Here is a 49366-nt window from a genome sequence, read left to right on the forward strand (position 1 = left end):
GCCAGGAGATAACATCGAAATGACAATAGAGTTAATTCATGCAATCGCAATGGAACCAGGATTAAGATTCGCAATAAGAGAAGGAGGAAGAACGGTAGCTTCTGGAGTTGTTGCAGAAATTACTAAGTAATCTTACTTATAAAATATATTAGAGAGTTAAGTTTAACTTAACTCTCTTTTTTTATATTTTCATTTATAAAAATGTGTTATAATATGAAAAAATAGAAAGGATAGGTCATGGCAGTAGATTTTACAAAAATTATAGATACTTTTGAGTCTATAAGTTTCATAGGTTTAATATTAATTTGGATGTCTTTTTTGGTTGGAATGAAATTTCCAGATTGGGATTTCAAATTGAAAATAAAACATCGAAATATATTAACGCATAGTCCTGTTATTTTATGGATAATGGTATATTTCTATAATACTCAAAAAAATGTAGAAGTTTTTAGGTTTTCAATTATGGGGTTCGCTTTAGCGATAGGATTACATATGATTTTTGATTTTTTTCCTAAAGGATGGTCAAGAGGAGCACTTATATATTTTCCCTATTGTAGAGTTGGATTAGGAGTTAAAGGCAGTAAAGGATTTATATTTTCAACATGTGTTTACTGTATATTTCTAGCTATAAAATATTCTCAGACATATTTAGAAGCATTAATTTTATTTGGGCTAGGAGTGTACACGATTGTAAAAAATAAGAAAAAAGAAGAAAAGTTTTATAGACCGTTTATATTTTTTTCAGTGTCATGCTTTTTTTTAAGTGCAGTAAAATATGATGAAATAAGTGAAATTATAGGATTTGTTGTACACTTAATTTTGGAAAAAGTAAAATTTCTATTTTAATACATCAAAAATAGAATAAAACAAATACCTTAGCTTGACAAAAGAAGTTCTTTTTTAATATAATTTAACTAATAAAGGATTGAGAGGAGAAAAAATGAGAGATATTAATTTTTTAGTAGAACAAGCAACTAAAATAAGAAAAGACATTGTTCAAATGATATGCAAATCAAAATCAGGACATCCAGGAGGGTCTTTATCAGCTGCTGATATAGTTACTGCTTTATACTTTTCAGAGATGAACATAGATCCTAAAAAACCTAAAATGGAGGGAAGAGATAGATTTGTATTATCAAAAGGACATGCAGCTCCAGTTCTTTATTCAGCATTAGCTGAAAGAGGATATTTTGATAGAGCACTTTTAGATACTTTAAGAGCTTATGGATCACCTTTACAAGGACATCCAGATATGAAAAGACTTCCAGGTATAGAAATCTCAACAGGTTCTTTAGGACAAGGTTTATCAGTAGCTAATGGAATGGCACTTTCTGCTAGAATGTCTGGTGAAGACTATAGAACTTATATTTTAATGGGAGATGGAGAGTTGCAAGAAGGGCAAGTATGGGAAGCAGCAATGACAGCAGCTCATTACAAGTTGGATTCAGTATGTGCTTTCATTGATTGTAACAATCTTCAAATAGATGGAAATGTAGATAAAATTATGGGTGTTGAACCTCTAGATAAAAAATGGGAAGCTTTTGGATGGAATGTAATAAAAATAGATGGACATAACTTCGAAGAGATCTTCCATGCTTTAGATGCTGCAAAAGCTACAAAAGGAAAACCAACAGTTATTATTGCCAACACTGTAAAAGGAAAGGGAGTATCATTCATGGAAAATGTATGTGGATTCCACGGTGTAGCACCAACAGCTGAAGAAACATTGAAAGCAGTAGCAGAGTTAGAAAAAGTATCAGAGATATAATAAATTTGGAGGATGAAAAAATGAAAAAATCTACGAGACAAGCTTACGGTGAAGCATTAGTAGAGCTTGGAAGAAGTAATAAAAATATAGTTGTTTTAGATGCAGACTTAACAAAATCAACAAAGACAAATCTTTTTCAAGAAGAATTTCCTGAAAGACATATAAATGTTGGAATAGCTGAAGCAGATTTAATTGGAACAGCAGCAGGACTTGCAACATGTGGAAAAATTCCTTTTGCTTCAACATTTGCAATGTTTGCAGCGGGAAGAGCTTTCGAGCAAATAAGAAACAGTGTAGCTTATCCAAAGTTAAATGTAAAAATAGCTCCAACTCATGCGGGAATCTCTGTGGGAGAAGATGGTGGTTCTCATCAATCAATCGAGGATATATCCCTAATGAGAAGTATTCCTGGAATGGTTGTATTATCACCAGCAGATGCAACAGAAACTAAAAAAATGATATTTGCAGCAGCAGAATATAATGGGCCTGTTTATATAAGAATGGGAAGATTAGATGTTCCAGTATTATTTGATGAATCATATGATTTCCAAATTGGATTAGCAAATACAATAAAAGAAGGTCATGACGTTTCAATTTTAGCAACAGGTTTAATGACAGCGAAAGCTTTAGAAGCTGCAGAAAAATTAGAAGCTGAAGGAATATCAGTAAGAGTTATAAATGTAGGAACGATAAAACCATTAGATGGAGAAACTGTATTAAAAGCAGCTAAAGAAACTAAATTTATAGTAACAGCAGAAGAACATTCTGTAATAGGTGGACTTGGATCAGCGGTATCAGATTTTTTATCTGAAAATCATCCAACATTAGTTAAAAAAGTTGGAATTTATGATAAATTTGGTCAAAGTGGAAAAGGTGAAGAGCTATTAGAAAAATATGAGCTAACAGCAGAAAAGTTAGTATCAGTAGTAAAAGAAAACTTATAGAAAATATTCAGTATAGAGGCGAGTTAAACTGGCCTCTATATTTTACTTAGGGAGAAGAGATGGAAAATAAAAAAGGGAAAAGAACATTTATAGCTTTGGCGCTTAGTTTTATGATATTTAATATATTTATTTCGTTATCTTCTAATAGCTATTTTATTGGGAAAGTATTAAAAAATAATTTTTTTATGACCATAGAGTTACAAAATGATGGGTCGAAAGATAAGATTCAAGAGTTTGAAAGATTTCTCTTAGAAAATGAGAATGTAAAAGGTATAAAGTTTTTATCAAAAGAAGAAGCTTTTAGAAATTTACAGAAAGAGTTAGAAATAGTTATACCGAAAAGTGAAAATCCATTACCAAACTCAATGATTGTGTATTTTAAAAATGAAAAAAACCTTCAAACCATTCAAGAATTATTAGATGTTAATCCAATGGTGAGAGAGATATATATAGATAATAATTTTTTACAAAACAATACAAAAAAAATAAATATAGTAAACATTTCAGTAGTTATATTTTTGATTTTGTCAGCGACGACATATTATCAAATAACAACGATATTAAGAGGAGTTATCATAAGAGATTATATGATATATTCAATGAAAAATTCTCAAAACAAAAAGAATTTTTTAGTTGCAAGAAATAAAAATTTAATTCCTCTTCTTGGAAGTTCGTTAGTTGGAGGATTATTATTTTCTAATTTTTATGTACTTTTAAGAGAAAAATATCAAGAAATTTTATCAAATTTAATTATTCAAAGTTTTAATCAGATTTTTGTATTGGAAATAGCGGCAACATTAATTGTTTTAATATTAAGTTGGAAATCAACAGCAAGACTAAAAAGAGATGAGGTTTAGTCATGAAAGTGTTGATGATTTTTTTTATTTGTTCAACTTTTATATTTGGAGATAGTGTAAGTAATTTAAAAAATAGAGTTAAGAAGATAGAGACTGAAATAAAGCAAAAAAATACTCGTATTCAAAATATAAACTCTGAAAAAGTAAGCGCTGAAAAACAGATTGAAAATATTAACAATGAAATTAAAGAGATTGAGAAAGAAGCTCAAAAAATACAAGAAGATATAAAAATAGTAAACAGAAGTATTGAGTATGGTGGATTAAATTTAGATGTGAGTAAGAAGGTCTTAAATAGAAAAAAAATAGAATTTAAAGCAAAAATGATAGAAGTTACCAGAAAATCAAGTTTAGAGAGTGAAAACAAAGAAAGAAGTATTGCTAAAAGAAGTTTTTCTAGATTGCTTTATGGAGATTTAGAAAGTATGGAACACATTAAAACTATTCAAGTTTCTATAAAAGAAGTGAAAAAAGATGTTGAAAAAGATAGACAAAAGTTAACTTTGTTAAAGAGAAAGTTGGATTCAAATAGAAAATCTGGCGAAATAAAAAGATTAGAAAAAAACAGATTGATAACTAAATTAAATCAAGAAAAAACAAATCATGTAAAAAATATTGGTGAGTTACAATCTCAAAAGAAAAAAGTAGAAAAAGAAGTAGAAAGAATAATTAAAGCAAGGGCAGCAGCTTCTAAAACTGTAAAATTAGATAAAGCTATAATAGGCTTAGGTAAATTTATAAAACCAATACCTGGAAATATAGTTGTAAAGTTTAAGTCTAAAAAAAATGGTATAGTAGAAAGCAATGGTATAGAGATAGCAGGAAAAATGGGTGCGAAAGTAAAGGCTTCATCCAAAGGAAAAGTTATTTATGCAGATAAATTCCAAGGTTTAAATAATGTTGTTATGATAGATTATGGATATAATACAATAGGTGTTTATGGGAATCTAATTGCAGTTAAAGTAAAACTAAATCAACAAATTCAAAAAGGGCAAGAGGTTGGAATTTTAGGTATGAATACAGAGGAAAAAACAAATCTTTATTATGAGGTTAGATTTAATCTAAAACCAATAAACCCTGAATCTTTATTTTAATGGAGGAAAAAATGAAAGGGACTATAATTTATAACGAGGATAAAGATGAGGCTAAAAGACTATATTTAGAATTATTAGATTTCTTTTTGGTAAAAAAAATAGAGATACTTCCTTTAACTGAGATATTAAAAGCAGATTTTGCAGTTGTTATAGGAGGAGATGGAACACTTTTAAGAGCCTCTAAAAATTTGATAAAGAATGAAAAAATAGATGTATTTGCTGTAAATGCAGGCTCATTAGGGTTTTTGACAGAGATAAAGGCAGAAGAATTTGAAGAAACTTTCAACGATTATTTAAATGGAATTATAAAAAGAGAAAGTAGACAGTTTTTAGAGTTAGTTATAAGAGATGAAAAAATAGATGTATTAAACGAAGTCGTAATATCTAAAAAAATGTCAAGTTCAAAAATTTTAAATATATCTATGAGTACACAAAATACGAAAATATGCGATTATAAAGCAGATGGAATAATAGTTGCTACTCCAACGGGATCTACAGCATACTCACTATCTGCTGGAGGACCAATTGTTATGCCACAAATAAAGGCTATTGTAGTAACCCCGTTAGCTCCACACAACTTGGCAACTAGGCCTATAATAATAAGTGGTGAAGAGAGGTTGATCTTAAATTTAAATCCTGAACAAAAAGGTAGTATAATAGTTGATGGAGAAAATGAAAGAGAGATTGAAAAAGGAGAAAAAATATCAATTTATTATTCGAGCAAAAAAATTAATCTAATTCTAACAAAAGGAAGAGATTATTATGGAATTTTAAGAGATAAGTTAAAATGGGGAGATAACCTATGTTAAAAGAATTGAAAATAGAAAATTTAGCAATAATAGAAAAAGTAGATTTAGAATTTGAAAAAGGATTAATTGTTTTAACTGGTGAAACAGGAGCAGGAAAATCAATAATTTTGAGTGGTATTAACTTATTGATTGGAGAAAAAGCTAGTGCTGATATGGTTAGAGATGGCCAAGAATTCCTTTTAGCGCAAGGTGTTTTTGCTGTTAATGAAGAGCAAGAAGCAGAGTTGAAAGAGATGGGAATAGATGCAGAGGATAATGAAGTTATAGTAAGAAGACATATTGATAAGAATGGAAAAGGAAAAGCTTTTGTTAATAATATAAGGGTTCCAATGTCTAGCTTGAAAGAGATAATGGCGACTTTGGTTGATATAGTAGGACAGCATTCACATCAAATGCTTTTAAATAAAAGTAACCATTTAAGATTGATAGATAGATTTTTAGGAGAAAATGGAACAATTTTAAAGAAGCAATTAGAAGCCATATATAATGAATATTGGAGTTTAGAAAGAAGAATACAAGATGTTGAAAAAAACAAACGTGAAACTTTGGAAAAAAAGGAATTTTATGAATTTCAACTTGAAGAAATTGATAAAGTAGCTTTAAAAGATGGAGAAGATGAGAAGCTAGAAGAGGAATATAAAAAGTTATTTCATGCTGGAAAAATAAAAGACAAGCTATCTTTAACAGAAGAATTATTGAAAGATGGAGAAAAAAATGCATTAAGCATAATCTATAATAGTAGAAAAAATTTAGAAATTATTTCAAAATATGGAAAAGAATTCCAGGAGAATTTAGAAAGGTTAGAAAGAGTATACTATGATTTACAAGATTGTGTGGACTCTATAAAAGATTTAAATGATGACATAGAATCAGATGATATAAGATTAGAAAAAGTAATATCAAGATTAGATTCTATTAATCGTTTAAAGTTAAAATACGGAGATGAAATATCAAAAGTAATTGATTATAGAAATAAAATAGAAGAAAAACTTCAACTTTTAGATGAAAATAGCTTTCAAGTTAAAAAATTAGTTAAAGAGAGAGATGAAGCTAAAAAAAAATACTATTCATTAGCAAAAGAATTAAGTGAAATCAGAAAAATAAAAGCTAAAATAATAGAAGAAAATCTTCAAACAGAATTGAAAGGTTTAAATATGCGAGATGTTAAATTCGAAGTTAAATTTGAAGAATCTTCAGCAATGTCTTTAAGTGGAATAGATTTAGTTGAGTTTATGATTTCAACAAATTTTGGGCAAAGTTTAAAACCTCTTTGGAAAGTAGCATCAGGAGGAGAAGTTAGTCGAATAATGTTGGCTATAAAAGTTATATTTTCAAAAGTTGATAACATACCTATTTTAATATTTGATGAGATAGATACTGGTGTTGGTGGTGAAACTGTTAGAAAAATAGCTAATAAGCTTAAAGAAATTGGAGAGACAACACAAGTTATGAGTATAACTCATTCTCCAGCAATAGCAGCAAAAGCTTCACAACAATTTTATATAGAAAAAAAATTAATAGATAATAAAACAGTAACACAAGTAAAAAAATTGAATAAAGAAGAAAGAGTTGAAGAGATTGCAAGAATGTTAGCAGGAAAAAATATATCTGAAGCTGTTATTGAACACGCTAAAGAACTACTAGGTGATGTGTAATGGAATTGTTAAAAGATTTTTTAAAATATAAATCAGATTCTAAAAGTTTAAAAAAAGAAACTTTAGATTTATACTCTGGTGATATGAAAGATTTTGAAGAGTTTTCAAAAAAAGATATTTTAAATATAGAAAAAAAAGATGTTTTAAAATATATAGAATTTTTAAAAAGTAATTACCAACAAAATTCAATTTTGAGAAAAATAAGTACAATAAAAATATTCTATAGATATCTTTTAGAAAAAAGAATGATAGATGAGAATCCAGCCGATGGAATAACACTTGAAAAAGCACCTGAAAAAGAGTTGGAAACTTTAGAAATCTGGGAGATTAATAATATTTTAAATATTTGTAAAAAAGATTTTAAAGGAATTAGAGACAAGTTAGTAATTAAACTTCTTGTAGAAACAAATCTATCAATAAATGATATTCTTAAAATTAAAATATCTGATTTAGAACTATATTCTTATCAATTTATTTTTAACGAGGACAAAGGAAGCAAGGTTAAAATATCTGAAGAACTTTCAAATGAGTCTGAAATATATGTAAATGAAGTTAGAGAACAGCTTTCTAGTGGGAATAGTAACCTAGTGTTTTATGGTTTTACAAGACAATCTTTTAGAGCTAGGTTTATAGCCTTAGGTAAAAAATGTGGTATTGAAAGAGAGATAACTCCAAATATGTTGAGAAATACTTTGAAAACTATGGTAAAATATAATGATGAAATTAATGAAGAACAATTCCTTTTGGATTTAAAGGAATTGTATTTTAAAATTGGAATAGGAGATGATTAATAGTGAAAGCTGGATTTATAGCAGTTGTAGGAAGACCAAACGTTGGAAAATCTACATTAATAAATAAACTTGTAAACGAAAAGGTAGCTATTGTTTCTGATAAAGCAGGAACAACAAGAGATACAATAAAAGGAATTTTAAATTTTAATAAGAATCAATATATTTTCGTTGATACACCAGGTATTCATAAGCCAAAGCATTTATTAGGAGAACATATGACTAATAGTGCAATTAGAGTTTTAAGAGATGTAGATGTTATTGCAATGGTAATAGATGCATCACAAGAGATTAGTACAGGTGATTTATTTGTATTGGAAAAAATAAAAGAAGCAAGAAATACACCTAAGGTTTTAATAGTGAATAAGATTGATAAAGTTGATGATGAAGAGCTAGAAGCGAAAAGAGCTGAAATAGCTGAAAAGTTAGGAGATTTTAATGCAATTATAGAGATTGCAGGGCAATATGCAATAGGAATTCCAAAGTTATTAGATGCATTAGATCCATTTTTAGAAGATGGAATAAAATATTATCCAGATGATATGTATACTGATATGCCTACATATAGAATAATAACTGAAGTTGTAAGAGAAAAGATATTAGAAAGAACAAGAGATGAAATACCTCACTCTGTTGCAATAGAAATTATTAATGTTACTAGAAGAAATAATGGAAAAGATAAGTTTGATATAAATATCTATGTTGAAAGAGATTCTCAAAAGGGAATTATAATTGGAAAGCAAGGTAGTATGTTAAAAGAGATAGGTATTGAAGCTAGAAAAGATATAGAAAGCCTTATAGGTGTTCAAATATACTTAGAGCTTTGGGTGAAAGTAAAAGATGACTGGAGAAAGAAAAAGCCATTTTTAAAAGAGTTAGGATATGTAGAAGAGAGATAAAAAATTCAAAAGTAGCTATAATGGCTACTTTTTTCTTTACGGAAATTTATAGTTTTGTTTGATATGGTAGTTATGATATAATAGAAAACAGGTAAAAAAATTGTTAGATATGGAGGAAAAAAAGCAATGCATTTATTGTTAACAGAAGGAATGGGTTGGATAGAGGTTGTAACTGGAAGTATGTTTTCAGGTAAAAGTGAAGAGTTAATAAGAAGAATGAGAAGATCAAAGTATGCAAATCAAAAAATAGTGGTTTTTAAGCATGCAAGTGACAATAGATATGATGATACAAAAGTAGCTTCACATAGTCAAGCTTTTATTGAGGCAGTGCCTGCTTCAACTGTAGAAGAGATGAGAAAAATAATAGAAACTGAATATAAAGATGTTAGAGTAGTAGGAATTGATGAAGTTCAATTTTTTGGGGATGAAGTAGCTCAATTTTGTGAAGAGCTTGCCGATACGGGAAAAAGAGTAGTAGTAGCAGGATTAGACCAAGACTTTAGAGGTGAACCATTTAAACCAATGGATAGATTGATGGCAAAAGCAGAATATGTTGATAAATTTAATGCTATTTGCGCTTCTTGTGGTAATCCAGCTTCAAGAACTCAAAGACTTGTAAATGGAGAACCTGCTTATTTAGATGATCCAATTGTGTTAGTTGGAGCAAGCGAAAGTTATGAAGCAAGATGTAGAAGATGTCATATAATTAGAAAAAGAGGGGAATAATGAATTTTAGAGGAGTGGAAAAAACTGATAAATGGGGATACATATTTACAGTTTTTTATAACGGAGAAAAATTTCATTCTTTCGATGAAATGGCAGGAAAAAAGACTGTAAAAGGTGAGTTCAGAAAAGAAATGAATGAACTTGGATTTACATGGGCAAAAGGGATTCAACAAGGTGGTAGAACTGATGCTAGAGTTTCTGCTGAAAGAAATATGCTTTATGTAAGTAGTAATTTTGAAGGGGATTTAAATGATATAATATCTAAGTTTAATGAAAAAATGAAGGAATTTATATTTATAAGAAAAGTACAAAAAACTTTTCCAAATTTATCATTTCCAGATTATATAGAAAAGAGAGAGTATTCATATAAATATCCAAAAAAAAGAATAAAAAGGTCAACTGAAGATATCGAAAAAACATTATTAGAAATAAGTGGAACTTATGATGTAAGCAGATTTACTGATAAAAAAGGTTTAGAGTTAAAAGAACACGAAAGAAGTGTAAATATAATTTTTGAAAAATCAATTTTAAAGTTTATAGGAAATTCATTTATGCCAAAACAAGTTAGGAATATGGCTGGATATATTTTAACAGGAGAAATAGAAACTTTTCCTGGAAAATACCTAACATTAGAAAATGTATATTTAAAAACAGAATTATTAGAAAAAATAATATTATCTTGTAATGATTTTGTGATTGAAGGTGTTCAAAAGATAGAAAAAACATTTGATAATAAAATATTTGTTTTTTATGTAAAAAAAGAAAAAAAAGGAGAAGTAATAGGTAAAAATGCTTCAAATATTAAAAATTTAAGAAAACAATTTGGGAATATAGTTATAAGGGAGATTTAAATGTTTTCTAGATTGAAACAAGGTTTTAGATGCTTGTTCTTAAAATTTAATAAAAATCAAGAGTTAGAAGTGAAATCGATATTATCACTAGATGAATTTAAAATTTTTAATAAAATGAATGATTATGATAAATTACATTCGTTTTTGATTTATAAATGTGTGATGAAAAATAAAGTTTTAAAAAATGATAGATTGTATTTAAAGTTAGCTTTACTTCATGATAGTGGAAAAGGAAATGTGACTTTTTTTAGAAGAGTAAAAAAAGTTTTAATTGGAGATGAAAAATTAGAAAAGCATCCTCAAAATGCTTTTGAAAAATTAAAAAAAATCGATATAGAGTTAGCTAAATTATGTAGAGACCATCATAAAAAAGATGTGGAAAGTAAAATGAAACTTTTCCAAGACATTGATGATGAGTAAAAGGAGATATATGAGAGTAGATATAAGCAAACATTTAATGTCAGTAGAAAAACCAGCTCAATATTTAGGAAATGAAATAAATAGTTTTCATAAAGATTTAGAAACAATAAAAGCTAGAATGTGTTTATTTTTTCCAGATATTTATGAAGTAGGAATGTCTAATTTAGGGATAAGACTATTGTACACTATTATGAATAAAGTTGACAACTTTTACCTAGAAAGAGGATTTGCTCCTATGGAGGATTTAGAAACTTTAATGAGACAAAATGATATACCAATGTTTTCTTTAGAGACTAAAACAGATTTAAAAGATTTCGATGCTATTGGATTCTCACTTTCTTATGAGATGTGTTATCCAAATGTTTTAAACGCTTTAAGTTTATCGAAAATACCTTTACATGCAGATGAAAGAGGAGAAGAATTTCCTTTAATAATGGCGGGGGGAACATGTATGATGAATCCAACTCCTATGGAAAAATTCTTAGATTTCTTTGTAATTGGTGATGGTGAAGAAACAATGACTAAATTAGCTGAAACTTTGGTTCGTTTAGCAGGAAAAACGAAAGATGAAAAATTAAATGCTATAAAAGATTTTGATGGCGTTTACATTCCAAAATTTCATAAAGGTATAAAAAGAATTAAAAGAGCAATTTTAAAAGACTTAGATAATTCAGTATCTTATTCTGAGCAATTAGTTCCTTATATACAAGTGGTTCATGATAGAGCTTCAGTTGAAATTCAAAGAGGATGTACAAGAGGATGTAGATTCTGTCAAGCAGGATATGTTTATAGACCTGTTAGAGAAAGAAGTTTAGAAAAAAATATAGAGCTAATAGATAGTATGCTGTTTAATACAGGTTATTCTGAGATATCATTATCTTCATTAAGCAGTAGTGATTATACGGCAATAACTCCTTTGATAGATGGATTGCAAAAAAAATACGAAAATAAAAATTTAGCAATTTCATTACCATCTTTAAGAATGAATACTCATTCAGTAGATGTAGCTGTAAATATAAGTGGTGGAAAAAGACCAAGTTTCACATTTGCACCAGAAGCAGGAAGTCAAAAAATGAGAGATGTTATAAATAAAGGAGTAACAGAAGAAGAAATTTTAGAAACAGCAGAAGCAGCCGTAAAAGCTGGTTGGGATAACCTTAAATTTTACTTTATGATTGGATTACCATTTGAAACAGATGAAGATATAATGGCAATTTATGAATTAGTAAGAACAGTTACATATAAATGTAGAACAATAAGAAGAAGAGTAAATATAACAGCAAGTATTTCAAATTTTGTGCCTAAACCACATACACCTTATCAATGGGAAGAACAAATGAGTATCGAAGAAGCTCAGAGAAAACAAAATATGTTAAGAGAAGCTTTTAAAGGAATGAAAGGAGCAACATTAAGAATGCATGCTCCTAAAAAATCATACTTAGAAGGGTTCTTATCTAGAGGAGATGAAAAAACAGGAGCTTTAATAGAAAAAGCTTTTGAAATTGGAGCAAAGTTAGATGATTATAAAGACAACTTCTTAATATGGAAAGAAGCTATGGAAGAACTAAATATAGTAGATGAAGATTATATAGGCAAGAGAGATTTAGATGCACATTTACCTTGGGATATTGTTGATGTTGGAGTGGATAAAGAGTTCTTTATAAGAGAGTTAGAAAATAGCGAAAAGCAAGCTTTAACAGTAGATTGTAGAGAGCAATGTTCTGGTTGTGGAATGAAGAAATATGTAAAAGAATGTGGTTCACTAACTTTAGATAAAAAATAGGAGTGGATTATGTTAAAAATAGGAAATGATTGGGATAATATATTAAAATCAGAATTTGAAAAAGAATACTTTTTAAAAATAAAAGATGTTTTAAAAAGTGAATATATTAAAAATACTATTTATCCTCCAAGAGAAGATATTTTTACAGCTTTCAAATTAACACAATATCAAGATGTAAAAATTGTAATACTAGGACAAGATCCTTATCATGGTTCAGGCCAGGCTCATGGCTTAGCATTTTCTGTGAGAAAAGGAATAAAGATACCACCTTCACTTAGAAATATATATAAAGAAATTTTATCTGAAGGAGAGGGAGAAACTTTTAATCATGGATGCTTAGAATCTTGGGCGAAGCAAGGTGTTTTTTTATTGAATGCAACGCTTACTGTAAGAGAAAGTGAAGCAAACTCTCATAGTAAAATAGGATGGACAATATTTACAGATGAAGTTATAAAAAAAATAAATGAAAAGCAAGAACCTGTAATATTCGTACTTTGGGGAAATAATGCGAAAGCTAAAAAAAAGTATATAACAAATAAAAATCATTTTATAATAGAGGGGGTTCATCCGAGTCCTTTGTCAGCAAGTAGAGGTTTTTTTGGGTGCAATCACTTTAAAATAATAAATGATAAACTAAAAAAAAATTATAATATGACTATTAATTGGAATTTAAAATAAAATTATTGACATAAAGATCAAAAAAAGGTTAAACTTTATTTAAGTAAATCTTAGTGTGGAGGTTTTTATGAAAAAAATATTAATATTATTAACATTACTTGGAAGCATAGCATATTCATCAGAAAATAGAGATGGAACTTATAGAGGAGTCTATGTCTCAGGACAAGAAACTCAAGTGGAAATTCAATTTGATTTAAAAGATGATATAATTGAAAAACCAAAATATAGAACACTTTATTATAAAGGCGAAAATTTTTTGAAAAATAAAGATTTAGAAAAAGAGAAATTAAAATACGAAGCTTTGTTATCAGAAATAATAGGAAAAAATGTTAATACTGCTACAGAATTGTTATATGCACCAGGAGATATTGAAAATGCTGGAGCATCTGTAAGAGCAACAAAAGTAAGATCAGCAATAAAGCATGGATTAAGTACAGGTGTATATACACCTGCTAAATAGATATAAAAACAGAGGAGAAATCCTCTGTTTTATTTTATAAATATTTTTTTATATTTAAAAATGCTATAATAATCTTTAATAATATAGAGTGAGGTGCAATTATGGAAAAATTATTTAAAAATATAGATTATAAAGTTTTGAAATTAATAGATAAAGATATATATACTGGCAATTTAGAATATGACTCTAGAAAAATTAAAAATGGAGATATATTTGTCGCTTTAAAAGGTAATTTAGTTGATGGTCATAAATATATTGAGAAAGCTTTAGAAAATGGAGCTGTTTGTATAATAGTATCAGAAGAAGTAGAATTAAAAGGAGATATTTCTTATTTTTTAGTTCAAAATTTGAGAGAAAATTTAGGTAAAATTGCATCTAATTTTTATGGAAACCCAGAGAAAAAATTAAAAATAATTGGAGTTACTGGAACAAATGGAAAAACAACGACAACATATTTAATAGAGCAAATTTTAGGAACAGAAAAAGTAGCTAGAATAGGCACAGTAGAGTATAAAATTGGTGACGAAATAATCGAAGCTCCAAATACAACTCCAGAATCTTTAGACATAATAAAGATGAGTAAAAAATCAGTTGATAAAGGGTTAGAGTATTTAGTTATGGAGGTTAGTTCTCATGGTTTAACGAGTGGAAGAGTTGATATGTTAGATTTTGATGTAGCTGTATTTACTAATTTGACACCAGAACATTTAGATTACCATAAAGATATGGAAGACTATTTTTTAGCTAAAAAAATATTATTTGAAAAATTAAAAAATAAAAAAAATGGAATAATAAATATAGATGATAGATATGGAAAAAGAATTTATGATGAGTTTGGAGGAGTTTCTTGCTCTTTAGATAATTCAGCAGATTTAGATAGAAATACAATAATAGAGATGAAACCAACATTATTAGGGAAATTTAATATGTATAATATTTTGGGTGCTATTGGTGTTGGAAAAATTTTAGGAATAGACAAAAATATAATAAAAGAAAGAGTTAAAAATATAAAAAGTGCTCCAGGAAGATTTGAGGCAGTATCTGTAGGACAAGATTTTAGAATTATAGTTGATTATGCTCATACAGGAGATGCTTTGGAAAATATTCTTCAAGGTGTATTAGATCTAGAAGAAAATGGGAAAATAATTACAATTTTTGGTTGTGGTGGTGATAGAGATAAAATTAAAAGACCAATAATGGCAGAAGTTGCAGAAAAATATAGTGATCTTACTATAGTTACATCAGATAATCCAAGAACAGAAAATCCGAATAGCATAATAGATGATATAGTAAAAGGATTCCAAAATAAAAATTATATAATTGAAATAGATAGAAAAGAAGCAATTAAAAAAGCAGTTTTAAAAGCAGAAAAAAATGATATAATACTAATAGCTGGAAAAGGACATGAAAATTATCAAATAATAGGAACAAAAAAAATCTATTTTGATGATAGAGAGATTGCGATCGAAGCGATAAAAGAATTGAAAGAGGTGAAGTAATTGAAAATAGTACAAGAAGTAAAAAAGGTTAAAATAGCAGATAAGTTTGAAATAGGTGGAAATAATAGATTTACATTAATAGCTGGTCCATGTGTAATTGAATCAGAAGAGTTAGTAATGGAAGTTGCAGAAAAGGTAAAAGATATTTGTGATAGATTAAACATAAACTTCATATTTAAAGCTTCATTTGATAAAGCAAATAGGTCTTCAATACACTCATACAGAGGACCTGGAATAGAAAAAGGTTTAGAAATTTTAAAAAAAGTAAAAGATAGATTTAATATACCTCTAATAACAGATGTTCATGAAGTATGGCATTGTAAAGAAGTAGCAAAAGTTGTAGATATAATTCAAATACCAGCTTTTTTATGTAGACAGACAGATTTATTAATAGCAGCAGCAGAAACTGGATTACCTGTTAATATAAAAAAAGGTCAATTTTTAGCTCCTTGGGATATGAAAAATATAGTCGTGAAAATGGAAGAGATGAATAATGAGAATATAATGCTATGTGAAAGAGGTTCAACGTTTGGATATAATAATATGGTTGTAGATATGAGAGGATTTGCTGAAATGAGAAAATTTGGATACCCAGTTGTATTTGATGTAACTCATGCAGTACAAAAACCTGGAGGCCTTGGAACAACGACATCAGGAGATAGAGAGTTTGTATTTCCACTTATGAGAGCGGGATTAGCAATTGGAATAGATGCAATATTTGCAGAAGTTCATCCAGACCCAACAAATGCAAAATCTGATGGACCAAACATGCTATTTTTATCTGACTTAGAAGAGATATTGAAGGTAGCTGTAAAAATAGATGATTTAGTAAAAGGTAGATAATATGGATATTAAAAAAATAGCCCAAGATTTATTTGATAGAGAAATTTGTGAGTTAGAAAAAGTAAAAAATAAAATCTCTGATTCTTTAGAGATAGTTGTAAATTTAATACTTGAATCAAAAGGTAAGGTAGTAATAACAGGTATAGGAAAATCGGGAATTATTGGAAAAAAAATTGCTGCTACTTTGGCTTCAACAGGAACTCTTACAGTTTTTATGAATTCAGCAGAGGGACTTCATGGAGATTTAGGAATGATAAATAAAAATGATATAGTTATAGCTATATCAAATAGTGGAAATAGTGATGAAGTAATATCGATTATTCCATCGATAAAAAAAATAGGAGCAACAATTGTAGCAATGACCGCTAATCCAAATTCAAGATTAGGAAAAGAATCTTTTGCAGTTTTAGATATAGGAGTTGAAAAAGAGGGGTGTCCTTTAAATTTAGCTCCGATGTCATCTACAACAAGCACTTTAGTAATGGGTGATGCATTAGCAGCAGTACTTATTAAAGCTAGAAACTTTAAACCAGAAAACTTTGCAGTTTATCATCCAGGTGGAAGCTTAGGAAGAAGATTACTAATGAAAGTTAGAGATGTTATGCATAAAGATTTACCGATAGTAAAACTAAGAAGTGATATGGATACTATAATAATGACTATGACCAAAAAACGGTTAGGATTAGTTTGTGTTGTAAATAATGAAAAGCTTTTAGGAATTATAACTGAAGGAGACATAAGAAGGGCTTTAAAGATGAAGGATAAGTTTTTCGATATGAATGCTGAAGATATAATGACTAAGAATTACACAAGTGCTACAGAGGATATAATGGCTTTGGATGCATTAGAACTAATGGAAAATAGAGAAAGTCAAATATCTGTATTACCAGTTTTAAAAGATGAAAAAGTTGTAGGTGTTGTAAGAATACATGATTTATTAAATGTAGTTGGAAAATAGTTGACAAAAAAAGTAAAGTTTAATATAATTAAGTGCAATATAAATAAAAAATAGGAGGAACAAAAATGGTAAATAAAGATATGAATATTTTAGAAGCAGCACAAAAATATCCAGTAATCTCGATGATATTCAAAAGACATGGTTTAGGATGTATAGGATGTATGGTAGCAGCAGGTGAAACTTTGGGAGAGGGTATTTCAGCTCATGGACTAGATGCAGATGCTTTAGTTGAAGAAATGAACGCTTTAATAAAAGAATCAGAAGCAAAGTAATTGCATTTAAAGGACTCTAATTATAGGAGTCCTTTTTTAATTTCTTGATAACCCTTAGAAAATTTGATATAATATATTTCAGAAAAAATTTATATATGAGGGAAAAGGGTATGAAATCTAAATTAGAGAAAATGGAAGAGTCATTATTTTTTACTTTAACTTGTGACGAAGTAGGAACTTATGTTTCTTTAGTAAACAACAGGGGAAATGTGGTCTATGACACCACAGAGTTTGAAATAAGTGATGAAAATGATTTGAAAATTATTGATTTAATTAAAGAGATAAAAGAGGATAGCTTTTTCTCTGGATGGGATAATGAAAAAAATGAATTATATATTGATGACAATATAGAAATTTTAAACTATCTAAAAAATAGTAAAAAAGTATTAACCGGGGAAATGAAGCCAATCAAGTGGGTCTTAGGCGGAAATAAAATTGTATTAAAAATTAATTTTGTAGAAGAAGGGTATGATCTTTGCGAAGGGAAACTTCTTTTAAATGGTGAAAAACAATTTACAATAGTTTCAGACAATTATGTTTTAAGTGATGATTCGCTTTATTGGATAGATATCCCAAAGGATACTATTCATATTTTAAAAGAGATGGAGTCTAAATTTACAAAAAATGAATTAGAGAAATATTTAACATTGGCATATTCTTTTGGAAGTGGAATAGAAATTGAATTTTTAGACTATGAAATAGTTTTAAATGGAAATATGAAACCAACTCAAGAGTTGATAATAGAAAAAATATCTCAAGATAATAGCTTGTATTTGAAAATAGGAGCTTCTATATCAACAATAGATTATGAATTTTTAAAAATTCATTCATTAGAAAATGCTTTGTTGATAAAAGATGAATTTAAAAGAGTGGAAGTAACTAAAGTACAACCAGCATATTTAGATGAAACAGTAGAAGAGATTGTAAAAATAATTGTGAAACACCAAAAAAATCTGAAAATAAAATCGAGTTTCTACATAGATGAAAATTTTATAATACTACAAGAAAAGTTAGCTAGAGAATTTGTAACTCAAGAGTTACTTCAATTAGCAGGAAAATATAAAGTTGTAGGAACAGATAATTTAAAGAAATATAGTGTGAGAGCAGTAAAGCCAAAAGTTGTAGGCAATTTTAAACATGGAATAGATTTCTTAGAGGGAGATGTTCACTTAGAGATAGAAGGAGAAAAGTTTTCAATAGTAGATGTTTTAAATAGTTTTAAAAAAGACTCTTATATTGTATTAAGTGATGGAACGAATGCTCTTATAAATAGAAAGTATATGGAGAAGTTAGAAAGGGTATTTAAAGATAATGGGAAATCAAATGTTAAAATATCTTTCTTTGATTTACCAATTATAGATGATTTGATAGAGGATAAGGTACTAGCAAATGAAATTAAAAGAACGAAGAGTTTCTATAGAGGAATTAATCAAATAGAAAACTATGGTGCCGAGATACCTGAAATAAATGCAACATTAAGAGAGTACCAAGAATATGGCTATAAATGGTTGAGATATCTAATTGATAATAAATTAGGTGGGTGTTTGGCTGATGATATGGGTCTTGGAAAAACACTTCAAGCGATAACATTAATAACTAGTTTACATTTAGTTCCAAAAAGAAAAACACTTATAATTATGCCAAAAAGTTTAATATACAATTGGGAAAGTGAAATAAAAAAATTTAGTCCAACTTTAAAATCTGGAATTTACTATGGTAATTTCAGAGATAAATCAACATTCGAGAATACTGATGTTATAATAACAACTTATGGAACTATTAGAAATGATATTGAATACTTGAGAAAAATGAAGTTTGATTTAATTGTTTTAGATGAATCACAAAATATAAAAAATGTAAATGCTCAAACAACAAAAGCTGTAATGCTTTTAGACTCAAAATATAGATTAGCATTAAGTGGTACTCCAATTGAAAACAATTTAGGAGAGCTATATTCTTTATTCAGATTCTTGAATCCTTCTATGTTTGGAACATTAGATGAATTTAATTATCATTATGCAAATCCAATTCAAAAAGAAAATGATAAGGAAGCTATAGAAGAGTTAAAAAAGAAGATATATCCATTTATACTTAGAAGAGTTAAAAAGGAAGTTTTAAAAGACTTACCTGATAAAATAGAAAAAACGCTATTTATTGGAATGAATCCTGAGCAAAAGAGATTGTATGAAGAAAGAAGAACATATTATTATGGAATGATAAACAATCAAATTAAAACTCAAGGATTAGGAAAAACTCAATTTTATATATTACAAGCATTAAATGAACTTAGACAATTAACAAGTTGTCCTGAGATGAAAAATCCAAATATAGTTTCAAGTAAAAGAGAAGTACTTATAAACAATGTTCAAGATGCTGTAGAGAATGGGCATAAAGTATTAATATTTACAAATTATATAAAGAGTATTGAAAGTATAACAGGCGATTTAAGAAAAAGAGATATTAAATACTTAGAGATGACAGGAGCAACAAAAGATAGACAAGGTTTGGTAGATTTATTCCAAAAAGATAAAAAATATAAAGTTTTTGTAATGACATTAAAAACTGGCGGAGTTGGACTTAATTTAACTGCAGCAGATACAATATTTATTTATGATCCTTGGTGGAATAAAACAGTCGAAAATCAAGCTGTAGATAGAGCATATAGGTTAGGACAAGATAGAACGGTATTCTCTTATAAATTAATACTAAAAGATACAATAGAAGAAAAAATATTAAAATTACAAGAGAGTAAGAGTCAATTATTAGATAATTTAATTTCTGACGAAGGAGCAACTTTAAAAACTTTAACTGAAAAAGATATAGAGTTTATTCTTGGAGAATAGGAGATGGTATGGCAATAAGTAAAGATAGATTTAGAAAAGCATTAAATGAGAGTTATTCAAAAGAAATTCTTTTCAAAATTTTTAAAAAATACTTTCTAGACTGGATAGCAGAGGGATATATAGGAAGTAATCTTGGATTATTTGAAATCTCATTAATATCTGAAACAACAAATAAACAAACTTTTTTAGAATTGATGGAACAAGTATATTCTAAAGAAGAAGTATTCAGAGGTATTTTTACATCACTATCAAAAGAGGTCCAAGAAGTATTTGAAAGTATAGCTTGGAAAGGAAAGTTTAAAATAAAAAATAGAGATTTGTATTTAAAAGATGAAGAAGGATATAATATTAAATCAGAATTAAAAGATGAATTTCTATTTTTTACGAAAACAGGTGATTCTAAAAAAGGTGAGTATTTAATTTTAAATAATGATATTGTAAGAGTTATGAGAAAACTTATGGATAAACCTAAAGATTATTTTATCTATAAAAATAATACATGCCAATGTGAGTTTAAAGAAAATAATGAAGAAAAAATACAAGAGAATCTTAGAAAATATTATTCTTTCTTTAAAGATGGAAAAATGCAACTTTCAAGCAGTGGAAAACTATTGAAAGAATCTAAGAATAATATGAAAAAATATTGTAATATTCATGAATACTATGAAGGTATTAAAGATTTAGAATTTTTAAAAACAGAAACCATGGGTTTGTTTTTATTCTTGTTTAAAGATGAATTTTTAAATGATGATTTTATTAGATCGAGTAATTTAAAATCTATAGTAAATGGATTTTTAGATGGAAGTGTAATAAAAAGTGAAGATAATACCTATATAAGCCTTTATTTAAATTATTTAAAAGGAATTAAAAATGTAGGCAAATCAAATGATGAAATAAAAAGAGGGCTTGCAACTATAAAAAAGATATTAACAGAATTTCCAGATGATGGATTTGTATCAATTGAAAATATTATAAAAAGTATTCTTTATAGAGATGAATTTATAGAAATTATAGATTTAGAATCAGCCTTTGCAACTTTATATATAAATGAAGCAAATTATGAAAGAACTAAAATTGTAGGATACGACAAATACTTAGCATATGTTGTAGAGCCATTTATAAAGTCAATATTTTTTATTTTAGCATCTTTAGGAGTTCTAGAAATATGCTATGAAAAACCATCATCAACAAACTCTCTTTATTTAAAAAATGGATACTTAAGTAAGTATGATGGAATCAAATATGTTAAATTTACAGAGTTAGGAAGATACATATTTGATAGAGTTTCAACTTATGATTTTAAAATTTTAGATGATGAAGGAAAAGTAGTTTTAGATGAGGATAGATTAATTGTAACAGTGATTGGAGAGAGTCCACTTAGAACAATGACTTTAGAGAAATTAGGAAACAAAATAGCTCCAAATAAATTTAAAATTTCAGAAGAAAGTTTAAAAAAAGGGCTAGATAGTTTAAATGAAGTTCAGGGTAAAATTCAAGAGTTTAAAGAAAAGATTACAAATGATTTACCAGGAAACTGGAATAAATTTTTTGGAGAAGTTATCGAGAAAACAGAATTAATAACTCATGTACCTGGATATAAGGTTTTAAAATTAAAAAACGATAAAGAGTTATTGTCTGCTATTACAAATGATAAACGATTTAAAAGTTTAATTTTAAAGGGTGAAGATTTGCATATAATGGTAAAAAAAGAAAATTTTGATAAAGTAACAATATTATTTAAAGAATATGGTTATTTTATAAATTTATAGAAAATAAGGTATAGCTCACTAGCTGTACCTTATTTTTTTTAACGTGTTTGAAGAGTTTAATAATTATGATAGAATACAGATATAATAGTTTTGGGAGGTTTATTTTATGAAAAATGATTATTTTTATGAAGTTGAAAGAACATACGAAAGCATAAAAGGCAAGATAGAGTCTAGAGTACAAGAGTTTAGAAAAGTATGGAATAATGGAGATAATAAAGATATATATTGTGAGTTGGCATTTTGTATACTAACACCTCAGTCAAAAGCAAGAAGTGCATGGAAAGCTATAAGTGATTTAAGAGATAGTGGAATTCTTTTTATAGGAACAGAAGAAGAGATATTACCATACTTAAATATAGTTCGTTTTAACAAAACTAAAGCTAAAAATCTTTATATTTTAAAAACGCAAATGACAAATGAAAAAAATGAATTTATCACAAAAGATTTTTTCTCTAAATTTGAGTCTGTAGTTGAAATGAGAGAGTGGATAGTAAAAAATATAAGAGGGATGTCATATAAAGAAGCGAGTCACTTTTTAAGAAATATTGGATTTGGAGAAAATTTAGCAATATTAGACAGGCATATATTGAAAAATTTAGTAAGGTTAGAAGTAATAAAAGATATCCCTAAAACAGTAACACCAAAAATTTACAAAGAGATTGAAGAGAAAATGAAAAAATATTGTAAAGATGTTAATATTTCAATGGCTCATATGGATTTAATTTTATGGTATTTAGAAGCTAAAGATATATTTAAATAATTCATCCATTAAAGAGTTATTGATAAAGCTTGCGATATTATGGTATAATTTTTAGCATGTTTAAGAAGTAAATTGTTAAAAATTTGGAGGGAAAAATTGAAAAATGCAGCAATTCTAACTTATGGTTGTCAAATGAATGTAAATGAAAGTGCAAAAATAAAAAAGATATTAAAAAATATGGGATATAATATAACAGAAGATATTTCAAAAGCTGATGCAATATTCTTGAATACTTGTACAGTAAGAGAAGGTGCAGCAATTCAAATTTATGGGAAATTAGCAGATCTAAAAATTATAAAAGAAAAAAGAGGAACAATAATAGGTATAACAGGTTGTTTTGCTCAAGAGCAAGGAGAAGAATTAGCTAAAAAGTTTCCAATAATAGATATAGTTATGGGAAATCAAAATATAGGTAAAATTCCAAGTGCTATAGAAAAAATAGAATCTGGAGATTTTAAGCATATTATTTATACTGGTGAAGAAGATGAATTACCACCAAGACTAGATGCAGAGTTTGATTCTAAAAGAACGGCATCAATACCAATAACTTATGGTTGTAATAATTTTTGTACTTATTGTATCGTTCCATATGTAAGAGGAAGAGAAAGATCAGTACCGATGGCTCAAATACTTGATGAAGTTAAAGGTTTTGTAGAAAAAGATTATAAAGAAATTATGTTATTAGGGCAAAATGTAAATTCTTATGGAAATGATTTGAAAACAAAAGAAAATTTTGCAACTTTATTAGAAGAGATTTGTAAAATAGAAGGAGAGTTTTTAGTAAGATTTGTTTCACCACATCCAAAAGATTTTGGTGATGATGTTATTGATGTTATAGCTAAGAATGAGAAAATTGCCAGATCATTACATATTCCAGTTCAAGCAGGTTCAACTAAAATTTTAGAATTAATGAATAGAAAATACACAAAAGAAAAATATTTGAAGTTAGTAGAAAAAATAAAAATAAAAATACCTGGAGTAGCCTTGACTACGGACATTATTGTAGGTTTTCCAAATGAAAATGAAGAGGATTTTTTAGATACTTTAGATATAGTAGATAAAGTTAAATTTGATATAGCATTTATGTTTATGTACTCTTCTAGAAAAGGAACAGCTGCTGCAAAAATGGATGGTCAATTAGATCAAGAGGTAAAAAAAGAAAGATTGAAAAGATTAATAGACTTACAAAATCAAAAATCAAAAGAAACAAGTATTGTTTACGAAGGGAAAATAGTAAGAGTTTTAGTTGATGGTCCAAGTAAAAAAAATAAAGAAGTTTTAAGTGGGAGAACATCAACCAATAAAGTCGTTATATTCACGGGAGATAAAGAGTTGGAAGGAACATTTGTTAATGTAAAAATAAATGAGTGTAGAACATGGTCTCTATATGGAGAGATTATAAATTAATAAGTTCGGAGGTTTTATGGAGAAGTTAGAAAAATTTTTATTAAAAGATTTGCAAGAAATGGCAAAACAAATGGAAATAGATTATTCAAACAAATTAAAAAAAGCAGATTTAATAGATTTGATAGTTAAATCTGTAGAAGTAAAAGAAGGAATATATTTAGCTTGGGGAAACCTTGAAGTAATGGCCGATGGATATGGTTTTTTAAGAAATACAAATGTTGAAAAAGATGTGTATGTTTCAGCATCACAAATTAGAAAGTTTAAATTAAGAACTGAAGATTTTGTTGTAGGAGAAGTAAGAGAAGCTGTTCAAGGTGAAAACAATTACGGGCTTAGAAAAGTTCTTTTAATAAATAATGGAAGTATTCAAGATGCAGCTTCTAGAATACCTTTTGATGAATTAACACCAGCTTACCCAACAGAATTTTTAAAATTAGAAACAGATTCTAAAAATATATCTGGAAGAATAATAGATTTAATCGCTCCAATAGGTAAAGGCCAAAGAGGATTAATAGTAGCACCTCCGAAAGCAGGAAAAACTGTTTTAATTAGTAATATAGCAAATTCAATTATTCAAAATCATAAAGATATAGAAGTTTGGATATTGTTGATTGATGAAAGACCAGAAGAGGTTACGGATATAAAAGAAACTGTAAAAGGAGCACAAGTTTATGCTTCTACTTTTGATGATGATCCAAGAAATCATATAAAAGTCACTGAACTTCTTTTAGAAAGAGCAAAAAGAAAGATTGAAAATGGTGAAGATATTGTGATATTAATGGACTCTTTAACTAGATTAGCGAGAGCTTATAATATTGTAATTCCATCAAGTGGAAAGCTAATTTCAGGTGGAATAGATCCAACAGCTTTGTATTATCCTAAGAAATTCTTCGGATCTGCAAGAAATATTAGAAATGGTGGAAGTTTAACTATTTTAGCAACAGCACTAATTGATACAGGAAGTAAAATGGATGATGTTATATATGAAGAGTTTAAAGGAACTGGAAATTTAGATATACATCTTGATAGAAATATAGCAGAATTGAGAATATATCCATCAATTGATATTCAAAGATCTGGAACTAGAAAAGAAGAGTTATTAGTTGAAAAGAAAAGATTAGAAGCAATTTGGGATATAAGAAGATATTTGACATCTTTAGACAAAGCATCAGCAACGAGAAAGTTGATAGATACTATTTCATCTACGGAGAGTAATGATAAGCTTATAGAGATGTATGCTAAGTCTTTCGCAAGGGGGAAATAGGTGAGGGAAGTACTGAAGGTATTTGCTATTATTATAATAGCATTTATAATTATGCTAATAATGGTTTTTAAACCATATAAATCAGAAGTGGTAGATTTAAAGAGGTTTACTGAATATTATTCAGATAATACAACTGTTGAAGATGGTGGTGGATTTGAGTTAGTGGTTGGAAATTTTTATACAATTGAGAAAGAATATAAAATTGAAAGTAATATAAAAATTGAAAATGCTCAACTGGAAAATATTGATTTAAAAAAAAATTATGAAATTCCAAAATTAGAAAGTTATATAGTTTTAAATGGAGATAATTTAGGAACTATAGCAGATAAAAATGGAATGTCTTTAGAAATTTTAAAAGCTAATAATCCAGGGATTTCAAATAGTTTAAAAGTTGGTCAAAAAATAAATGTAGTTAAAGGGAATGGAGTTTTTTATAAAGTAAAAAAAGGAGACTCACTTTTTAAAATAGCATTAAATTATAAAGTTGATGTAGAAGATTTGAGAAAATATAACAGTTTAAGAAATGATAATATTAGAGTTGGACAAGAGCTGTTTGTATCTAATCCAAGTCAAGATAGTTTAAAAAGACTTACAACAACTGGTGGTGTTAAGAAAAAAGTAGTTGTGAAGAATCAAATTTTTTTTAAAATGCCAGTTAAATGGGCGGGAGTAACAAGTCCTTTTGGAAAAAGATTTCATCCAGTTTTGAAAAGGTATATTCAGCATGCAGGGGTAGATATGAGAGCTAGATATGTTCCTTTGATGGCTTCAAAAGATGGAACGATAGTTTTTGCTGGATATATGACAGGATATGGGAAAATTATAAAAATAAACCATGGAAATGGCTACGAAACAAGATCTGCTCATTTAGAAAAAATGTATGTAAAAATAGGTGATAGAGTGAAAGCAGGTCAAGTTATTGGAAAAACAGGAATGAGTGGAAGAGTGACAGGACCACATTTACATTTTGAAATAAGAAAAAATGGAAAAGCTAATAATCCTATGAATTATTTAGCTAGATAGCCCTAGGTAAATTCTAGGGCTATTTTTAAATTTTATATGAGGTGAAAAAATGAGAAAATCAAAGGTTGTAAAAGTAGGGACACTATTAATAGGAGGGGGGAATGAGATAGTTATTCAATCTATGACAAATACTCAAACAACCGATGTAGATGCAACAGTTGCTCAAATAAAAAGACTTCAAGATGAAGGGTGTCAATTAGTTAGAGTAACAGTTAATACAGAATTAGCAGCTAAAAAAATAAAAGAAATAAAAGAAAGAATCAATATTCCTTTAGTAGCAGATATACATTTTGATTATAGATTAGCATTATTAGCTATTGAGAATGGAATTGACAAACTTAGAATTAATCCAGGAAACATTGGAGATGATAATAAGGTTGAAAAAGTTGTAAGAAAAGCTCAAGAAAAAGGAATACCAATAAGAATTGGCGTAAATTCAGGATCATTAGAAAAAAGTATTTTGGAAAAGTATGGGAAACCAACAGCAGCAGCGATGGTAGAAAGTGCATTATATCATATGAGACTTTTAGAAAAATATAATTTTGAAAATATAATAATATCTTTAAAATCGAGTAATGTAAAAATGATGATAGAAGCTTATAGAGAGCTATCAAAAATGTGTAACTATCCACTTCATCTAGGTGTTACAGAAGCAGGAACAGCTTTTCAAGGTACAGTTAAATCAGCTATAGGGATAGGTTCATTATTAGTTGATGGAATAGGGGATACTATAAGAGTATCTTTAACCGAGGACCCTGTAGAAGAAATCAAGGTAGCAAAAGAAATTTTAAAGGTTTTAGGATTAATTGAAGCAGGAGTAGAGATTATATCTTGTCCAACTTGTGGAAGAACAGAGATTGATTTAATAGGATTAGCTCACCAAGTTGAAAAAGAATTTTACAAAATGGATAAAAAAATAAAAATAGCTGTAATGGGTTGTGTTGTAAATGGACCTGGAGAAGCAAAAGAAGCTGATTATGGAGTTGCTGGGGGGAAAGGTGTAGGTGTTTTATTTAAAAAAGGACAAATAGTAAAAAAAGTTAGTGAAAACAGAATATTGGAAGAATTGAAAAAAATGGTATTAGAAGATTTTAATTAAAACTTTTTTAACAAAATAATAGTCTAAACTTAAAAGGCTAATATAACGAGGTATTTAAATGGACTTTGACCAAATATATAATGAATATTTTGATAGAATATACTATAAAATATTATCAACAGTAAAAAATCCCGAAGATGCCGAAGATGTAGCACAAGAAGTTTTCATTAGTGTTTATAAAAATCTTAAAGGATTTAGAGAGGAAAGTAATATATATACTTGGATTTATAGAATAGCTATAAATAAAACTTATGATTTTTTTAGAAAGAAAAAAATAAACCTTGAATTAAATGATGAAATTCTAAGTGTTGAAAGCAATGAAGACTTTAATGTCCCGATATTATTAGAAGAAAAATTAAAACAATTACCCTTTGTTGAAAGAGAGATAGTTGTTTTAAAAGATATCTACGGTTACAAGCTTAGGGAGATTGCAAATATGAAAGAAATGAATATATCAACAGTAAAAACAACATACTATAAAGCAATTAAAGATATGGGAGGTGTAATGTAAATGGTATCTCCAAAAGAAAAAGTGAGAGCTAATATTTATAAATCATTATTAGAAGAGGAAAAAAAGAAGGGTAAAAGAAAATCTATTTTCTCTCTATCTATTTTTGTCGTAGGAATCTTTGCAGGTACATCTTATGACTTGATTAAAAAAAGTATTTCACCCTCAGAAAAGTTGATGGCTTTAGAAACAAAAGATTTTCAGAGAAAATTTTTAGATAAAAAAGAAGCAGGATTTATAATAGATGATTTATTCGAAGCAAATCAGATAAGAATAGAAAAAAAAGATTTTAATACAGAAAATCTTTTTGTTACAGATCTACAAATTTAGTGGAGGGTTTTATGAAAAAATTAGTGATGGGACTATTAATACTTATTTTTAGTATAACGGCTTATGGAACATCAGGAATAGGGATAGTAAAAGATGAAGATTTTAAAGCTGTAGGGGTTAGTCAAAATAATATAGATAGTGCTAAAGCGATAATTGAACGTGCAAGTATACAATATAAGTTAAAAGTATTAGATAAAAAAGCATTAGAGATTCAAATTAACAAATATATACTTGAAGGAACAGAAAAGAATCTTGAAAAATTGAATGAATTAGTAGAAAAAGTAGGGTTGTTAGATGCTGAAATAATAAAAGACAGATTGAAAAATCAAATAGAGGTTCAGAAATTTATATCAACAGATCAATATTTGAAAGCTAGAGAGTTATCATTAAAAAAAATATCGCAATAGTAAAGAAAACAAATGTTAAAGAATCTTCCCCTTAATAGTATAGGAGGGAGATTTTTTATTTTATTTTTAAAGCAATTGTGGTATAATTTACAAGTTAAAGTATAGATAAAAAAAGGAGTGAAGACAGTGTTTACTAAATTAGAAGAAGTTATAGTAAGATTTGATGAATTATCAGAAGCTTTAGGTTCGCAAGAAATTTTAAACAATCCTAAAAAAATGATAGAATGTAATAAAGCTTTAAATGAAATAACACCTATTGTTGAAAAGTACAAAGAATACAAGAGATATAAAGAAGATTTGGATTTTATAAAAACTAATATTAAAGCAGAAAAAGATTCAGATATGAAAGAGATGATGCTTGAAGAAATGAAAGAACTTGAAGAAATAATTCCAAATGTTGAACAAGAAATGAAGGTATTATTACTTCCGAAAGACCCTAATGATGATAGAAATGTAATTATAGAAATAAGAGGTGGAGCTGGTGGAGATGAAGCAGCTTTATTTGCAGGAAACTTATTTAGAATGTATACAAGATATGCAGAAAGAAAAAAGTGGAAAGTAGATATCATTGAAGCGCAGGAAATAGGTTCTGGAGGAATAAAAGAAGCTGTGTTCTCTATTAATGGACAGGGAGCTTACTCAAGATTAAAATTTGAATCTGGAGTTCATAGAGTACAAAGAGTTCCAGAAACTGAATCATCAGGAAGAATACATACATCGACTGCAACTATTGCTGTTTTACCAGAAGTAGATGAAGTTCAAGGTGTAAAAATAAATACATCTGATTTAAAAATCGATACATTTAGAGCATCTGGTGCGGGAGGTCAGCACGTTAATATGACTGACTCTGCAGTTAGAATAACTCACTTACCTTCAGGAGTTATAGTTCAGTGTCAAGATGAAAGATCACAGTTAAAAAATAGAGAAAGATGTATGAAACATTTGGCTTCAAAATTGTATGAAATGGAATTAGAAAAGCAAAGATCAGCTGTTGAAAGTGAAAGAAGACTTCAAGTTGGATCAGGAGACAGATCAGAAAAAATAAGAACTTATAACTTCCCTCAAGGAAGAATAACTGATCATAGAATTAAATATACTGCTCATCAATTAGAAGCTTTCTTAGATGGAGATATTGATGACATGATAGATGCTCTAACTACATTTGCACAAGCAGAGATGCTATCTAGCTCAGTAGGATAATTATGAAGTTACTTGATATATTAAAATTTTCTGAGGAGTATTTGAAAAAATACTCCTTTTCAAAACCTAGGTTAGAAAGTGAGAAAATAATCTCTTATGTTTTAAAACTTGAGAGAATAACACTATATGCATATTTTGACATGATACTTTCTTTGGAGCAAAAAGAAAAAATAAAAGACTATTTAAAAGTTATGGCTAGAAATAGATGTACTTTTGATGAGTTACCTAAAGATAAAAAAAGTATGATAGAAGAAAAAGATTATTCAATTCAAAATAAAGAATTATTGAAAAAGAGTATAGAATATCTTTTGAAAAATGATGTGGGAGACAGCAAGCTAGATGCAGAGTATATTTTTGCTCATGTTTTAAAAGTAAGAAGAACAATATTATCTTTAAGTTTAAAAAGAGAAATAACATCTAAGGAAAAAGAGGAAATAAAAAAACTACTTCATAAAAGAGCAAAAGAAAAAAAACCACTACAATATCTATTAGGGGAGTGGGAATTTTATGGTTTGCCTTTTAAAGTAGATGAAAGAGTACTTATTCCTAGAGCAGATACAGAGATTTTAGTAGAACAGTGTAAATTTATATTAACTGAATTACAAAATCCTAAAGTACTAGATATAGGGACAGGAAGTGGAGCTATATCAGTAACAATCGCAAAAGAAGTTCCAAGTTCAATAGTATTAGGTGCAGATATAAGTGCTGATGCTTTGGAAGTTGCAGTTCAGAATAGGAAATTAAATAATGTAGAGAATAATTTGAAGTTTATAAAATCAGATGTATTTTCAAATATAAAAGACAACGATTATGATATGATAATATCAAATCCACCATATATACCGAAAGAGGAATATGAAGGGCTAATGCCAGAAGTAAAATTACATGAACCTTTAGGAGCTTTAACAGATAATGGAGATGGATATTATTTTTATAAAAAGATTTCAGAAGAAGCACCAAAACATCTTAAAGATAATGGATATTTAGCATTTGAAGTTGGATACAATCAAGCTGAAAAGGTAAGTGGATTTATGAAAAAATCTGGATTTCAAATAGTAGGTATTATTAAAGATTATAGTGGAATAGATAGAGTTGTAATTGGAAGAAAGAATGGTGAAGAAAGTGTCGACAAAGTTAGTTGATTATGATTATCATCTACCAGATGAGTTAATTGGACAGAAGCCTAGAGAACCTAGAGATCACTCAAAATTAATGATAGTAGATAAAGAGAATAAAAAAGTAGAACATAAAAAGTTCTTCGATATAATAGATTATTTAAAAGCAGGAGATGTTTTAGTAAGAAATTCAACAAAAGTTATACCAGCTAGACTTTTTGGTAAAAAAGATACAGGTGGAATTTTAGAAATACTTTTAATAAAAAGAGTAAGCTTAGATACTTGGGAATGTTTATTAAAGCCAGCTAAAAAATTAAAAGTAGGTCAAAAATTATATGTTGGTGATAACGAAGAGTTGATAGCTGAACTTTTAGAAATAAAAGAAGATGGAAATAGAGTTTTAAAGTTTTATTACAAAGGAGCTTTTGAAGAAGTTTTAGATAAGTTAGGTAAAATGCCACTTCCACCTTATATAGTTGAAGCTTTAGAAACAAAAGAAAGATATCAAACAGTTTATGCTATAAAAGGAGAATCAGTAGCAGCACCAACGGCAGGATTACACTTTACACCAGAACTTTTAAAAAGAATTGAAGAAAAAGGGATAGAGGTATTAGATGTATTTTTAGAAGTTGGACTAGGAACATTTAGACCAGTTCAAACTGAAGATGTTTTAGATCACAAAATGCATGAAGAAATTTTTGAAATACCAGAATATACTGTTGAAAGAATAAAGAAAGCAAAGCAGGAAAATAGAAGAATTATTGCAGTAGGAACAACTACTGTTAGAGCTTTAGAATCATCTGTTAATGAATCAAAAACATTAATTTCTAAAACAGGTTCTACAGATATTTTTATATATCCAGGATGTAAGTTTAATGTAATAGATGCATTAATAACAAATTTCCATTTACCAAAATCAACTTTATTAATGTTAGTTTCAGCTTTCTCAACAAGAGAATTTATGTTAGATGTATATAACGAAGCAGTAAAAGAAAAATATCATTTCTTTAGCTTCGGAGATGCAATGTTTATTTGCTAAAAAAGTGAGGTGTAAGTAAAAATGAGAATAATTGCAGGAGAAGCAAAAGGAAAAAGAATAGAGTGTAGAAAAGGTTCAGATACAAGACCTACACAGGACAGTATAAAAGAGTCTCTTTTTTCAATAATTGCTCCAGATGTAGTAGATTGTAGATTTCTAGATCTTTTTAGTGGAACAGGAAATATAGCTTTAGAAGCTTTAAGCAGAGGAGCTAGAAGAGCTATAATGATTGAAAAAGATCAAGAAGCTTTAAAATATATAATAAAAAATATAAATAATTTAGGTTATGATACAAAATCAAGAGCTTATAAAAATGAAACGTTAAGAGCTGTTGAAATTTTAGGAAGAAAAGGTGAAAAGTTCGATATTATATTTATGGATCCTCCTTACAAAGATGAGGTTTGTGAAAGAGTTATGAGGTCAGTATCAAAAGCTAATTTATTGGCAGAGAATGGACTTATAATATGTGAACATCATATGTTTGAGAATATGTCTGATGAAGTTGGAGAGTTCAGAAAAACAGATGAAAGAAAGTATGGGAAAAAAGTTTTAACATTCTATACAAGATAATTATAGGAGTAGACTCATGAAAAAGGATAGTTTTGAATATAATATTAATGAAATTGATATAATAATTGAAAAGTTAGATAATGCAGAGTTGTCATTGGATGATTCGATAAAAGAGTATGAAAAAGCTATGAAGTTATTAAAAAAATCTTCAGATCTATTAAACAAAGCAGAGGGGAAAATAATAAAAGTAACATCAGAAGATGAAAAGATTCATTTAGAGGTGGAGAGGGATGCTTAAAAGCTATTTGGAGTCTAAAAGAAAGCTGATAGATTTAAATATTGAGCTTTATTTAGATAAGTTAGTTTATCCTAAAGTTATAGCTGAAGGGATGAAGTATTCTATTTTGAATGGCGGCAAAAGATTGAGACCAATACTTTTATTGATGGTTTTAGAATTATATGGCAAAAAATTAGAGCTAGGTATTCCAACAGCAGTTGCAATAGAATTTATTCATTCTTATTCTTTGGTTCATGATGACCTTCCAGCTTTAGATAATGATGAATATAGAAGAGGAAAACTTACAACACATAAAAAATTTGGAGAAGCTGCTGCAATTTTAATAGGAGATGCTTTGTTAACACATTCTTTTTCAATAGTAACTGATAAAACAAAAGATGTATCTTATGAGAAAATTGTAAAAATTATAAGTATGATTTCAAGATATTCAGGAATAAATGGTATGATTGGTGGACAGATGGTTGATATAGAAAGTGAAAAAAAGATGGTATCTTTAGAAACGTTAGAATATATTCACAGAAATAAAACAGGAAAACTATTAAAATTACCAGTAGAAATAGGTGCTATAATATCAGATGCATCAGATGATGAGTATACAGCATTAAAAAGATACTCAGAAGCTTTAGGATTAGCTTTTCAGATTCAAGATGATATTTTGGATATTGAAGGAGAATTTGAGAAAATTGGAAAACCTATTGGAAGTGATTTAGAGTTAGAAAAAACAACTTATCCAAGTTTATTTGGCTTAATAGAAAGTAAGACTATTTTAGCTAAAGTAATAGAGGAAGCTAAAAGGAGTTTAGATATTTTTGAAAAAGAAAAAGTTCAAAACTTTATCCAATTAGCTGATTATATAGGAAATAGAGATAATTAAAATAGGGATCCTTCTCAGGAATCCCTATTTTAATTAATTTTTATTAGATTTTTCTAATTGAGCTTTTCTAGTGTTTTCTCCATTCAAAATATAAATCAAGTCACTAACTAGATGAATTATATGATCTGAAAGTCTTTCAAACTTTTTATCAAGTAAGATAAGTTCAGAACCTCCAACTACATTTTCTGGATTTTCTTTCATTTTTGAAAGGAAATAATCAGTATTAGAGTTAATTAAATCATCAATCTCTTCATCTAAATATAAAATATCATAAAGTAAAGTAACATCTTCATGTAAAAAAGCCTTTATATACATTCCGAAAAGACCACGTATTTTTTCAGCAATAAATAAAACTCTATCACTCATAGCATAAGCTAAAGTAGGAGATTTTTTTTCAATATCTTTTATAAGAGTAAGGTTTGCTTTTAAGAGATCACCCATTCTTTCTAAAACCCTCACACTATTAATAATCATAACTAATTTTCTTAAATTTTTAGCTGCAGGCTGAAATCGAGCCATTGTAACAATACAATCTTCTTTTAGTTTAACTTCAAAAGCATTAATAAAATCTTCAATCATTTTAGCTTCTCCGTAAAGAGTAGGATTAAAACTATTGTTTTGAAGCATCTCTAAGTTAATATCAAAATTTCTACCAACATATTTTAAAGTTTCTAAGTAGTGTTCGTCTAAAGCTTTTAAAGATTCATTTAAAGTTCTCATAAGATCTCCTTTTTATCCAAATTTTCCAGTTATATAATCTTCAGTTTTTTTAACTTTTGGTGTAGTGAATATTGTAGATGTTTTATCAAATTCTTCTAAAACACCTTGATAGAAAAATCCTGTATAATCTGATATTCTAGATGCTTGCTGCATATTGTGTGTAACAATAACAATACTATAATTTTTAGCTAATTCAACAATTAACTCTTCAATTTTAGAAGTAGATATAGGGTCTAAAGCTGATGTAGGTTCATCCATCAATAAAATTTCTGGATTGATAGAGATTGCTCTTGCTATACAAAGCCTTTGTTGTTGTCCTCCTGATAAACCAAGAGCAGATTGGTGTAATTTATCTTTAACTTCATCCCAAAGAGCAACAGCTTTTAAAGATGATTCAACAATTTCATCTAGTTTTTTCTTGTTATTTTCACCATGTAGCTTAGGAGCATAAACTAAATTTTCATAAATAGATTTAGGAAACGGATTTGGCTTTTGAAAAACCATTCCAACTTTTTTTCTAAGCTCAACAATATCAAATTGTTTGTCAAAAACATTTTGGTCATCAAGTAAAATTTGACCTTCATATTTTATTCCTGAAATAAGATCATTCATTCTATTTATTGATCTTAAAAAAGTGGATTTTCCACATCCAGAAGGACCGATTAAAGCTGTTACTTTATTTTTTAATATATCCATATTTATATTTTTTAAAGCTTTAAAATCCCCGTAGTAGAAATTAAAGTCTTTAACTGATATTCTAACATTATCTTTCATTATATATTCCTCCAAATTATACAAAATTACTTTTCAAACTTATTTCTAATGTATGCACCAATAAGATTAAACCCAACAGTTATGAAAACAAGAATAAACAGAGTTCCATGCATATTACTTTGAGGCATATTAGGGACTTGTGTTGAGATAACATAAAGGTGATATGGTAGTGTCATAACCTGATCGAAAATTGATTCAGGTAAAAACGGCAGATAAAACGCTGCAGCAGTAAATAGTATTGGAGCAGTTTCACCAGCAGCTCTTGAGATGCTTAAGATTACTCCAGTTGTTATCCCAGGAAGTGCAGCAGGAATAGCAATCTTAGATATAGTTTCCCATTTTGTAGCGCCAAGAGCAAGAGAAGCTTCTCTTAAACTGTTTGGAACTGCTAATAAAGCTTCTCTAGTAGCAGTTATAATAACGGGTAAACACATTATTCCAAGAGTTAAAGATCCAGAAAGAATTGAAACTCCAAATTTAAAGTAGATTACAAACAAAGCCATTCCAAAAAGTCCATAGATTATACTTGGGATTCCAGCTAAATTTATTATAGTTAGGTTTATTATTCTTGTTATTAAATTATCTTTAGCATATTCTACAAGATACACACCTGTAAATATACCGAATGGAACAGAAACTGCAATAGTCCCAAGAGTAAGATAGATTGTACCAACAATAGCTGGGAATATTCCACCAGCTCTCATTCCTCTTTTAGGAACTTCGGTTAAAAATTCCCAAGTTATTGCAGGAACACCTTTATATAATATATAACTCAATATTAATAAAATTGGAATTATAGAAATTAAAGCTACTGATTTAATTAAAAGCTCTATAAAATATCCGCTTTTTCCTTTTAAAATATTCATTTTAATACTCCTCCTATTTTCCCATTAACTTTCTTGATTTACGTATATACTTATCAGCAATGCTATTTGTAAGGAAACTGATTATGAATAAAACTAAACCGATTGCAAATAAAGCATGATAGTGTACACTCCCTTGAACAACTTCACCCATTTCAGCAGCGATTGTAGCTGTTAAAGTTCTTACGGGAGAAAGAGGGGTTTTAGCCATTATTGGAGCGTTTCCAGTTATCATAAGAACTGCCATTGTTTCACCAATTATTCTACCAAATCCAAGCATGATACCAGCGAATATTCCAGGAAATGCTGCAGGTAGTAAGATTTTAAAAACTGTTTCTAATTTATTAGCTCCAAGAGCAAGTGATGCTTCTCTATATGAACTATCAAGAGCATTTAATGCATCGTCAGATAAACTAAGTATAGTGGGAATTGCCATAAAAGAAAGCATTACTCCTCCAGTAACTGCGTTAAGACCACTAGTTAATCCAAAAGTGTTTTTTACAAATCCAGAAAGAACATAAAGTCCAAGATATCCCAAAACAACAGACGGTAAAGCCGACATTGTTTCTATTATAATTTTTAATATTTTTTTTGTTTTTTTGTTAGCAAATTCTGATAGATATATAGTTGTTATAATTCCAACAGGAATTGAAATTCCTAATGCTACAAGTGTAACCCAAAACGATCCGACTAAAAGTGGTAAAAAACCATATTTTCCAGATAATGATATCCAATCTGTTCCAGTTAAGAATTTTGAGAATGGGTATTCTTTAAAAAATGAAATACTGTTTACCAAAATAAATACAAATATAAGTATAACAATTAGAATGTTAAAGATACCAACTGCAGAGTGTAAAACTCTCATAAAAGAATCTTTAATCTTTCTTATACTATTCATGAATGAAACCTCCTAATCCTATGTTAAAAAATTAATAAAAAATTAAAGTTTTTTTAAACGAATATTAAAACTGATTTTAATATCATATATGATGCTTGTTAAAATAGGATTAAGTATATGTAAAAGATGTGTAAAATATTTTTTACACATCTTTTACACTAATTTAAAATTGAATTAACACAATTGGTATATACTACTCTTGAAAGTGGAAAAATAAAAAGATGATATAAAATTTTAGGAGGAGTTTAAAGAATGAAAATCAAAAAGTTTTTTTTAATGAGTTTATTATCAATGATGGGTGCTTATTCAACAACAGCAATGGCATCAAAAGTTATTCAAGTAAAAGGATCTGATACAATAGTTAATGTATCTCAATACATAGCTGAAGAATATATGGGGAAGAATAAAGATGCAAGAATAGCGGTAACAGGTGGAGGATCAGGAGTAGGAATTTCATCGTTAATAAATGGTACTGCAGATATTGGAATGGCTTCAAGAAATATAAAAGAAAAAGAAATAAAAGCAGCTGAAGAGAAAGGGTTAAAGTTAAAAGAAGTTGTTATTGGATATGATGGAATAACAGTGATAGTAAATGAAAATAATAAGTTGGAAAATATAACTCATTTAGATTTAGCAAAGATATTTAGAGGAGAAATTACAAATTGGAAAGAGTTAGGTGGAGATAATGCTAAAATAGTAGTTTTATCTAGAGATTCATCATCAGGAACTCATGAGTTTTTCAAAGAACATGTAGTAAGAGAAGAAAATAGTAAAAAAGATGCAGAATATGGAAAAGCTACATTGTATATGCCATCAAATGAATCAATAAAACAAGAAGCTAAAAGTAATAAATATGCTATTGGATATATAGGAATGGGATACATGGATAAGACGGTAAAAAGTTTAAGTGTTGACTCTATTATGGCGAATGTACAAAATGTTGCAGATAAAAAATATCCAATTGCAAGAGAAATTTTCTGGTATGTTATAGAAACAGATAATAAGACAATAAATGGATTGGTTGATTTTGCATTATCAAAAGATGGGCAGAGAGTAGTTGCTGACGAAGGTTTCGTTCCAGCTAAATAATAGTATAAGGTGTTCTAAGTTAAAGAGAACACCTTTTTTCTATTTATGATATAATATGAAGAAAAAAGGGGAGAGATGATATGAAGGTACTAGTAGTTGAAGATGATTTAGAGATACAAGCGTTGATTAATTATTACTTTACAAAAGAGGGGTATAAAGTAACGGTAGCATCTGATGGATTAGAGGGATTGAAATATTTAAAAAAAGAAAAACATGAGTTGATTATTTTAGACTTGATGCTACCAAATTTAGATGGGATAAACTTTACAAAAATAGTAAAAGAGATGGAAGATGAATATGGAACGCCTTATATAATAATGCTAACAGCTAAAACAGAAGTTGAAGATGTATTGAAAGGTCTTGAAGTTGGTGCAGATGATTATATGAAAAAACCTTTTGATCCGAGAGAATTGCTTTTAAGAGGAAAAAAACTATTAAATCAACAAGAGAAAAATAAGAAAATAAGAAATAGATTTTTAGAATTAGAAATAGATGAGGATAAGCATTTAGTAACGAATGCGGGTTTGGAAGTAGAGCTTTCTAAAAAAGAATATGATTTGTTATTACTCTTAGTTAAAAATAAAGGAATAGTAGTTAGTAGAGAAAAAATATTGGATAAAGTATGGGGAAGTAATTACTATTCAGGTGATAGAACTGTAGATGTATATATATCTAAGCTAAGAGATAAAATATCATTTTTAACAGAATGTATAAAGACTGTAAAAGGAGTTGGGTACAGATTAGAAGAAAAGAGATAATTGCATTGTTTTTTATAATAATGATTGAAATGCTATTTGTAATTACAAATATATCTTTTTTATCAACATTATATAAAGATGGAGCAAAAAATAGTTTAAAAGAAAATGTATTTATAATATCTAATTTAATAAGAGAATATGACAAAGCTGAATATCAACAAATTTTTAAAAACTCAGATATGAGATTTAACATAATTGGATTGGATGGTAATGTTATATATGACTCTAGAAAATACGAAAAAGAACAAGGGTTGGAAAATCATGGTAACAGAAAAGAAGTTTTACAAGTAAAAGAAATAGGAACAGGATTTGATATTAGAAAAAGTTCTATTTCTGATGAAACGATGGTTTATTATGCTGTTCAAAAAACAAATAAAGAAAAAGAAAAAGTGATACTTAGAGTTTCTAAAAATTATGGAGAAACTCTGAAAACATTGAGAGTTATTTTAGGTGCACAGTTTTTATTTTTTAGCTTTTTAAACTTTATAATTCATATTTTTTATAAAAAATATTTAAAAAGAGATTTATATAGAAAAATAGAAATAATCGAAAATTTTTTAAAAGATAAAGGAAATGGAGAAAATCTATATTTTGAAAAAGATCCATGGATTTTAAATCTTTGGGATATAGTTCAAAAATGGCAAAAGCAAAATTTAGAAAACATAATTAATTTGAATAGAGAAAAAAGAATATTGCACCAGATTATAACGTCTATTGATTCATCAATATGTTTATTTGATGAAAAACTAGAGTTAATAATAAAAAACAGTAAATTTAATTATCTGTATGAGAAAGAAAAAACGAGTTATTTTAATTTGATAAAAGACTTGGATATAATAGAAATTATGAAAAAATCAATAAATGAAAAGCAAAATCAAAAAGCAGAAGTATATATATTGAGATTGAAAAAATATTTTAGTGTTAATATAAAGTATTTAGAGCAAGATCAAAGATATTTATTGTCAGTAAAAGATATAACTCAAACTAAAGGAATGATTGAAATTCAAAAAACATTTATTAGTAATGTGAGTCATGAACTGAAAACACCTTTGACAAATATAAAAGGATATGTAATAGCTTTAGAGGATGCACCAGATCCATTAAAAGCTCAATTTTTAAAAACTATAAAAAACAATATAGATAAACTTGAAAATATAATTGTAGATTTTTTAAATATAAGTAAAATTGAAAGTTCAAATATAGTAAATATAGAAAAAATTCCTGTAAGTAGAATGAAAACTGAATTGCATGCAGTATTAAATGAAAGAATAAAAAATAGTGGAGCAAATATAACATACAATCTAAATCTTTTAAATAAAGAAAATGAATTAAAAATTGACTTTGAAAAAGTTTTAACAATTTTAAAGAATTTAGTAGAAAATGCGATTGTATATGGAAAAAGAATAGCACCTGAAATTGAAATATCTATAATAGAAACCAAAAATAGATATAAAATAGGAGTAAAAGATAATGGTATTGGAATAGAGAATGAAGAGATAGAAAAAATTTTTGAAAGGTTCTATAGAGTTGATAAAGCAAGGACAAGTAATAAAGCAGGAACGGGTTTAGGGCTATCTATTGTAAAGGAATTAGTAGAAAAATGTGGTGGGAAAATAGATGTTATTTCGAAAGAAGGAAAGGGAACTATTTTTATTTTTACCATTCTTAAATAAAAATTTACAAATTAAAATAGGTATGCTATAGTAAATTAGAACAAAACAACCAATAAAGGGGGATGAAATGGCTAAATTAAGAAGTGTAATAGTTGCAAATGCAGCGCAAATGAGTCAACAAATAGGAGGAGCTGTAGATATTTTCGGCTCTTTTGATAATATAATTCAACCGTTATTTCCACATCCAATGATGAGATTATCAATTGTTTTAACTTTTGAGGAAATAGTAAGACCAACAGTATTTGAAGTTAGATTAAATGGACCTGATGATGATTTAATATCAAGGGGAGAGTTAACTCCAATGGTAGATCCTTTAGGTGTAGGAAAGAAAATAGTTGATATAGATAAATTCTTAATTAAAGCAAGAGGAAGATATACTATAGATGTATTTGAAAAAGTTGGAGAAGAGTTAAAGTTTTTAAAAACTGAGACTTTATTTATTGCGGAATATCCACCTCAAAGAAACATAACAACAGAACAAATTGAAGAAATTTCAAAAAATGATGAGTTAATAAGAAGTGTAAAAACTGAATTCAAACCATTTGGATTTGAAAGCTCAATAAAATTACAACATAATCTTTCGGCTGATGCACCGATAGAAGACGGATTCTTAGCTATTCCTAAAAATGATAAATTGATAATCGATGGACAAGAGTTAGAATTAACTGGAGTTAGAAGACAGATTGAATGGATGTTTGGAAATCCTATTCCAAAAGAAGAACCAGCAACTGAAAAGATTGAATCTGAAGATAAATAGTTATTTAGAGCTGCTTTTAAAGCAGCTTTTTTTACAAAAATCAAAAAAAAGTTTGACATAAGACAAAAAATATGATACTATTTCTTTGTACGGAAGGTTATCCTAATTGGTAAGGAATCGGTCTTGAAAACCGACGTCGTAAGACTTCAGAGTTCGAGTCTCTGATCTTCCGCCATATGCGGTGAAGTGGCAGAGTGGCCTAATGCACTCCCCTGCTAAGGGAGAGTACGGTTAATCCCGTACCGTGAGTTCAAATCTCACCTTCACCGCCATTTATAAAAAAACTTTAAGGTAGAATAACTGCCTTTTTTTTATAGCTAAAATCTGCACTCGTGGCTCAATTGGATAGAGCACTTGACTACGGATCAGGGGGTTAGGGGTTCGATTCCTCTCGGGTGCGCCATAAAAGTAAAATAAAAAGACAGTTAAACTGTCTTTTTTTGTTACAATAATTATTTGATTTTATAAGCATTTCCAGCTAATCCAACAGCTTTTTTAGCGGCACTTATTTTTTCTTGAGCGATAGCTCTAGCCTTAGCAGCGCCTTTAGCTAAAACTTCTTCAACATATTCCATATTATTAACTAGTTCTTCTCTTTTTTTTCTAGCGTTCTCAAAATATTCAAGAATAGCATTTAAAAGCTCTGTCTTTGCATGTCCATAACCATAATTTCCAGCAACAAAATTATTTTTCATAATTTCAACTTTTTCTTTAGAAGCAAAAAGTTCATAAAGTTTAACAATGTTATTATCTGGATTTTTTGGAGATTCTAACGGAGTGGAATCACTTACAATACTCATAACTTGTTTTTTTAATTCTTTTTTAGATGCAAACATATTGATTGTATTTCCATAAGATTTACTCATTTTTTGTCCATCAGTACCAGGAATAACAGCTAAGCTTTCTAAAATTTGTGGTTCTGGTAATTTAAATAATTCAATTTCATATTGCTGGTTGAATTTTGAAGCAATATCTCTTGTCATTTCTAGATGTTGTTTTTGATCTTTTCCAACAGGAACTATATCAGCATCGTACATTAAAATATCTGAAGCCATCAAAACAGGATATGTTAATAAACCTGTATTAGGTGAAAAACCTTTAGCAACTTTATCTTTATATGAATGTCCTCTTTCTAAAAGACCAACAGGAGTGATACTAGAAAGTAACCACATAAGTTCTACATGCTCTGGAACATCTGATTGTAAAAATATTGTCGATTTTTCAGGATCAAGTCCTAAAGCTAAATAGTCCAAAACAATGTTGTATGAATTTTCTCTTAAAGATTTAGGATTGGTAAGTGATGTTAAAGAATGATAATCTGCAATAAAGTAGAAACCTTCATAATTTTCTTGATTTTCTATAAATTGCTTCATAGCTCCGAAATAATTTCCAAGATGTAAAATTCCACTTGGTTGGATACCTGATATACTTCTTTTCATAAATGCTCCTTTTGTTTTTAATCGATTTTATTATAATTTTACATTATTTTAATGAAATTATCAATAATGCTTCAAAAAATCTTGTTAAACACGTAAAAATTAAATATAATTAATAAAAAGGTGGTGAGGTGATTTTATGGAAAAAAGTATAAAAAAATTTAGAAACATGATAAAAGAAAAAAGAATGATAGATTCGATGTTAGCGATACTTCAATGGGACTTGGAAACTCAAACACCAAAAGGTGGTTATAAATTGATCTCTGAGATGATAGGAGAATTGAGTTTAAAAAGCTATAATCTAACTACTTCAAAAGAAGTTTTAGATACAATAAAAAAATTAAAAGAATCATTAAATAAAATAGATCCTATAATAAAGAAAGAAATAGATTTTTTAGAAGAGGAGATTGAAAAATTAAAAGTTATTCCACCAGAGGAATATAAAATGTATTCTGAACTTACAGCAAAAGCTCAAGGAGTTTGGGAAGTAGCTAGAGAAGATAATAACTTTGAAAAATTCGCTCCAGTTTTAGAAGAGATTTTTAGCTTTAATAAAAAATTTATAGAATATAGAAAACTTGATAGTGATATCTATTCAACAATATTAAATGATTATGAAAAAGGTATGAATGTATCTAAGTTAGATTTATTTTTTGATGGTTTGAAGAAAGAAATTGTTCCTTTTCTAAAAGAGATAAATGAAAAGAAAAGAAATTTTTCAGATAAGTTATCTTTTACGTCTTCAAAATTAGAACAAGAGAAATTCTCGAAAGAAATTTTAAGATATATTGGTTTTGATTTAGAAAGAGGTATATTGTCAGAAAGTGCCCATCCGTTTACTTTAACTGTAAATAAAGATGATGTTCGTTTGACAACAAGATATTTTGAAGAATTACCATTCTCAAGCGTGTTTAGTACTATACATGAAGGTGGACATGGAATATACGAACAAGGAGTAGCTGAAGAATTAAAAGAAACGATGTTAGCTGATGGATCATCAATGGGGATACATGAATCGCAATCTAGATTCTATGAAAATATTATTGGTAGAAGTAGAGAGTTTTGGTATGGTCTTTTAGATAGAAGTAAAGATAAATATAAAAGCTTATCAACTTTATCATTAGATGAGGTATATAAAGGAATCAATGAAGTAACACCATCATTGATAAGAGTTGAAGCAGACGAGTTGACTTATTCTTTGCATATAATGGTAAGATATGAAATAGAAAAAGGAATTTTATCAGGTGAATATGAAATAAAAGATTTACCTAAAATATGGAATGAAAAAATGTATGAGTATTTAGGTGTAGTTCCAGAAAATGATAAAGAAGGAGTTCTTCAAGACGTTCATTGGTCATGTGGGTTGATAGGGTATTTTCCATCTTATGCCTTAGGGAATGTTTATTCTATTCAAATACTAAATGCTATGAAAAAACAGATGAATGTAGAAGGAGTACTTGAAAGAGGAGAGCTTAATAAGATAAAAATTTGGTTAAATGAAAATATACATAAACATGGAAAGTCGAAGTCGCCAAATGAAATAATGTTATCGGTTACTGGTGAAGAATTAAATCCAGATTATTATATAACGTACTTAAAAGAAAAGTATACTAACATTTACGATTAGGAGGGAGAAAATATGAGGTATTTTGTAGGGGTAGACATAGGTGGAACAAATAGTAAAATAGGACTATTAGATGATGAGGGTAATATTTTAAAAAGCACGAGTATAAAAACAGAATCAATAGAAGGAGTAGATTACACTTTAACTAGAATTTGGGAAACTGTTTTGGAATTAGCTCGTGAATTGGATATAAGTTGTGATCTAATAAAAGGAATAGGAATGGGAATACCTGGGCCAGTAATAGATCAAAAAAAAGTAGCTTTTTTTGCAAATTTCCCATGGGAAAAGAATCTGAATATAAGTCAAAAAATGGAAGAAATATCTGGAGTTAAAACTAGATTGGATAATGATGTCAATGTAATAGCTCTTGGAGAAACTTTATATGGAGCTGGAAAAGGTTATTCTAAAAGTGTGACTATAGCTTTAGGAACTGGAGTAGGCGGTGGAATATTTGTAGATGGAAAATTAATCTCGGGTGCAACAGGTGCTGGTGGAGAGATTGGACATATGAAGTTGGAAAAAAATGGTAAACTTTGTGGGTGTGGTCAAAAAGGGTGTTTTGAAACTTATGCTTCAGCAACAGGTGTTGTAAGAGAAGCTTTATCTAGATTACAGATAAATAAAACTAATGGATTGTATAAAGTGATAGATGGAGATTTGAATAAGTTAGAAGCAAAGCATATTTTTGATGAAGCTAAAAAAGGCGACGAATTCTCTTTAGATATAGTTGATTATGTTTCGGATTACTTAGCGATGGGAATTGGAAATGTTTTAAATATTATAAATCCAGAGATTATAATATTGTCTGGTGGAGTAGCTTTGGCTGGAGATATTTTGATAAATAAAGTAAAAGAAAAACTTCCTAACTATGCTTTAGCTATAACAATTGAAAAATTAGAAATCAAATTAGGAGTACTCGGAAATGACGCTGGAATAAAAGGAGCATCCGCTTTAACAATATAAAAAAAATAAAGTTAAGTATTTGTTGACAAAATATTATTAAAAGGTTAAAATACTCCTTGCGAAAAAAAAATAATTAAGGAGTTAAAAAGAGAAATGAATCAGAATAATCATGTTAAAATTGAAGTTGCAGATCCATCAGCATTAGGGTTGTTTGGTCTTGCAATGGTTACGTTAGTTGCATCAGCGAGTAAATTTGGACTTATAAATGGAGTATCAATGGTAATTCCATGGGCGATATTTTTAGGAGCTTTTGCACAACTAGTTGCGTGTTTAAATGACATCAAACACGGAAATGTTTTTGGAACTACAGCATTTGGTGCATATGCATTCTTTTGGTTTGGAATGGCTATGAGTTGGATGGTTCAACTTGGAGTATTTGGAGAAGCTATGAAAGCAGCGGCAGACCCGAAAGCGTTTGGATTTGCATTTTTAGGTTATTTAATATTCACTTTATTTATGACAGTAGGAGCAGTAGAAACAAATAAGACATTATTAATAATATTTGTATTAATTGATTTCTTATTCTTAGGATTAACTTGCTCAACATTTGGAATTGCTCCACATGCAATGCATACAGTAGCAGCAGTAGCAGAAATTTCAATAGCCATCGTGGCATTATATGGATCGGCTGCAAATGTACTAAATAAAACTTTTGGAAGAGAGTTTTTACCTCTAGGAAAACCACTAGGAATCTTCAAAAAGTAATTGACAAAGTAAGAAAAAGTAGATATAATAGATAGGTATAATAAATCCTTTCCCACAAAGGAATGCCGTTCGTTATATTAAAATAAATATAACTATTTTCGAGGAGGAAGAAAAACGTGAAAAAATACACTGCAATGCAAAGAAAAGAAGACGTTGTTAGAGAATTCGTTCAATACGACGCAGAAGGAAAAATATTAGGAAGATTAGCTGCTGAAATAGCTAAAAAATTAATGGGTAAAGATAAAGTTTCTTACACTCCACATATTGATGGAGGAGACTTCGTAATCGTTACAAACATCGAGAAGGTTGCTGTAACTGGAAAGAAATTAACAGATAAAGTATACTACAGCCATTCAGGATTCCCTGGTGGACTAAAAGAAAGAAGATTAGAAGAGATTCTTGCTAAGAATCCTAAAGAAGCTTTAATGCTAGCTGTTAAAAGAATGCTTCCAAAGAATAGATTAGGAAGAGAGCAATTAACAAGATTAAGAATATTTATCGGTGCTGAGCACGCTCATACTGCTCAAAAACCAGTAAAAGCAGAATTTTAATTAGGAGGGATTGACAGTGGCAGAAATGATTCAATTTAGAGGAACTGGAAGAAGAAAAACTTCAGTAGCAAGAGTAAGACTTATCCCAGGTGGACAAGGTGTAGAAATAAACGGAAAAACTATGGCAGATTACTTCGGTGGAAGAGAGTTGCTTTCTAAAATCGTTGAGCAACCTTTAGTTTTAACTGAAGCTTTAAACAAGTTTGAAGTTAAAGTAAATGTAATTGGTGGAGGAAACGCTGGTCAAGCCGGAGCTATCAGACACGGATTATCAAGAGCTTTATTAGAAACTGATGAGACTTTAAGAGCTGTTTTAAAAGAAGCAGGATTCTTAACAAGAGACTCAAGAATGGTAGAAAGAAAGAAATACGGAAAGAGAAAAGCAAGAAAATCTCCTCAATTCTCAAAGAGATAATTGTTTTTATTCAAGAAGTTTTGCAGATACATTTATGTATCTGCTTTTTTTTATCTTTTTTTATTTTGGAATATTTTTTTCAAAAAAATTTTTTCGGAAAAAAAGTGCACTAAAAGTGAAAAAGTATAGATATAAAAAATATATACATAAAAAGCGATGACTAAACATTCAGTGAATTTGAGGTTAACAAAACCAACAGAAAGTAAATCTAGAGTGTAAAAAAAAGATATTTCTATAAAATATTTAAATATAATAGACGTAAAAGAGTTGTAAAAAGTTTGGAAAATAATAAAAAAGTGTTTACAAATCATTTAAAATATTGTATAAACTACGTAACGGGAGAAATTCAAAAACGGGGATTTCTAAAAAATAAAATAACTGGAGGGAATTTACATGAAAAAGTTAGCACTTTTATTAGGTTCTTTATTAGTAGTTGGAGCAACAGTATCTGCAAAAGAGGTAGTGGTAGCGCCAGTAGAAGTATCAAAAGAGGTTGTAGCAGTAGCGGAACCTGTAGTAGAAATAGTTGAAGAAGCTTTCAGACCATCTGGATTTATTGGTTTGGAATACAGAGCTTACGGAAATACAGAAGGGCATGGAGATAAAATTGTAAGAAATACTTTAGGGAGTTCTTCTAATCAAGATGAGTGGAATAGAGGGGCAAACAATAGAGCAAGACTTCAAACTAGCTTTGGAATTCAAATGACTGAAAATTCTAAATTAGAAGGAAGAGTTAGAGATTATACTAACTTAGATTCTGGAGATGATTCATCAACAAAAGAAGGAAAAGCTTATGGAACAGAAACAAGATTAAGATATTCTTATAAACACAATGATATTTTAACTTCTAGATTACAATATAGAGATGAAGAGAATGACTCTCAAAACTTTGAGTATATGTTAAGATATACAGCTTACCAAAATAAAGGTGGATTATTATCTAAAGTAGTTTTAGGACCAAGTTTATATCACTCAATGGCAGCAGATAATGGTGGAGATTATTTAAATACAATTGGTTTAGATATAGAGTATGCAGGTAATTTACCTTTAGGATTTACTTATGATGGAACTTTATATTTAGATCAAAACTTCTATAATAAATCTGATAAAATTCAAAAAGGAGCAAACTCAACTACAGATAAAGAATTTGTTGCAACATTGGAAATGTATCTATATAGAACATTCGGATTATATTCAACAGACAACTATAATTTAGACTTTAACTTTGTAGGAGGTTATGATCCATATACATTTAGTCAATATGCTAGATATGATAAAGACACTTTAAAGAAGAAAACAGATAAGAATACATATAGTTTATACACAGCATTAGATGTTTCAATAGAGTATCAATTAACACCTGCTGTTTCATTAAATGGAGGAGTAGGAGCAGAATATAGAAACTGGGATAATACAAATGAATCTACAGCAAATAAATGGAGATGGCAACCATACGCATTTGCGGGTATGAAAGTAAAGTTCTAGTTTTAAAAAATTAATTTAAATACTATATCCTTGTAAGAAAAATCTTACAAGGATTTTTTTATAAAAAATGGAGGAAAAAAAATGAAAAAAAGTTTAATGTTAGTGATGTGTCTATTTTCAATTACAGTTTTTGGAAATATTCCTGATAGGGTTTATAATAATATAGAAAGAGAAGCAACAGATCAAGATAATAGAAGTCTATACATAAGAACTCAAGAGAGAGCATATGGTAGAATTTTATCTCTAGGAAAGAAAGAGGGACTTTCTTTTGATAGAATAGAATCTGAAGTGTTGAGATTGGAAAAAAGATATGGAACGGATTACGAAACAATTTATAAAAATTTCTATTATAATGTTAAAGAGCTTGCAAAAAAACAGAAAAATTTAGATAGAAATATTGAGTTGAATAAAGTAAAGAAGAAAGAATATGAAAAAATAATAGGAGAAACTAAGATACCTTTAAAAGTAAGCTCTTATATACAGAAAGAAGCTGAAAAAAAATACCCAGAAAATTATTCTGAAAGAGTAAAGTACATTGAAGAGTTGATAAAATTTTATAATTATTTAAATAAATAAAAAAACTTCTTGACGAGTTCTAAAAGTTATGGTATGATTATATATGTCAGCGGGAAATACCGCAGACGAAAAAAAATTAAGGACATTAGCAACCGAATAGAGAAAATAGTCAGAATGTTGTGAAAACAACAAAATGCCAGTAATGGCAAAACCATTTAGATGGTTAAAAGGTGTAAAGAAGGTCTAAGGACTTTAAAATATATTTGAATGAAGAGTTTGATCCTGGCTCAGGATGAACGCTGACAGAATGCTTAACACATGCAAGTCGATTCGATTTACCTTCGGGTATTGAGGATGGCGGACGGGTGAGTAACGCGTAAGGAACTTGCCTC

Annotated in this window: 51 protein-coding genes, 3 tRNA genes, 1 rRNA gene and 1 pseudogene; 51 read left to right on the forward strand and 5 right to left on the reverse strand. The window is 28.4% G+C overall.

The annotated features are described in order from the left end of the window. From tuf to ACRCZX_RS06630, 36 genes and pseudogenes are all read left to right on the forward strand, one after another. Positions 1 to 130, forward strand: a pseudogene (gene tuf / locus ACRCZX_RS06455) (elongation factor Tu); the annotation flags it as partial. Between the two features lie 107 nt (positions 131 to 237). After that, a complete protein-coding gene (locus tag ACRCZX_RS06460; RefSeq protein WP_438582110.1) occupies positions 238 to 846 on the forward strand; it encodes a hypothetical protein in 609 nt (202 codons plus the stop codon). A gap of 94 nt (positions 847 to 940) precedes the next feature. After that, complete coding sequence (locus ACRCZX_RS06465) at positions 941 to 1768, forward strand: transketolase (protein WP_438582111.1); 828 nt, start codon at positions 941 to 943, stop codon at positions 1766 to 1768. Between the two features lie 20 nt (positions 1769 to 1788). Then, a complete protein-coding gene (locus ACRCZX_RS06470; protein ID WP_438582112.1) occupies positions 1789 to 2712 on the forward strand; it encodes a transketolase family protein in 924 nt (307 codons plus the stop codon). Positions 2713 to 2771: 59 nt separating this feature from the next. Next, positions 2772 to 3569, forward strand: coding sequence for a cell division protein FtsX (locus tag ACRCZX_RS06475; protein WP_438582113.1), 798 nt, complete (start codon positions 2772 to 2774; stop codon positions 3567 to 3569). 2 nt (positions 3570 to 3571) lie between these two features. Beyond that, positions 3572 to 4660 (forward strand): murein hydrolase activator EnvC family protein, encoded by a 1089-nt coding sequence (locus ACRCZX_RS06480; RefSeq protein ID WP_438582114.1) that lies wholly within the window; start codon positions 3572 to 3574, stop codon positions 4658 to 4660. An 11-nt stretch (positions 4661 to 4671) separates the two neighbouring features. After that, positions 4672 to 5469: an NAD(+)/NADH kinase gene (locus ACRCZX_RS06485; protein WP_438582115.1), complete on the forward strand. Its 798-nt coding sequence runs from the start codon at positions 4672 to 4674 to the stop codon at positions 5467 to 5469. Further along, positions 5463 to 7124 carry a DNA repair protein RecN gene (recN, locus tag ACRCZX_RS06490; RefSeq protein WP_438582116.1) on the forward strand — a complete coding sequence of 554 codons (1662 nt, stop codon included), beginning with the start codon at positions 5463 to 5465 and terminating at the stop codon, positions 7122 to 7124. Before ACRCZX_RS06485 ends, recN begins: the two co-directional genes overlap by 7 nt. Further along, positions 7124 to 7915, forward strand: a complete 792-nt coding sequence (locus ACRCZX_RS06495; protein ID WP_438582117.1) for a tyrosine-type recombinase/integrase — start codon at positions 7124 to 7126, stop codon at positions 7913 to 7915. Before recN ends, ACRCZX_RS06495 begins: the two co-directional genes overlap by 1 nt. A 2-nt stretch (positions 7916 to 7917) precedes the next feature. After that, positions 7918 to 8811 carry a GTPase Era gene (gene era, locus ACRCZX_RS06500; RefSeq protein ID WP_438582118.1) on the forward strand — a complete coding sequence of 298 codons (894 nt, stop codon included), beginning with the start codon at positions 7918 to 7920 and terminating at the stop codon, positions 8809 to 8811. Between the two features lie 126 nt (positions 8812 to 8937). Continuing rightward, entirely contained in the window at positions 8938 to 9537 is a 600-nt protein-coding gene (locus ACRCZX_RS06505) for a thymidine kinase (RefSeq protein ID WP_438582119.1), read from the forward strand. Then, positions 9537 to 10388 carry a KH domain-containing protein gene (locus ACRCZX_RS06510; protein WP_438582120.1) on the forward strand — a complete coding sequence of 284 codons (852 nt, stop codon included), beginning with the start codon at positions 9537 to 9539 and terminating at the stop codon, positions 10386 to 10388. The genes ACRCZX_RS06505 and ACRCZX_RS06510 overlap by 1 nt, the downstream gene beginning before the upstream one ends. Next, positions 10389 to 10808, forward strand: a complete 420-nt coding sequence (locus tag ACRCZX_RS06515; RefSeq protein ID WP_438582121.1) for an HD domain-containing protein — start codon at positions 10389 to 10391, stop codon at positions 10806 to 10808. A gap of 10 nt (positions 10809 to 10818) precedes the next feature. After that, on the forward strand, positions 10819 to 12591 hold the full coding sequence (locus ACRCZX_RS06520; protein ID WP_438582122.1) for a TIGR03960 family B12-binding radical SAM protein: 1773 nt from the start codon (positions 10819 to 10821) through the stop codon (positions 12589 to 12591). A 9-nt stretch (positions 12592 to 12600) separates the two neighbouring features. Beyond that, positions 12601 to 13269 (forward strand): uracil-DNA glycosylase, encoded by a 669-nt coding sequence (gene ung / locus ACRCZX_RS06525; protein WP_438582123.1) that lies wholly within the window; start codon positions 12601 to 12603, stop codon positions 13267 to 13269. A 67-nt stretch (positions 13270 to 13336) separates the two neighbouring features. Next, a complete protein-coding gene (locus ACRCZX_RS06530; RefSeq protein ID WP_438582124.1) occupies positions 13337 to 13729 on the forward strand; it encodes a hypothetical protein in 393 nt (130 codons plus the stop codon). Positions 13730 to 13830: 101 nt separating this feature from the next. Then, entirely contained in the window at positions 13831 to 15228 is a 1398-nt protein-coding gene (locus ACRCZX_RS06535) for a UDP-N-acetylmuramoyl-L-alanyl-D-glutamate--2,6-diaminopimelate ligase (RefSeq protein ID WP_438582125.1), read from the forward strand. Between the two features lie 6 nt (positions 15229 to 15234). Further along, entirely contained in the window at positions 15235 to 16071 is an 837-nt protein-coding gene (gene kdsA / locus ACRCZX_RS06540; RefSeq protein WP_438582159.1) for a 3-deoxy-8-phosphooctulonate synthase, read from the forward strand. A 1-nt stretch (position 16072) separates the two neighbouring features. Then, the gene (locus ACRCZX_RS06545; RefSeq protein ID WP_438582126.1) at positions 16073 to 17029 is read left to right on the forward strand and encodes a KpsF/GutQ family sugar-phosphate isomerase; all 957 of its coding nucleotides are present in this window, start codon (positions 16073 to 16075) and stop codon (positions 17027 to 17029) included. A gap of 65 nt (positions 17030 to 17094) precedes the next feature. Beyond that, on the forward strand, positions 17095 to 17301 hold the full coding sequence (locus ACRCZX_RS06550; protein WP_438582127.1) for a DUF1858 domain-containing protein: 207 nt from the start codon (positions 17095 to 17097) through the stop codon (positions 17299 to 17301). 110 nt (positions 17302 to 17411) lie between these two features. Continuing rightward, entirely contained in the window at positions 17412 to 20144 is a 2733-nt protein-coding gene (locus ACRCZX_RS06555) for an SNF2-related protein (protein WP_438582128.1), read from the forward strand. A gap of 8 nt (positions 20145 to 20152) precedes the next feature. Next, complete coding sequence (locus ACRCZX_RS06560) at positions 20153 to 21913, forward strand: hypothetical protein (protein WP_438582129.1); 1761 nt, start codon at positions 20153 to 20155, stop codon at positions 21911 to 21913. Between the two features lie 106 nt (positions 21914 to 22019). Then, on the forward strand, positions 22020 to 22673 hold the full coding sequence (locus ACRCZX_RS06565) for an N-glycosylase/DNA lyase (RefSeq protein WP_438582130.1): 654 nt from the start codon (positions 22020 to 22022) through the stop codon (positions 22671 to 22673). A 96-nt stretch (positions 22674 to 22769) separates the two neighbouring features. Next, a complete protein-coding gene (miaB, locus tag ACRCZX_RS06570; RefSeq protein ID WP_438582131.1) occupies positions 22770 to 24080 on the forward strand; it encodes a tRNA (N6-isopentenyl adenosine(37)-C2)-methylthiotransferase MiaB in 1311 nt (436 codons plus the stop codon). A 16-nt stretch (positions 24081 to 24096) separates the two neighbouring features. Then, positions 24097 to 25344 carry a transcription termination factor Rho gene (gene rho, locus ACRCZX_RS06575; RefSeq protein WP_438582132.1) on the forward strand — a complete coding sequence of 416 codons (1248 nt, stop codon included), beginning with the start codon at positions 24097 to 24099 and terminating at the stop codon, positions 25342 to 25344. Beyond that, complete coding sequence (locus tag ACRCZX_RS06580) at positions 25345 to 26367, forward strand: peptidoglycan DD-metalloendopeptidase family protein (RefSeq protein WP_438582133.1); 1023 nt, start codon at positions 25345 to 25347, stop codon at positions 26365 to 26367. A gap of 49 nt (positions 26368 to 26416) precedes the next feature. Next, positions 26417 to 27466, forward strand: a complete 1050-nt coding sequence (gene ispG, locus ACRCZX_RS06585) for a flavodoxin-dependent (E)-4-hydroxy-3-methylbut-2-enyl-diphosphate synthase (RefSeq protein WP_438582134.1) — start codon at positions 26417 to 26419, stop codon at positions 27464 to 27466. Between the two features lie 58 nt (positions 27467 to 27524). Next, positions 27525 to 27977: an RNA polymerase sigma factor gene (locus ACRCZX_RS06590; RefSeq protein ID WP_438582135.1), complete on the forward strand. Its 453-nt coding sequence runs from the start codon at positions 27525 to 27527 to the stop codon at positions 27975 to 27977. Further along, positions 27978 to 28304, forward strand: coding sequence for a hypothetical protein (locus ACRCZX_RS06595; protein ID WP_438582136.1), 327 nt, complete (start codon positions 27978 to 27980; stop codon positions 28302 to 28304). It begins immediately after the preceding gene. Between the two features lie 11 nt (positions 28305 to 28315). After that, complete coding sequence (locus ACRCZX_RS06600; protein WP_438582137.1) at positions 28316 to 28711, forward strand: hypothetical protein; 396 nt, start codon at positions 28316 to 28318, stop codon at positions 28709 to 28711. A gap of 126 nt (positions 28712 to 28837) precedes the next feature. Then, complete coding sequence (gene prfA, locus ACRCZX_RS06605) at positions 28838 to 29911, forward strand: peptide chain release factor 1 (RefSeq protein WP_438582138.1); 1074 nt, start codon at positions 28838 to 28840, stop codon at positions 29909 to 29911. A 2-nt stretch (positions 29912 to 29913) separates the two neighbouring features. Further along, entirely contained in the window at positions 29914 to 31053 is a 1140-nt protein-coding gene (gene prmC / locus ACRCZX_RS06610) for a peptide chain release factor N(5)-glutamine methyltransferase (RefSeq protein ID WP_438582139.1), read from the forward strand. Continuing rightward, complete coding sequence (gene queA / locus ACRCZX_RS06615) at positions 31034 to 32065, forward strand: tRNA preQ1(34) S-adenosylmethionine ribosyltransferase-isomerase QueA (protein WP_438582160.1); 1032 nt, start codon at positions 31034 to 31036, stop codon at positions 32063 to 32065. The genes prmC and queA overlap by 20 nt, the downstream gene beginning before the upstream one ends. A 21-nt stretch (positions 32066 to 32086) precedes the next feature. Beyond that, a complete protein-coding gene (gene rsmD, locus ACRCZX_RS06620) occupies positions 32087 to 32635 on the forward strand; it encodes a 16S rRNA (guanine(966)-N(2))-methyltransferase RsmD (RefSeq protein ID WP_438582140.1) in 549 nt (182 codons plus the stop codon). Positions 32636 to 32651: 16 nt separating this feature from the next. Beyond that, on the forward strand, positions 32652 to 32873 hold the full coding sequence (gene xseB / locus ACRCZX_RS06625) for an exodeoxyribonuclease VII small subunit (RefSeq protein WP_438582141.1): 222 nt from the start codon (positions 32652 to 32654) through the stop codon (positions 32871 to 32873). Continuing rightward, positions 32866 to 33747 carry a polyprenyl synthetase family protein gene (locus ACRCZX_RS06630; RefSeq protein WP_438582142.1) on the forward strand — a complete coding sequence of 294 codons (882 nt, stop codon included), beginning with the start codon at positions 32866 to 32868 and terminating at the stop codon, positions 33745 to 33747. Before xseB ends, ACRCZX_RS06630 begins: the two co-directional genes overlap by 8 nt. A 33-nt stretch (positions 33748 to 33780) precedes the next feature. Here ACRCZX_RS06630 and ACRCZX_RS06635 read toward each other — a convergent pair whose 3' ends face one another. Genes ACRCZX_RS06635 through pstC form a run of 4 tightly spaced genes read right to left on the reverse strand, consistent with a single transcriptional unit; the run spans position 33781 to position 37002 of the window. Continuing rightward, on the reverse strand, positions 33781 to 34467 hold the full coding sequence (locus tag ACRCZX_RS06635; RefSeq protein WP_438582143.1) for a phosphate signaling complex PhoU family protein: 687 nt from the start codon (positions 34465 to 34467) through the stop codon (positions 33781 to 33783). A gap of 12 nt (positions 34468 to 34479) precedes the next feature. Beyond that, positions 34480 to 35241, reverse strand: a complete 762-nt coding sequence (gene pstB / locus ACRCZX_RS06640; RefSeq protein WP_438582144.1) for a phosphate ABC transporter ATP-binding protein PstB — start codon at positions 35239 to 35241, stop codon at positions 34480 to 34482. Between the two features lie 26 nt (positions 35242 to 35267). Continuing rightward, on the reverse strand, positions 35268 to 36107 hold the full coding sequence (gene pstA, locus ACRCZX_RS06645) for a phosphate ABC transporter permease PstA (protein ID WP_438582145.1): 840 nt from the start codon (positions 36105 to 36107) through the stop codon (positions 35268 to 35270). Between the two features lie 13 nt (positions 36108 to 36120). Beyond that, entirely contained in the window at positions 36121 to 37002 is an 882-nt protein-coding gene (gene pstC / locus ACRCZX_RS06650) for a phosphate ABC transporter permease subunit PstC (protein ID WP_438582146.1), read from the reverse strand. 252 nt (positions 37003 to 37254) lie between these two features. On the opposite strand from pstC, the gene ACRCZX_RS06655 reads away from it, so the two are divergent. From ACRCZX_RS06655 to ACRCZX_RS06685, 7 genes are all read left to right on the forward strand, one after another. Next, the gene (locus ACRCZX_RS06655) at positions 37255 to 38091 is read left to right on the forward strand and encodes a phosphate ABC transporter substrate-binding protein (RefSeq protein WP_438582147.1); all 837 of its coding nucleotides are present in this window, start codon (positions 37255 to 37257) and stop codon (positions 38089 to 38091) included. An 80-nt stretch (positions 38092 to 38171) separates the two neighbouring features. Further along, positions 38172 to 38849 (forward strand): response regulator transcription factor, encoded by a 678-nt coding sequence (locus ACRCZX_RS06660; protein WP_438582148.1) that lies wholly within the window; start codon positions 38172 to 38174, stop codon positions 38847 to 38849. 5 nt (positions 38850 to 38854) lie between these two features. After that, complete coding sequence (locus ACRCZX_RS06665) at positions 38855 to 40522, forward strand: sensor histidine kinase (protein WP_438582149.1); 1668 nt, start codon at positions 38855 to 38857, stop codon at positions 40520 to 40522. Positions 40523 to 40589: 67 nt separating this feature from the next. Then, complete coding sequence (locus ACRCZX_RS06670; RefSeq protein ID WP_438582150.1) at positions 40590 to 41279, forward strand: hypothetical protein; 690 nt, start codon at positions 40590 to 40592, stop codon at positions 41277 to 41279. A gap of 91 nt (positions 41280 to 41370) precedes the next feature. Further along, a tRNA-Ser gene (locus tag ACRCZX_RS06675) sits at positions 41371 to 41454 on the forward strand. A gap of 5 nt (positions 41455 to 41459) precedes the next feature. Next, positions 41460 to 41551 (forward strand) — tRNA-Ser (locus tag ACRCZX_RS06680). Between the two features lie 54 nt (positions 41552 to 41605). Continuing rightward, a tRNA-Arg gene (locus ACRCZX_RS06685) sits at positions 41606 to 41682 on the forward strand. 49 nt (positions 41683 to 41731) lie between these two features. Here the strand turns inward: ACRCZX_RS06685 and trpS are convergent. Next, positions 41732 to 42718 carry a tryptophan--tRNA ligase gene (trpS, locus tag ACRCZX_RS06690; protein WP_438582151.1) on the reverse strand — a complete coding sequence of 329 codons (987 nt, stop codon included), beginning with the start codon at positions 42716 to 42718 and terminating at the stop codon, positions 41732 to 41734. Positions 42719 to 42854: 136 nt separating this feature from the next. Between trpS and ACRCZX_RS06695 the strand changes: the two genes are divergently transcribed. The 8 genes from ACRCZX_RS06695 to ACRCZX_RS06730 form a co-directional block, all read left to right on the forward strand. Continuing rightward, entirely contained in the window at positions 42855 to 44342 is a 1488-nt protein-coding gene (locus tag ACRCZX_RS06695; protein WP_438582152.1) for a carboxypeptidase M32, read from the forward strand. Positions 44343 to 44354: 12 nt separating this feature from the next. Then, positions 44355 to 45302 carry an ROK family protein gene (locus ACRCZX_RS06700; RefSeq protein WP_438582153.1) on the forward strand — a complete coding sequence of 316 codons (948 nt, stop codon included), beginning with the start codon at positions 44355 to 44357 and terminating at the stop codon, positions 45300 to 45302. Between the two features lie 93 nt (positions 45303 to 45395). Beyond that, positions 45396 to 46007, forward strand: a complete 612-nt coding sequence (locus ACRCZX_RS06705) for an acetate uptake transporter (protein ID WP_438582154.1) — start codon at positions 45396 to 45398, stop codon at positions 46005 to 46007. A 116-nt stretch (positions 46008 to 46123) separates the two neighbouring features. After that, positions 46124 to 46558, forward strand: coding sequence for a 50S ribosomal protein L13 (gene rplM / locus ACRCZX_RS06710; protein ID WP_438582155.1), 435 nt, complete (start codon positions 46124 to 46126; stop codon positions 46556 to 46558). Positions 46559 to 46574: 16 nt separating this feature from the next. Continuing rightward, positions 46575 to 46973, forward strand: coding sequence for a 30S ribosomal protein S9 (rpsI, locus tag ACRCZX_RS06715; RefSeq protein WP_438582156.1), 399 nt, complete (start codon positions 46575 to 46577; stop codon positions 46971 to 46973). 393 nt (positions 46974 to 47366) lie between these two features. Next, the gene (locus tag ACRCZX_RS06720; protein ID WP_438582157.1) at positions 47367 to 48458 is read left to right on the forward strand and encodes a FomA family porin-like outer membrane protein; all 1092 of its coding nucleotides are present in this window, start codon (positions 47367 to 47369) and stop codon (positions 48456 to 48458) included. 81 nt (positions 48459 to 48539) lie between these two features. Continuing rightward, complete coding sequence (locus ACRCZX_RS06725; RefSeq protein WP_438582158.1) at positions 48540 to 49034, forward strand: hypothetical protein; 495 nt, start codon at positions 48540 to 48542, stop codon at positions 49032 to 49034. Positions 49035 to 49238: 204 nt separating this feature from the next. Further along, a 16S ribosomal RNA gene (locus ACRCZX_RS06730) occupies positions 49239 to 49366 on the forward strand; the annotation flags it as partial.

This window comes from Cetobacterium sp. (assembly GCF_051658645.1).
GTDB lineage: Bacteria > Fusobacteriota > Fusobacteriia > Fusobacteriales > Fusobacteriaceae > Cetobacterium_A.

What these genes read in the sequence shown, in the direction of transcription:
- ACRCZX_RS06555 (WP_438582128.1), top strand. Translation starts at nt 17,412, where the DNA reads ATGAAATCTAAATTAGAGAAAATGGAAGAGTCATTATTTTTTACTTTA.
- ACRCZX_RS06485 (WP_438582115.1), top strand. Translation starts at nt 4,672, where the DNA reads ATGAAAGGGACTATAATTTATAACGAGGATAAAGATGAGGCTAAAAGA.
- pstA (WP_438582145.1), bottom strand. Translation starts at nt 36,107, where the DNA reads ATGAATATTTTAAAAGGAAAAAGCGGATATTTTATAGAGCTTTTAATT.
- ACRCZX_RS06545 (WP_438582126.1), top strand. Translation starts at nt 16,073, where the DNA reads ATGGATATTAAAAAAATAGCCCAAGATTTATTTGATAGAGAAATTTGT.
- ACRCZX_RS06635 (WP_438582143.1), bottom strand. Translation starts at nt 34,467, where the DNA reads ATGAGAACTTTAAATGAATCTTTAAAAGCTTTAGACGAACACTACTTA.
- ACRCZX_RS06510 (WP_438582120.1), top strand. Translation starts at nt 9,537, where the DNA reads ATGAATTTTAGAGGAGTGGAAAAAACTGATAAATGGGGATACATATTT.
- ACRCZX_RS06530 (WP_438582124.1), top strand. Translation starts at nt 13,337, where the DNA reads ATGAAAAAAATATTAATATTATTAACATTACTTGGAAGCATAGCATAT.
- pstB (WP_438582144.1), bottom strand. Translation starts at nt 35,241, where the DNA reads ATGAAAGATAATGTTAGAATATCAGTTAAAGACTTTAATTTCTACTAC.
- ACRCZX_RS06495 (WP_438582117.1), top strand. Translation starts at nt 7,124, where the DNA reads ATGGAATTGTTAAAAGATTTTTTAAAATATAAATCAGATTCTAAAAGT.
- ACRCZX_RS06505 (WP_438582119.1), top strand. Translation starts at nt 8,938, where the DNA reads ATGCATTTATTGTTAACAGAAGGAATGGGTTGGATAGAGGTTGTAACT.
- prmC (WP_438582139.1), top strand. Translation starts at nt 29,914, where the DNA reads ATGAAGTTACTTGATATATTAAAATTTTCTGAGGAGTATTTGAAAAAA.
- ACRCZX_RS06720 (WP_438582157.1), top strand. Translation starts at nt 47,367, where the DNA reads ATGAAAAAGTTAGCACTTTTATTAGGTTCTTTATTAGTAGTTGGAGCA.
- ACRCZX_RS06550 (WP_438582127.1), top strand. Translation starts at nt 17,095, where the DNA reads ATGGTAAATAAAGATATGAATATTTTAGAAGCAGCACAAAAATATCCA.
- ACRCZX_RS06565 (WP_438582130.1), top strand. Translation starts at nt 22,020, where the DNA reads ATGAAAAATGATTATTTTTATGAAGTTGAAAGAACATACGAAAGCATA.
- ACRCZX_RS06700 (WP_438582153.1), top strand. Translation starts at nt 44,355, where the DNA reads ATGAGGTATTTTGTAGGGGTAGACATAGGTGGAACAAATAGTAAAATA.
- xseB (WP_438582141.1), top strand. Translation starts at nt 32,652, where the DNA reads ATGAAAAAGGATAGTTTTGAATATAATATTAATGAAATTGATATAATA.
- ispG (WP_438582134.1), top strand. Translation starts at nt 26,417, where the DNA reads ATGAGAAAATCAAAGGTTGTAAAAGTAGGGACACTATTAATAGGAGGG.
- ACRCZX_RS06520 (WP_438582122.1), top strand. Translation starts at nt 10,819, where the DNA reads ATGAGAGTAGATATAAGCAAACATTTAATGTCAGTAGAAAAACCAGCT.
- ACRCZX_RS06475 (WP_438582113.1), top strand. Translation starts at nt 2,772, where the DNA reads ATGGAAAATAAAAAAGGGAAAAGAACATTTATAGCTTTGGCGCTTAGT.
- ACRCZX_RS06670 (WP_438582150.1), top strand. Translation starts at nt 40,590, where the DNA reads ATGGCTAAATTAAGAAGTGTAATAGTTGCAAATGCAGCGCAAATGAGT.
- ACRCZX_RS06600 (WP_438582137.1), top strand. Translation starts at nt 28,316, where the DNA reads ATGAAAAAATTAGTGATGGGACTATTAATACTTATTTTTAGTATAACG.
- pstC (WP_438582146.1), bottom strand. Translation starts at nt 37,002, where the DNA reads ATGAATAGTATAAGAAAGATTAAAGATTCTTTTATGAGAGTTTTACAC.
- ACRCZX_RS06595 (WP_438582136.1), top strand. Translation starts at nt 27,978, where the DNA reads ATGGTATCTCCAAAAGAAAAAGTGAGAGCTAATATTTATAAATCATTA.
- ACRCZX_RS06590 (WP_438582135.1), top strand. Translation starts at nt 27,525, where the DNA reads ATGGACTTTGACCAAATATATAATGAATATTTTGATAGAATATACTAT.
- ung (WP_438582123.1), top strand. Translation starts at nt 12,601, where the DNA reads ATGTTAAAAATAGGAAATGATTGGGATAATATATTAAAATCAGAATTT.
- recN (WP_438582116.1), top strand. Translation starts at nt 5,463, where the DNA reads ATGTTAAAAGAATTGAAAATAGAAAATTTAGCAATAATAGAAAAAGTA.
- ACRCZX_RS06515 (WP_438582121.1), top strand. Translation starts at nt 10,389, where the DNA reads ATGTTTTCTAGATTGAAACAAGGTTTTAGATGCTTGTTCTTAAAATTT.
- ACRCZX_RS06660 (WP_438582148.1), top strand. Translation starts at nt 38,172, where the DNA reads ATGAAGGTACTAGTAGTTGAAGATGATTTAGAGATACAAGCGTTGATT.
- rsmD (WP_438582140.1), top strand. Translation starts at nt 32,087, where the DNA reads ATGAGAATAATTGCAGGAGAAGCAAAAGGAAAAAGAATAGAGTGTAGA.
- ACRCZX_RS06560 (WP_438582129.1), top strand. Translation starts at nt 20,153, where the DNA reads ATGGCAATAAGTAAAGATAGATTTAGAAAAGCATTAAATGAGAGTTAT.
- ACRCZX_RS06630 (WP_438582142.1), top strand. Translation starts at nt 32,866, where the DNA reads ATGCTTAAAAGCTATTTGGAGTCTAAAAGAAAGCTGATAGATTTAAAT.
- ACRCZX_RS06480 (WP_438582114.1), top strand. Translation starts at nt 3,572, where the DNA reads ATGAAAGTGTTGATGATTTTTTTTATTTGTTCAACTTTTATATTTGGA.
- trpS (WP_438582151.1), bottom strand. Translation starts at nt 42,718, where the DNA reads ATGAAAAGAAGTATATCAGGTATCCAACCAAGTGGAATTTTACATCTT.
- ACRCZX_RS06460 (WP_438582110.1), top strand. Translation starts at nt 238, where the DNA reads ATGGCAGTAGATTTTACAAAAATTATAGATACTTTTGAGTCTATAAGT.
- rho (WP_438582132.1), top strand. Translation starts at nt 24,097, where the DNA reads ATGGAGAAGTTAGAAAAATTTTTATTAAAAGATTTGCAAGAAATGGCA.
- ACRCZX_RS06535 (WP_438582125.1), top strand. Translation starts at nt 13,831, where the DNA reads ATGGAAAAATTATTTAAAAATATAGATTATAAAGTTTTGAAATTAATA.
- ACRCZX_RS06725 (WP_438582158.1), top strand. Translation starts at nt 48,540, where the DNA reads ATGAAAAAAAGTTTAATGTTAGTGATGTGTCTATTTTCAATTACAGTT.
- ACRCZX_RS06655 (WP_438582147.1), top strand. Translation starts at nt 37,255, where the DNA reads ATGAAAATCAAAAAGTTTTTTTTAATGAGTTTATTATCAATGATGGGT.
- ACRCZX_RS06695 (WP_438582152.1), top strand. Translation starts at nt 42,855, where the DNA reads ATGGAAAAAAGTATAAAAAAATTTAGAAACATGATAAAAGAAAAAAGA.
- ACRCZX_RS06705 (WP_438582154.1), top strand. Translation starts at nt 45,396, where the DNA reads ATGAATCAGAATAATCATGTTAAAATTGAAGTTGCAGATCCATCAGCA.
- ACRCZX_RS06465 (WP_438582111.1), top strand. Translation starts at nt 941, where the DNA reads ATGAGAGATATTAATTTTTTAGTAGAACAAGCAACTAAAATAAGAAAA.
- ACRCZX_RS06470 (WP_438582112.1), top strand. Translation starts at nt 1,789, where the DNA reads ATGAAAAAATCTACGAGACAAGCTTACGGTGAAGCATTAGTAGAGCTT.